The sequence below is a fragment of the Bradyrhizobium sp. JYMT SZCCT0428 genome (assembly GCF_018131075.1).
Classification (GTDB): Bacteria; Pseudomonadota; Alphaproteobacteria; order Rhizobiales; family Xanthobacteraceae; genus Bradyrhizobium.
In genome coordinates, this window is sequence record NZ_JAFCLS010000011.1 from 1 (window position 1) to 57,671 (window position 57,671).

The window sequence follows — 57,671 nt, forward strand, 5'->3', positions numbered from 1 at the left end:
AGATCGCGGGGATCAAGATGGTCGAAGCCTATCGCAGCCAGTATGGCTCCGACTTCATCAACGTGATGCCGACCAATCTGTACGGCCGCGGCGACAATTATCATCCCGAATACAGCCACGTCGTCGCCGCCCTGATCCGGCGCTTCCACGAGGCGAAGGTTTCGGGCGCCAGGAACATCGTGGTCTGGGGCACCGGCACACCGCGGCGGGAATTCCTCTACGTCGATGACCTCGCCGACGCCTGCATCCATTTGATGAAGACCTATTGCAGCGGCGAACTCGTCAACATCGGCCTCGGCGACGACATCACCATCGCCGAATTCGCCCGGCTCGTTGCCGCGACCGTCGGCTATACCGGCGAGATCAGCTATGATACCTCGCGGCCGGACGGCACGCCGCGCAAATTGCTCGACGTCAGCCGCCTCGCCAAGCTCGGCTGGCGCGCCAAGACCCGGCTCGAGGATGGCCTCAAGCTCGCGTATCAGGCTTACCTCAGCGAATCCAAGCAAGCGGCGGAGTAGCCGCATCAACTGTGCTTGTCTCCACGACATGCGGCCCCATCAAGGGAGCCACATGTTCTGGGCAAACTGTACCTCAGCATCCATTACTGCCGATGGTCACGATCTGATTTACTCGATCCAATTGAACTGCGCCTCCGTCCCGTCGTTAGATGACGAACGCGAAATCGGATGACGAGAGCTGAGTCACTCCAACGATTCGAAACGTATCGGTTCCACCCGCATGATGAACGGTCCATTCGTCATCGACATGGGTCAAGTAGGCGCTGGCGTCGTACCCGCTCAGGACCAACTTGTCACGCTCGGCTGTTGAGTTCGTGAAGACATGGAAATCTGCAATTGTGTCATGCCCGCCGCCGATGGAGTATTTGAACGTATCGTTTCCTGCACCGCCAAAAAGCCAGTCATTACCGCCAGCGCCATCGAGAACGTCATTGCCACTGGAACCTACCATTCGGTTCGCTAGCGCGTTGCCGGTTCCAGCGAGCCCCTGCATCAGACTCAGATTTTCGACATTGTCCGCAAGCGCATACGACACCCACGCCTGGACCGTATCAACACCATCTCCGGGCCTTTCAACAATGCTCGTGTTTGCGGACCCGACGACATACGTGTCATCGCCCGACCAGCCGACCAGCGTATCGCCAATGCCACCCGTTTTCAGATTGTCGTTCATGGCCGTTCCATAAACGAATTGCGAGGGCCCCGTCGCGTTCCACCAGGACGTCGGCGTCCCGCTGGTCGGCAGGGCGCCAGGCAATTGAAAATCGTCACTCACAAAATCCGCAACATTCGTGTCGCGAAAGACCAAGGTGTCGTTGGTTGTCAGCTTGAGGTATACGTCAGCTCCTTGCTGGGTCATTCCAAACTGGATGTCTGCAAACGACGCAAACGCGAACCCGCTCAAGCTGACGACGTCGTGCCCGGCTCCGGAACCGGCATCTAAGTCGGTAATGATGTCCGAACCGTCCCCCTTGCTGATTGCAAAGGTGTCGCTGCCGTTCCCGCCCGTCAGCACGTCGTTTCCCAGTCCGCCGGTGATCACGTTAGCAGCATCATTTCCGGTTATGATATTGGCCTGCCAGTTACCGGTCGCGTTGATCGCAGCAGAGTCGGTGAGCGTGAGGTTCTCAACGTAATCTGACAGCGCATAGGTCGCGGACGATTTGACCGTGTCGACGCCTCCACCGACACTCTCTGAAACCTTGGCGTTCAGATCCATGACAATATAGGTATCATCCCCCATTCCGCCGGTCATGGTATCAGCGCCCCCGGCTCCGTCGATCAGGTCATTGCCGGAGGTGCCAATCAGAGTATCTGCACCCGACGTTCCAACAAGGGTGTTGGTCGCAGCATCACTTACCCGAAGTGAATAGTTGGCAAGGGTATACTCCGACAACTGGTATGCCTTGATCGCGTCGATGGACATCGTCGCTGTCGATCCCGCGGCGGCTGTTCCGGCCCAACCGCCCATGGCCAGATTGGCGATCATGTACATTGACGTATTCATGTCGGACGGTGTCGGCGCCCGGCCTATTTCCGTGCCGTCCACGAAGAAGGTCAGCTCGTATGGCGTCCATTCAACGGCGAACGTATGCTGTCCCGCAGTGAGATTGCCGGTGTTCGCCCAGGATCCGGCGCCCGCAGCTGACCCGGTCGAGGAGTGGATCTGCCAGTGAGCCGAGTCAGGATTTTGTCCAAAACCTTCGAGAACATCCAGTTCGGTGCTGTAGTGACCGTTCAGGGGTAAAAGCCAGAATGCCGGCCACGCCCCGGTCGTATCGGGGAGAGTGGCCGTCATTTCAAAATAGCCATAAGTCTGGACAAAGCTGTTCTCGCTCGTGATCATTCCCGTCGAAAACTGAGCGCCACCGACATATGCGAAATCGTCGGAATCAATCGGTCGCGCGGTGATGACGAGTTGACCGTCCTTCAGCGAAAAGGGATCGATTCCAAGCGTAGTTGCCGCCTGCGTTCCAGGCAGGCCCAAAAAGCTGCTGTCAACATAAATGCCCTGTTCACCGGCCAGCAAGTAGCTCGCTGCGCCACTCCAGGCGTAGCTCGTGCGCCAGGTCAAGGTGGGATCTTGACCTGCTGAGATGTAGTTGAAATCATCGTTGAAGGTTTGAACCAAGCCCGACGCCGGCATTGAGATGTTGACATTACTGGCGGTGAACGCCTGCACGCTGGTATTTTCCAGCGTGACTGTCTCGTTGTTGCCGAGTTTAAGAATGACGTCAGTACCGATCTGCGTCATGGCAGCTTGAACGTCGGCAAATGTCTTGAAATTTGTGCCGCTGAGCTGAAGAATGTCGCCGCCTGCGCCGGTAGCGAAATCGATAATGGTATCGGTGCCGCTGCCGGCGGCGATAACGAACGTGTCTTTACCGGCTCCGCCAGTGAGAACGTCGTTGCCAAGTCCACCGTCGAGCCTGTTGTTGCCGGCGTTGCCAGTCAGGATATTGCTGAGATCGTTGCCGGTCGCTGGCCCGGAAGTACTGCCCGTCAAGGTCAAATTTTCAACGCTCGGCGCGTTGACGAGACTGTAACCATCATATCTGGCAGCAAAAATGGTATCGATGCCCTGCCCGGACTGTTCCACGACCTTGGTGTTGTGGTCGTAAACGACATATCTATCGTCTCCCCCACCTCCCGCGAGCGTTACCCCTGTGCCGGTTGCCTGCAAATAGTCGTTTGCCGAACCACTGACCAGCGCGCTGTCCGCCTGAACTGCTGTGAGCGTTGTGTTGGCTGCACCACTTGCTGGAAGCGGATTGTCGAGAACCACATTTGCTGTCACCAACGATGACAATGCGACGTTCTGAAGCGTAAGCTTTTCGGTGCTTGATAGATTAACGACAGTGTCGGATCCCACTTGCTTGGCCACAGCGAGGAAGGTCGCGAACGTCGAAAAACCGTAGTTCTGGACCCGCAGCACGTCGCCGCCAGCGCCAGCCTGAAAGTCGCTGACGGTGTCCGATCCATAACCTTTCGAGACCACGAAAAGGTCGCCGCCGCCGCCCCCGCTCAAGAGATCGTTTGCCGTGCCGCCAAACAGAATGTCGCTTCCGGAAAGCAGGTCGGCTGCTTGCGCGGCCGTTGCATTGCCGACTGCTGTCAGCGTCAAGCTGGCGGTCGAGCTTGCACTCAGCGAGCCGTCGGAAGCGGTGTAGCTGAAGCTGACCGGCCCGCTGTAGTTAGCCGTCGGCGTGTAGTTCCAGGTGCCATTGCCGTTGTCGACGATGCTGCCGCCGCCGCTGGCGACGCTCACCGCGGTGATCGACAGCGACGAGCTGTCGACGTCGGTGACCCCGGCCAGCATGGTTGCAGCATCGAGGGTGTAGGCGGCGCCTTCGGTGCCGTCCACCAGCATCACCGGCGTTGCCACCGGCGCATCGTTGACTGCGGCAAGGGTCAGGCTGGCGGTCGAGCTTGAGCTCAGCAGGCCGTCGGAAGCGGTGTAGTTGAAGCTGACCGGCCCGTTGTAGTTGGCGGCCGGCGTGTAGCTCCAGGTGCCATTGCCGTTGTCGACGATGCTGCCGCCGCCGCTAGCCACGCTCACCGCGGTAATTGACAGCGACGAGCTGTCGACGTCGGTGGCCCCGCCCAGCAGGGTGGCGGCGGTAATGATGTAGCCTGTGTCCTCGGTACCCGCCGTCAGCGTCAATGGGGCTGTCGTCGGTGCATCGTTGACTGCTCCCAGAGTCAGGATGGCGGTCGAGCTCGAGCTCAGCGAGCCGTCGGAAGCGGTGTAGTTGAAGCTGACCGGTCCGTTTTGGTTTGCCGCCGGCGTGTAGCTCCAGGTGCCGTTGCCGTTGTCGACGATACTGCCGCCGCCGCTGGCCACGCTCACCGCGGTGATCGACACCAACGAGCTGTCGACATCGGTGACGCCAGCCAGCAGGGTTGCGGCGGTAATGGTGTAACTGGTGTCCTCAGTGCCCGCCGTCAGCGTCACCGGCTTAGACTCCGGGGCGTCGTTGGCTGCGGCAAGGGTCAGGCTGGCGGTCGAGCTTGCCTTCAGCGCGCCGTCGGAAGCGGTGTAGTTGAAGCTGACCGGTCCGTTGTAGTTAGCAGCCGGTTTATAGGTCCAGGTGCCGTTGCCGTTGCTGACGATGCTGCCGCCGCCGCTGGCCACGCTCACCGCGGTGATCGACAGCCACGTATTGTCGACATCGGTGACGCCGCCCAGCAGGATTGCGGCGGTAATGGTGTAGCTGGTGTTCTCGGCGCCCGCCGTCAGCGTCACCGGCGTTGCCACCGGCCCATCGTTGACCGCCTTCAGGGTCAGGCTGGCGGTCGAGCTCGAGCTCAGCGAGCCGTCGGAAGCAGTGTAGTTGAACTTGACCGGCCCGTTGTAGTTGGCGGCCGGCGTGTAGCTCCAGGTGCCATTGCCGTTGTCGACGATGCTGCCACCGCCGCTGGCGACGCTCACCGCGGTGATCGACAGCGACGAGCTGTCGACGTCGGTGACGCCAGCCAGCAGGGTTGCGGCGGTAATGGTGTAGCTGGTGTCCTCGGTGCCCGCCGTCAGGGTCACCGGCTTCGACACTGGCGCGTCATTGACTGCGGCAAGGGTCAGGCTGGCGGTCGAGCTTGCCTTCAGCAAGCCATCGGAAGCGGTGTAGTTGAAGCTTACCGGTCCATTGTAGTTAGCAGCCGGTTTATAGGTCCAGGTGCCGTTGCCGTTGTTGACGATGCTGCCGCCGCCGCTGGCCACGCTCACCGCGGTAATCGACAGCCACGTATTGTCGACATCGGTGACGCCGCCCAGCAGGGTTGCGGCGGTAATGGTGTAGCTGGTGTCCTCGGTGCCCGCCGTCAGCGTCACCGGCGTTGCCACCGGCCCATCGTTGACCGCCTTCAGGGTCACGCTGGCGGTCGAGCTCGAGCTCAGCGAGCCGTCGGAAGCGGTGTAGCTGAACTTGACCGGTCCGTTGTAGTTTGCCGCCGGCGTGTAGCTCCAGGTGCCATTGCCGTTGTCGACGATGCTGCCGCCGCCGCTGGTCACACTCACCGCGGTGATCGACACCGACGAGCTGTCGACATCGGTAACCCCGGCCAGCAGGGTTGCGGCGGTAATGGTGTAGCTGGTGTCCTCGGTGCCCGCCGTCAGGGTCACCGGCTTTGCCACCGGCGCGTCGTTGACTGCGGCAAGGGTCAGGCTGGCGGTTGAGCTTGCCTTCAGCAAACCGTCCGAAGCGGTGTAATTGAAGCTGACCGGTCCATTGTAGTTAGCAGCCGGTTTATAGGTCCAGGTGCCATTGCCGTTGTTGACGATGCTGCCGCCGCCGCTGGCCACGCTCACCGCGGTGATCGACAGCGACAACGAATTGTCGACATCGGTGACCCCGCCCATCAGGGTTGCGGCGGTAATGGTGTAGCCCGTGTCCTCGATGCCCGCCGTCAGCGTCACCGGCTTTGCCACCGGCGCATCGTTGACCGCCTTCAAGGTCAAACTGGCGGTCGAGCTCGAGCTCAGCGAGCCGTCGGAAGCGGTGTAGTTGAACTTGACTGGTCCGTTGTAATTTGCCGCCGGCGTGTAGCTCCAGGTGCCATTGCCATTGTCAACGATGCTGCCACCGCCACTGGCCACACTCACCGCGGCGATCGACACCGACGAGCTATCGACGTCGGTGACACCGGCCAGCAGGGTTGCGGCGGTAATGGTGTAGCTGGTGTCCTCAGTGCCCCCGATCAGCGTCACCGGCTTCGTGACCGGCGCGTCATTGACTGCGGCAAGGGTCAGGCTGGCGGTTGAGCTTGCCTTCAGCGAGCCGTCGGAAGCGGTGTAGTTGAAACTGACTGGTCCGTTGTAGTTAGCAGCCGGTTTATAGGTCCAGGTGCCGTTACCGTTGCTGACGATGGTGCCGCCGCCGCTGGCCACGCTCACCGCGGTGATCGACAGCGACGAGCTGTCGACATCGGTGACGCCGGCCAGCAGGGTTGCGGCGGTAATGGTGTAACTGGTGTCCTCGGCGCCCGCCGTCAGCGTTACCGGCTTTGCCACCGGCGCAGCATAATTCGGTGTCGTAACGTTCGTCAGCATGATTGATGGCCCTCTCCCGGGACAACCAACCAAAAAGGGAGCAACGAGCACTTAGTGAATTGCCGACAATTGAAAGTATCGCCTGTGGGTTGTTCGGCTCGCTTAACAGCTGCCTAAAAACAGCTTTGCGCTCTTGATGGAGTCTCCGTAAGATTACGGACGCAAGCGTTGCGGATGTTCACCTGCACCCCGCAGAAGTCACTCACGACGCAGTCTGACTCATCTGTGCCATAGACCAGATGCGACCGGAACTTTCCATTGAGGGCACCAATGGACAGCGTCGCGATCACGAGTCCCCGGGTTTATACGGGCATCGCCGCTGCAACATTCGCAATTCATCGTTCGGTCGATCACCACTCGATTCAACGCGAGATGCTCGGCGCACTCGCACTGGCGATCTGCTTCACTCGAAATGCCGACACACGCCAGGCTAACGTCCGATCGCGCAAATCTTAATACGCCAACACTGCTTCTCGTCGGCGCACACGCGCCGACTCTCGCCTTGCCTCGACCCAATCAATATGAGCGATCGCGCTCCCAACGGAGCGCGCTGCCGATTATTGCATCGAGGTTGTCGAACTCCGGATTCCATCCCAACTCCGACCTTGCCAAGGCAGAGTCTGCGACGATTGCAGCGGGATCTCCGGGACGCCGGTTCGAAAATCGGATGTCAAGCTTCTCCCCGTTGACCCGCTCAACGGCGTTCAACATCTCAAGTACCGAGTAACCACGACTGTAGCCGCAATTCGCCGTCAGGTTGTCCCCGCCACTTCTGAGCCGGGCCAATGCAAGCCGGTGTGCGACGGCCAGATCCTGAACGTGAATATAGTCCCGGATGCAGGTACCATCAGCTGTAGGATAATCGGTGCCGAACACCTCGACGAACTTCCGCTTGCCCAGCGCGGCTTCGCTTGCAATCTTGATCAAATGGGTGGCGCCTTTAGTTGCCTGCCCGGCCCTTCCGCGCGGATCTGCACCGGCAACATTGAAATACCTCAACACGGTGTATTTGAGGCCATGTGCGTTCGCTATATCGTTCAGCATCCACTCTGACATCAACTTGGACCGGCCATAAGGCGACTGGGGTCGGAGGGGACTGCTCTCCTTGACCGGTTCAGTTCCGCCGGTTCCGTAAACCGCGGCCGTTGACGAAAAAATGAAATATGGAACTTGGCCCCTGACGGCCGATTCAACCAGGCTTCGCGTCTTGCAAGTGTTGTTGTGATAGTATTCGAGCGGATTAGCGACGGATTCCGGAACCACTATCGATCCAGAGAAATGCATGATCGCATCGATGCCATGCTCGGATATGATCCTACCGACCAGCGCAGAGTCACCAATATCGCCAACGATGAGCCTGGCATTGCGAGATACGGCGGCTTCGAAGCCGGTGGACAGGTTGTCCAAGACGATAACGGTCTCGCCGGTGTCTGTCAGTTCCAGGACCGCCTGGCTGCCAATATAGCCGGCACCACCAGTGACCAGAACGGGCATAATCTACTTTCCAGTTGCTTATCGGACGGGGCTCTCGAATCGAAAATAACGAGAGAACTGTCAGGTGAAAAGGCATTTTTGTGGTAGCCCGCCGGCCGCTCGGCGAGTTTGCCCGGGCCGCCTTTCAGGACGAACCGGCTAGGCCGCGCAGAGCCCAGCGTCCCAGTTCGACGGACACTCTTGGCACAATCGAAACAGCCCCTATCGCAAGCTGGATGGTCGGAAGCAGCCGATGCTCCGCTTGCCAACAGCGACGTACCTCGTTCGCGAATTCATTCGCGTAGTACCTGCACCACACGCGTCGCCCCAGCAGGCGCTCTGTCTCGAGCGCGCGGTCACCGACCGTGTGAACTTTCTGCCGATCGTTGATGCGCAGCACCCATTTCAGCATCGTCGCGTGATTTGCCGACATGTTGTGGCCGTGCCAGCGATACAGCGCGGTAACTTCGTGATGTGAAGCGATGGGATAGCGCAGGGCCATACGGAAATAGACGTCGTAATCCTCGCAACGAGGTAACGTCGCATCAAATCCGCCGATGTCGCAGAGGCTACGGCGATCGTAGACCACTGTCGCATGCATGCCGATGGCATTACCCGTTAGAAAGGTCCTGAATGCATTCGTCCCAACCGCGGAGTACACGTCATCGCCGAGCGTTTCTCCATTCGTGCCAATGCGCCGATGCGCACCGTAGACAAGTCCGGCGCCGGGATTCTCCGCGTGACAGGCCAGCCCGGCACTGACGGCCCTGGGCGTCAAAAGGTCATCCGCGTCGAGGAAGATGATGCAATCGGAAGATGCGGCGCTGAGGCCGGTATTGCGTGCCGCGGCCAGGCCTGCATTGGATTGACGAATGAGACGAACGCCTGGATAGTTGACCACCACAGCGGCAGGATCGTCGGTCGATCCATCGTCCACGACGATCACTTCGTCGAAGCCAACCGTCTGTTTCATTGCGCTTTCGATCGATGCCGGCAGGAAATGGGCCTGCTGATATGTATTGATGACGAGAGCGACCGATTGTGCCGACAACGATTTATCCATCTACTATACTTCCATCACTTGGCTTGCGGCCGCAGGAAGCCTCTCGTCGGCTTGCGATGCATTTCTCGCCTGAGCGGTTAACGCTAATACTGCGACGCAGGCATAATCGACAAAATTGCGGCATACTCAAAACCGTTCAGTTTGTTAGGTTAATTGGTAACATATAGATAAACCTCGTCGCCAGTTGACGAATTTTCAGGTCGTTGAAATCGGCGACATGAGGAGATTTAAGTTTGCGAGACACTCGAAACGATCTTGAGGCTGGCGGGAAGGTCGACTGATGACACCGCTCGTCAGCGTTCTCATTCCAGCGTTCAATGCCGAAGGAACGATCGCGGACACGCTTCGCTCGGCCATGGCGCAGACCTATCGTAACCTGGAAATTATCGTAGTGGACGACGGCTCGCGGGACGACACCGCTAGCATCGTGTCACGACTTGAAACTGATGATTCCCGGATCAGATTGGTTCAGCAAGCTAATTCGGGAGTTGCTGCGGCTCGGAATGCCGCCCTCTCTGCATCGGGCGGGTCGCTGATTGCTCCGCTCGATGCGGACGATCTGTGGCATCCGCAGAAGATCGAGATGCAGGTCAACAGTCTGGGCACGAGCGGTGACGGATCCGGCCTCGATTACTGCTGGTATGTCGACATAGACGAAAGATCTACGATCCTCAGCTGCAACGTCAACCGATTTGAGGGTGACGTCTACGAGGACCTGATATTGGCGAACTTCATCGGAAATTCGAGCGTTCCGCTGATTCGCCGATCCATACTGGAGGCCGTCGACGGATGGGATGCATCTCTTCGCGCAGCAAATGCGCAGGGCTGCGAGGACTGGCTGCTTTACCTCAAGATCGCAGAACGCTCGCGTGTTGCACTCACTCCCGCTTTCCTCGCTGGCTATCGTCAGCTTCCGCACGCTATGTCGCGAAACGTACTTCAGATGAGCCGGTCATACAGGTTGACGATGGCACAGGCTCGTTCGTCCCATCCGGGCATTGCAAAAACATTGCTGGATCGGTCCGCTATGGACTTCGATATGTATATCTCGAGAATGTGCTGGACGTCGGCTCGTCCAGTCGCCGCACTTTGGTTCATGCTACGTTCCATGATGCGCGCTCCCCTTAACTGGCGGCACGCTGCGCGCGTGCTGCGTGAGCTTGCGCAGCATCCCGTCGCAAGACGACGCAAAGCCTTCTCTTCCGACACCACTCCGACGCGCGGAACCATTCACGGCCTTGCGTTCAACTTGCTCCCGCCCGACGCCCAATGTGACCTTTGTCAGATACATCCGACGAATACCAGGAGTGGCGCGAGTTAGGGGCAGCCCCCTTTTATCCTCCTGCAAATTGAGTAAGATCGCCTTGAAAAGCTATAGATTTGAAGATTTTTGGTATCGACATGGCTTCATCAATTCTCGATCAATCCACGGCAGCGCCATCGAACAGGCCTGTATCTGTCATCATGATTTTCTTGAACGCGGAAGCTTTCATGCAGGAAGCGATCGAGAGCGTCGTGGCCCAGACCTACCCCAATTGGGAACTCCTTCTGGTCGATGACGGATCCACGGACAAGAGCTCTTCAATAGCAAAGGGCTTTGCGCAGAGAGACCCAGAGCGCATCCGGTATCTCGATCACCCGGGTCATATAAACCGGGGGATGAGCGCCACGCGAAACGTCGGCATCACAGCCGCACGCGGAGAGTTCGTCTCATTTATCGATGCGGACGATGTTTGGGAGCCAATGAAGCTTGCCGATCAGATCGAGATCATGCGGAGCCATGCTGAGCTGGGAATGGTCTGCGGCACGGTGCTTTATTGGGGAAGCTGGTCGGGGGGGCAGGACTTTCTTGTCAAGACGGGACACCTGCTTGACCGACCAATCCCGCCACCCGAGGCGTTACTTGCGCTGTACCCCTTGGGTAAAGCAGACGCGCCATGTCCGTCGGACGTCATGATCCGGGCAGAGGTTCTGAGGCGGATCGGCGGCTTCGAGGAACACTTCACTGCTGAAAGGCAGGCCTATGAGGATCAGGGATTTTTCACCAAGCTCTACTTGGAAGCTCCGGTATTTTTCTCAAGCAAGCGCTGGCTGAAGTATCGTCAGCATCCCGATTCCTGCCTGACCTCGGTTCGCGATGCCGGACAATATGCCAGCGTTCGCCTTTATTTTCTGTTGTGGTTGAAACGATATCTCGCTGCGCAGGGGGTAGTCGGGCCTCACATCACCGCGGCCGTCGAACGTTCGATGTGGCGCTTCCGCCATCCGGCACTGCATTCCATGCTGACCCTGCCCTTCCGCATTTTGGAGAGAGTTCTCCGAAGAATCGGAAAGAGCCATATCCTGTACGGAAGACAACTGTTCAATCCAACCGATCCTGCGGCTCGCCCGTGAGGCGATGCGGATTTTTTGAAGTCCATTATTCGTCAAGAATCACCAACGCGACGGGTATCAGGTGGCGCAAAGTGCTCCCGAGCTCACCGTCCCATACCCGTTCGCGCTAGCCGAGAACGCGCAATTCGGCGGAATGCGACAGCCGTACAATTCCATGCTCTCGAAGGTACGGCCAATACGCGTCATTCACGGTCGCAGCGACGACGTCGAAGCTGAGACAAGAGTCCGCCGACAGGGTCGGCTCTTCCTCACCCCACGCGTAGAGCGCAAGCCCGGCAGTGTATGTTCCAGGCAATAATCCCAGCGAGCGCACCTTGAAGACGACCTCAATCATCTGACTGAAATCGAATTGGTCCACGCCCTCAGCAAGACTTTCAAAGGCCGAGATCAATCCGCCCTCCTGCTCAAAGATGTGAACCCTCGCCACGCCCCGTCTAAATGGCTGCTTTGCGCCGAGCCGCAGCACAAAGTCATAATCCCCGCCAAACTTCACATAGTCGCACACGGCTTCCGATCCGGCCGCCACGATTCTAAGTTCACCCCAAAGGTCTTCCGTCCCAACGCGGGCACGCGTAGTCTGTCGGGGAGCCGCCACCGCCAGGTAGGAATCTATGACGGAAGACGCGTCGCCGACTTCTTTAAGGGTGCCGCTTTCGAGATATACAGCCATGTCGCATAGCTGACGAACCATTGCCATGTTGTGGCTAACGAAGAGCACTGTCCGCCCCTCCCCTGCCGCGTCCTTCATTTTGGCCAATGATTTGCGCTGGAACTCGGCATCACCGACAGCCAAAACCTCATCGACAATCAGGATATCCGGCTCGAGATGGGCAGCAATCGCAAACGCGAGACGAACATACATGCCGGACGAATAGCGCTTGACCGGTGTTTCCAGGACAGCCCCGATATCGGCGAATTCGATGATCTGATCCAGCTTCGAAGTGATCTCGGCCTTGCTCATGCCCAGTATTGTGCCGTTCAAGTAGATGTTTTCGATGCCGTTAAGTTCGGGATGAAAACCGGCCCCGACCTCGAGCAGACTGCCGATGCGCCCCTTGAGGATGGCCTCACCGGCTTCCGGCTCAGTGATCGAGGTCAGCACCTTCAGCAGGGTCGTCTTGCCCGAACCATTTCGACCTATAATCCCACAAACCTTTCCCGCAGGAACTGAGAACGTAATATCCCTGAGCGCGTAGAATTCATCGCGTGAGATCTGCGCACCAGTATCACTTCCGCGGCCGAACAACCGACGTATCTCCTCACGCAGCGAGCGCATACCGATCGCGCCGCGACGGTACCGCTTCGAAAGCCCCCGAACCTGGATTGCTGGCGTTGCTGGCAATTTAGATTGTATCCATAACGGTGCGCTCGACACGCTGATAGACAATAACGCCGGCTGCCAGCACGGCAAGGGTGGATAACACAGAGGCAATGACCTGATTGGCTTCGAGATGCGAGTGACCGAGAAAGCACCAGCGGCTTTCCTCGACCAAAACAGCGAGTGGGTTAACGAAGCTGGTTAAGGTTCGATATCTCTCGGGAATGAATGAAAATGGATAAAGGACAGGTGTCACGAACATTGAAACCTGGACCAGGAAAGGCGTCATGAAACCCATGTCCCGGTATTTGGCCGTCGATGCCCCAAGCACAAGGCCGACCGCCAAGGAAAAGGCTGCAAGCTGCACCACCACAATCGGGAACAAGAGAATGCGCCATGAAAGCCCGTCAATCTTCCCCATCCATCCATAAGCGACGGCGAATATCAGAATGACGACGAACTGAATGAGGAGAGCCACGCCGTTAGAGAGCAGCGCCGACACTGGAAGGATAATACGCGGGAAATAGACCTTACTGAACAGATGCTCGTTAGCGATGAAGACCTGGCTCGTGGTAAAAATGATCTGCGAAAAATATGACCAGACGATCAGTCCGCAGAGATAGAACAGCGGCGCCGGCTGATTTCCTGTCGAAACTCCGGCCACTCCACTAATCGTGGCGGTGAATACCGCCGTCCACACAAGAGGCTGCAGGACAAGCCAACCCGGACCAAGCAAAGTCTGCTTGTGGCGGACCTTGATGTCACGCATGGCGAAAAGCAGCAGAAGATCTCGATGGTTCCAAACGCGGCTCAGCTTAAGATCAAACCATCCTCGTCGACGCCTGATAATCGTGATCAGCTCTGTCATGAAAGTGGATCCTTGATCCTCTTCAGAAGCCCGTCACCACTCCAGTCGCCCACGTAAAGTCTTGGCAACTTCATTGGATCCGCATGCGGTCTCACGACCCCGGCCTCGACCGTGCACGCCATGGAAAAGCCAGCGTCTCGAACCGCAGACACTGTGGCATCAGTGTAATCGCCAAATGGATAAGCGAAAGCGCTTACCGGACCGTCAATAAGCTCTTCGCAAGCTTGCCGGCTTTCGGCAATTTCGCGAAACTGGGCTTCAATGGAATGAGCGGGCAGCGTCGGATGGTTAACCGTGTGAGCTCCGACGGTAATAAGGCCGTCCGAAATGCTCCTGACCTCCTCCCGTGTCATGACGCGATGCGCCTCCCGTGCCGTCAGGTCGCAACCAGCCCATCTTCCGAGCTGCTCCAGGTTCTTCAATTGCGACTCATATTCTAGCACGCGTAGCCGGGCCCAGACCTCCTGGAAGATCTTTTTTCGTCCTTCTTGTTGCGCAACTGGCGGGACCGCCCAATGAATGGTTGTGCCTGCAATCTCCATCGCAAGATTAGCCGGAAGCATTTCCGTCTCAAGGAAGATTCGACTGGTCGCGTCCCACCAAAATTCACGGTCAGTGCCGATCGTTCCTGTCGTGACAAACAGAGTCATTGGACAGTCATGGCGCTGGAGTACCTTCCGAGCGTTTGAATAGACATCATGATAGCCATCATCGAACGTCACTGCCGCCAATGGCTTATCCCTCGATGACCGGCTGCGCTCTGCTTCGACAAGATCATGAAGATGAACGACGCGTCGCACTTGTGTCAGGGCGTTGATCTGCTCCTCGAAACGGGCCGGGGCCACCGCAAGTCCCCAGGGATCGATCGGGATGTCTGCCACGCGATGATACATGAGAATGACCGGCGCCGCGTTATGAAGCCGACGATCAATGAACCGCCTTACTCCGCGCAGCGCCGCTGATATCATCAAAGCGCCCTCTTGACGGCTTTGCCGGTGACGATAACGGGGAATGATGCATCGAGGATGTCGAGCTTCGACGCCGGAACCTCCGAGGTCGCCAGTCCCTGTAGAAAGCAACCTGCAGCAAACACATTTCCGAAGGTTTCAGTAACAACATCCTTCTCGTCGAAGTATTCAGCAAGCAGCTTCCCCAGAGCCAACTGCGTCAATGACCAGTACCATGTATATCCCCACTCCCCCGCATCAACGGGAGAAATGCCCGGCACCGTAACAAGAAGAGTTCCACCCGGCTTGAGAGATCGCGCGAGCTCTGCCAGGGCTTTGCGCATGTCGAAGATGAGATGCAACGTTTGTGTGAGAACGATGCAATCAAAGGCGGCAGGCGGCAAAACTCCGGACTGCGAAAGATCGCCCACGATGGTCGCAGCCGGATTGCCAGCATCGACGTGCAGGACATCGCTCTGGTCTACTCTTGGACCGCCAAATCTGACGGTATAGCTGTTGTCTCCGATCTCCAGCACCCGGCCTCGGATGTCGCCGGCATTCCTGCTGAGAAAATTTTCGATATAGTAGCGATCAATGGGGTTGCCCCGATCAAAGCCGAACGAGGTGCTGATCGGACTTGTCCGGACAAAATCTCCGAGCTTGACCGCCCCCAAAGGGGGCGCCCAGAGACGCTCCGGCATTTGCCTGCCAATAGACGATGGCGCATTCCTGATGGCCCAGCGCAATCCCTTCTTTCCAAGTCTTGCGAGACTACCAAGCGAGGGAACTACCATTTGCGTCAATCCATCAGTGAGTTCTGCAAGCCGGAACCGGACCGGCAACAACGTCGGGCTGGATCATCATATGAAGCAGCATGATTTCTACGAACCTTTGCACTTGCTCGCACAATAAGGCGTAGTCCGCGCGCCCATCCTGACGCATTCAGTTGCGTGCGCGGCTGCCTCGCTGTTTGATCAAGCGCTGCGGCTTCCCCGGTCGACCGGCCATTTGCGATAATCCGCCGACTCGACCAAAAACCCATTGCCTACCAATTCGTCTACCGTCAACAGCATCCTCGCAGATTCGAGCTTTAACCGAAGCTGGGGCAGTTTCCGAAGCCCGCCCAGGTACGAGGTGTACTCATCCGTCGTCAAAAATCCATATCGCCCGCTCTCAACCGCTTCAACGACCTTCGCGTAAAACGAGTCCACGAACGGAAAGTGCAACAGCACGCAGGAAATATCCGCCAATCGTGCGTTCAGTGCATGATGCCAGGCTATGAACGGCTTGATGTTTCCATCCATTCGAAAAAGCGACACCTTCGTGAGGCCATTGTTGGTTCCAAAAATGGTTTTCCTGATACCACCGTGATGCGTCATGATCGCGGGATTGGATACCTCCCCGAACAGGTATGGAGACTTGTCGATGCTTGAAAGATCATAAAAGGGATATTGCGTTCGGAGGTCGGCATCGCTGTCAATCTTGGCATCCGAGATCGGCCTGTCGCTGAACATGTCCAACATCTGCGTTATGACGGCGTTGAAGCCCTTGTCGTCGAGATAGCCAATCAGGCTGCGCAGCGACACCTCGGCAGATCGGGGAAAGTCGAACAACTCGTCTACGTCCACACAAAGACACCACCGATCACGGCAATACCGCTTTGCGAGGTACCTTTTCATCGTGTTTTCGTAGGCATGATAAGGCGCGTAAGTTTGTAGCAGAGTTACATCGGGCTGCTTCGATAGAAACTCTACGGAGCGATCCGTCGATCCATTATCGAGAATCACGAAATTTCTGATGCCCATGGAGCGATGGTGAGCAAGGAATGACTTAAGCCAGGCTTCGCCATTCCGCATGACACTGATGACAACGACCTCATCGGGACCGCCATCGCTCGGGGGGGCGCCGTGGAGGTGCTTCACTCTGAAGGGCAGGAGCAGCCCCCGAAGTCCGAACTGGACGACGTTCAGCTTGTTTAAGCGACCAACGAAGGACCGAAAGCTTTTTTTTAACATGAGCCCACTAATCCTTGCACCCGCGGCCCGAGCGAGACCACGGCCGACGCCCGTGCCATCCTCGATCGCCAAAAAACACTCGCGTGAAGGGGCGCTGAAATCCATCAGTGACGGTAATCGCGGACATCCAATCTCTGCCATGCCTTTACAACGTCATGAAGGAGGATGGAGATTCTGCCACTTGAGGGCCGTCTCGACGATGAAGTCGATTTGGGAGTGCTGAGGCCTCCAACCGAGCTCTCGTTCGGCTTTCGCAAACGATGCAACGAGTTTGGGCGGATCCCCCTCGCGGCGCGGGCCATGACGAACTATCGGGTCGCTCTTGGCCACACGCTTCACAGCCTGGATCAGTTCAAGCACACTGGTGCCGACTCCCGTACCCAGATTGAAAACATGCGTTCCGCCTTGCGCGACCAGCATTTCGCCGGCGAGCAAATGCGCCTGCGCCAAATCGTTGACGTGGATGTAGTCCCGGATCGCGCTGCCATCCGGCGTGGGAAAATCCGTTCCCAAGATCGTAAACGGCCGATCGGGACGGCGGGCGGCTTCGATCACCAGCGGGATAGCGTGCGTTTCCGGCTCATGGCGCTCCCCGATCTCCCCCTCCGGATCGCAGCCGGCGGCGTTGAAGTAACGCAGGGAAACAGAAGCCAAGCCATAGGCCCTGCCAAAATCCTCCAGCATGCGTTCGATGATCATCTTCGACCAGCCATAGGGGTTGATCGGCGCTTGCGCGTGCGTCTCATCAATGGGCACGTATTGAGGGATTCCGTAACTGGCGCAAGTGCTGGAGAACAGGAGGCGGGAGCTTCCCACCGCGCGCATCGAGTCCAGCAAGGCAAGTGTGCCCGCGGTATTGTTACCGTAGTAAATCGCCGGGTCACTCACGGATTCACCGACGTAGGCGAGTGCTGCAAAATGCGCGACCACATCCGGCCTGTAGCGCTCTAACCCAGCACACACTTGCGCTGAATCACGAATGTCGCACTCTATTAGCGGACCCCAGCGCACGGCATCGCGCCAGCCCCGGGAAAGATTGTCCAGCACCACGACATTCCATCCAGCCTTCGCAAATGCCTTGCAACAATGCGACCCCACATAACCGGCACCGCCGGTGACGAGTACCGTTCTCGTCATGCCTTTGCCCCGACACAGCCGACACTGAGCAGGTTGTCAAAATATGCGACCGTCTTCGCCATGCCATCCCGCAGCGGCACCGCCGGAACCCATCCCAGGATATCCTGGGCCTGCTTGATATTGGGCTGACGTTGTTTCGGATCGTCGATCGGGAGCGGTTTAAATTCAATGGCAGAGCGGGATCCGGTAAGCTCGATAACGACCTGTGCCAGTTCCAACATCGTGAACTCGACCGGGTTTCCGAGATTGATCGGCCCGGCGACTTCGTCGCCGGTATCCATGAGCCTGATGAGACCATCGATCAGATCGTCGACATAGCAGAACGAGCGCGTCTGCGTGCCGTCACCATACATCGTGATCGGCTGATTGGTAAGCGCCTGCACGACGAAGTTTGAAACGACACGCCCGTCATTCGGGCTCATCCGCGGACCATAGGTATTGAAGATGCGCGCGACCTTGATCCGCAGGTTGTGCTGCCGACGGTAGTCGAAAAATAGCGTCTCCGCGCAGCGCTTTCCTTCATCATAGCAGGAGCGCGGTCCAATGGGATTCACCCTCCCCCAATAACTCTCGTCCTGGGGATGTACTTCCGGATCACCATAGACTTCGGAGGTAGAAGCCTGCAGGATTTTTGCCCGTATTCTCTTGGCCAGCCCAAGCATGTTTATCGAACCGTGGACGCTGGTCTTGGTCGTTTGAACGGGATCATACTGGTAGTGCACGGGACTGGCCGGACAAGCCAGATTGAAGATTTCATCGACTTCCAGATAAAGCGGAAAAGTTATGTCGTGCCTGATGATCTCGAACTGGGGACAGCTGAACAGTCCGGTAAGGTTGTCCTTGCTGCCAGTGTAGAAGTTATCCACGCACAGCACTTCATGCCCGGCGCCGATCAATTTCTCACACAGGTGGGAGCCGAGGAAACCTGCACCACCTGTCACCAAAATGCGCTTTCTTCGACCTGACAACAGCCCAATCCTCATCTAAAAAAATCGGCAATACTGGCCATATTACGCTTCAGCTGCCGCAATTCCGGCTGCCGCTTGAAGTTTATCTGGGTGTTCCGGAAAGTCTAATGCATTTCCGGTTAAGCATTAAGATGATTGCAAAACGGTCTGCGAGCAAGCAAACCTCATTAATGCTTGTTTAATGCTGCCTTCAGACGGGTGGGATCTACGCGGCTCAGAACGACTGGTTGATCGGGGCGCCAATTGAAGCTTGCGAAATAGAACCGCCCCTCGGGATCCCACGCGGCATAACCCGTGTGAACGTGGCGATCGCGTAAAGAAGGATCAATCTCAGCTAGAGCACACAGCCGTACTGTCTTTCCGTTTCCTAGATCGAACTCGTACAACGCCGCCGCGCTTGACTGCGGCCCCGTGCTCGTGGCGGTGTAAACTTTGCCTTCAGCCGTGACGTGGAATAGCCAGATATATGAACCTCGTTGGCCGGTCTCGATCTGCCCAAGATACGACCACGACGGGCCGTCATCATCGAAACGGTAAACATGGCCTTTGTCGTCCGAGAAGACGCATTGCTTTCCCTTGGCCAAACATTGGCCGACCTCAAGTGCTTGTCCGTCTTGCAGAGGCCAGTCCTTACGCTCGCCAAATCCGGTTTCTGGATCATAGTAGTGGACGTGTCCGTGTACTGACGGATTTTTTGAATTGCTCGCGGTGAAGTAAAGGCGCCCTCGAGAGTCCACCCACATGACCCGTCCAGTGTAGACATAAGGTTGGTCATATGAGCCTGGCCTACCCAGGTTGTCCGTTCGGCCACGGGCGATGTCGTAGCGGTAGATCTCACCCGTCGGCACGCCCGCGCCGTAGATGACGTTTCGCACGGGGTCTGAAGCCAGCGTCACCACGTTACCGTGGGCCACTGCGCTGCCACCGGGTTCCGAGGCGCTCAAATCCGTAAAGCTGTTCGAGGCGACATCGTATGCATACCAGTGGAAGCCGCGTCGGCTTAGGTATCCCTCATCCAAAACCGAGCGATCCATAGTTGCGACGAAGATTTTGCCCCCATGCCAGAGCGGGCGCGTATGGAATTTCTGCGCTGTCTCGCCCGGCATCCAGTTCTTGGCGGCTTCGGAGGCCGATCGAGCATCACCCACGAACTGAAGTTTGCCCGCTCGCCAATCGAGCCGGTACAGGGCCGCATTGGTGCTGTGATCCATCCCGGCAATGTAAATATCACCATCGGGTGAGGACCCCGTGGCGTGCCAACTCTGCGTAGGACGAAGCCCGTTAGGCGTATCCGGCAAGGTCCACTGCCAAACCCCGTCCAACTTGCCCGGCCGACCGAGCTCGGCTTCTCTTATCGAAGAGGAAGGGATCTGGCCGAAACCGTCGGAGCTGAAAATAGCAAGGCCAACGCAGCTAAGGCAGATAAGAGCACGCTGGCGCATGACAAGTTCCCTGGGATTTGGCATTCGAACGATGTGGGAGTGCCTCTCAAAGGCAGCTATATCCTCACATAAAAACGAGGACATTTCGAGGCGAAGCTACGAGCGCCTGTTCACGAATGGAGCTTGAGAGATCCAGACGCCTTCTCTATCAACCTGTCCCCTATTCGATCGCGCCGGCGTTCTGCAGCGATCTGACCGAATCTTAGCAACACGGCAACGACAGCTCGTCAAAGGCGCGTCTTCCGCTTCATGGGATGGGTCCGGCTGTGCTCCGCGCCCCACCAGCAAGAAGCGCAGAAATTCTTCAAGCAATCAGCCGGGCTGCTATGCGAGAGATCAGCACTCCAAACAGCCCCCCGGCGCTTTTTTGCAGAGCATCAAACGCTCCAGGATCGCGATCGGGTTTCAAGATCTGCAGTAATTCGAGCGAACATGCGCTTGCCACGACGAGTACGCAGGCCAAAACGATGCGACCTCGCGTGGCAAAGTAGAACAGGAAGCCTAAGAGCGCATATGCAGTAACGCGTTCAAAAAATACGATCGGTAACGGCTCGTGTCGCCCCGCGCCCGGAATAAGGCCTGGCCGGGAGCCGACCGTTGAGAGCGTGGCGTAAACGAGAAAGATCAACCAGCCAACCGCTATCAGCGTAACCAGCAATCTAACGAATTTTTTATCGGGGCCGATCATTGGCTGAGTGTTCCCTGTGCGGCGACGACGGTCAAGCAACGATACGACGCCAGCGTTTGCGCAGCGATTTCAGCCGCAACCAGCAACCATTTACCCCAGCGATGATGCTGTTGACCGCACAGTCAACGCCGGTCGCGGTCGAGGATCCCGCGACCAAGCCTATGCCGATCTAGTGTCGCATCGGATGCTGCCCAGCAGGCGGCGATCACGGCGGCCGCACCTCACTGGGCAAGACCCGGTCCGCATAGCAGCCTTAGATTGTGAAATATCATGCTAGCAACCTAAGCAGAGTGTCGCGACCGTCCCGCCGTCACTGCGGCGTTTGAGGGAGGGAGTAAGCCATTGTAGTTAGCGACGGCTACAAAACTTCAGATTACTCTTTGGCAACTGACGTTCTCAAACGCGCGGAGACCGTCCATGCTAGAAGCCCTCACCACCGCATTTATCCTTGCCGTAACGATCGCGTTTGTGTGCGTCGTGATCCTACCGTCGATCACATACTGGCAAGGCGAGGATTGAGGTAAGGTTAATCGGTCCGGCAACCTCGGCGGCGCCGTTCAAGCGTCGATCAGGCGGGTCTGGCGCGATTGTGCTGGCGGGCAGCGACAGGATGGCTCCGCCAAGCGCACGTATCGTCACGGAGATCAAGGCGGTATAGGATGGCGTCGAATGCGCCGCAGCCCGGCCCTGCAGCGCGGCCTTGCCCCCAGGCACGCGCAGGTCGTTGTCCGTGAACGACTTCAACCACAGCGGGCGCGAGCATGTTCATATTCGCGAACGCCAGCGCCGATGCTGCACGCGCGCTTCGGGGTCGCGCTGCAAACTCGCGGTCCATGTTGACCACGCTCCGACGTAGGCGAACTTCGAATACTTCCCGATCCGGAAGGATTTGGGATTCGAATTGCACAGCTTCGCCGCTGTCTTAATCCGGCGACGCGACGAGTACCAACTTGAAAATAAGCAATCCGGCAGCGCCTAAGATAACAGCGCCTGCAATTGCGAATAGCCAATATTTGACTAAGCTTTTCATAGCCAAAAAGTATAACTCTAGCACTGTGTCTACGCCCTTCCCTCAGCGGGCTGGTGGAGAGTCGAGTTCGACCATAGCTGGATCTGTCACACCGCGGACCGGGATACCCAGCAGCGTTTCGCCGCGAATGACCGGAATGCTGTCGTTACCCTCCACCGTCACCGGTGTTCCGGCCGGCAAAAAAGCGCATCCGACCGAGCTTAAATTCGGGGTCACGGCCGCCTTGCCGGTCATTTGCTGGGTAAGAAAGGCTACCATCGCCAAATTTCGACATACGAATGCACCATCGATGGCTGGGTTCGTGCTGCGCGTTTTGCCGGTTCGCACGGTATCCAGGCCAAGCGGCCGGCCAGTCGAAAGCGTCCCCTGATCGGTTGGATGGTCGTCGGCACAAGCGGGCGCTGCAATTGTCGCGAAGGCGATCGCGACGAGTATGTATCGGTTTCGCTCCCCCATGGACCGTCCTTGTCGGATGAAGCCAACCGCGTTGGATGAAGCCAACCGCGGTTGCATAATTATCATAGCCATGCGGTATGGAGTCCAGAGCCTGAATTCTTCCGAGGGGGGACTGCTCGCATAGGTTGAGATTTTCGTATCTCCCTGCCTCAACGAAAGGACGATCGCTGCAAGTTTTTCGGTCGCTCCAGCGCATACAAGCTTGCCGCCGGGAACAAAAGTATCCAGACGCAACCAGGCGAGCCACGCTTTGAACGGCTATCATCAGAGACAATGCGGCAGCCGCACGCCGATTGAGCAAGGCGTTCGTCGAACATGCCGAGCCGACATGGCCTCAGACCAGACGGATACCCTCAGCACCTGATCCTTCGCCGCGCAACTACAGCCTGAAATTTACGCTTGCGCGAAACCACGACACGCGTAGCTTCTGAGTAAAAATAGAATCAACTCTCGATAGAACACCCGCCTGCTGGAATTCATGCAATGACATTCACATCGATCCTCAACGTGATTGCGGTTACGATGGGAAGCTTAGCGTTGCGATTTGCTTTCAGCTCCGGACCCACGCTTAAAATCGAACCCGGAGCGTTGATCGTCCGCACCGGCACGACGCATCACGAGTTCTGGGAAAGCTCTCCGGAAATAGAAACCGCTCGCAACCAAAGGACCGAAGGCGCTGATCATCGTCACATCGGAGATGTTGTGGCGAAGCTATGACGGCGGCGCAATCTCGGGGAAAGCGGTGATCTGATGACTCGCTCCGACCACTCGTGGTCATGCCCTTTGGACCGGTCCGGAGTGATCGCCGTTGCGATGACGGAGTCTTACGGGCGTCGTTAAGGTTGAACGCCTAGTCGAGACACGAATCGCATTGAGCCAGATGCACATTGCTAACGCACTGGAAAATCGACTGGCAGAACCAGTCGACGGGCACAATTCCCCGGCGCACATTTCGTAGGCATTATTTTATTGCCTTGGCACGAAAGATGCTTCAGGATACCCATGTTAGGCCTATTCATCATTGCAACTATTTTCGGCGTCGGCTTTGGTGCCGGTTATGGCGTCAGGGAACAGATTTCCCGCCGCCGCCGTCGAAGAGCGTGATTGCAGGTTCGTTGACGAAAGCGCGGTGCGCAAGATGGCGTTTCCCTTGGTCGTCCGGCGTTCCCGCTGTCGCACTAAACGAAGTCGGCGCTCCCGCGAAGGGAGTGGCGAGGTTAACGCGCATATTTGAAGTATTTTCGAATGGCTTGCTGGAGCTTGGGGCGCTTGCGCATGATTGCTCGCTTCGCCGTAGCCCTCTTATTGTGGGGCATTTCACCCTCGGCGTTCGCTCACGAAATTTCCATAGAGTTTTCATGGGACGGCGCGACGCCCTGCAAAACCTTGTCCGCGAATCCCCGCATGGTCATCCGCGGCTTCCCCAAGGAAGCAAAGAGGGTCATGCTCATACTGACCCAGGGCAAAAACCCGCGTGGCGGACAGGAGATCGACCTTCCAAGTTCGGGCATCATTCCGCCCAAGGAGGTCTGGACGATGGGCGTCTGCAATCCCGACGTGTATCGCTGGACAGCCATTTTCAAGGCGGCCAACGGAACCATTCTAGCTCAGACTCATACTGAAAAGCCCTTCCCTTGAATTGTCATCGCCTAAAGCGACATTCTTGTCGTTGGACCCGCCCGCCACGAGTCCTGAAAGCACGCAGCCCGTGCGTGCCCTGCCAGGCGTGGCCCTCATTGCGTGGCCCCATGCCCCTCTGGATCGCTCCAGACGTTCGTCGAGCTTGCCAGAGCCGCCGCAGGCATCGGATGGAATATCTCATTGCGGTCGATCAGATGCGCCCTGGGGGATAACGCCGGGCGCTCCGGATATAGCCGCGAGCCCTGCCTGGCGAGCGACACGGCGGCCGCTTACCATCCTGCTCAAAAGCTGGATGGGCCGGCAGCGAGCGCTGCTCGCCATCAAGAGTTCTTCGTCAAGGCGGGCAATTGCCGCCTCGCCGACTGCCTTCCCTAAGTCGGAAAGCCACTCGACAATCCAGGGGCGGCCACCACCGCAGTGCAAACTGCACCATGTAGTCTGCGCTTATGAACAGATCGGGTGCGATCTCAGGCCGGACGCCCATGGTTGGCAAATTCGTTACACCGTAGAAGCCCGGAGAAACTTGCGCCAGCGGTTCCCAAAGCCTTCTTTAATCAGCCTAACCAGGCCTAACCCATTGTTCCGCAAGGCATCAATTTACCCTATAAGGGTTTAATTACTGCGAGATGTACAGCTTCCGCGTAGAATTTTGCCAAGCCTTGATAGACGTACAGTCGATTTCAATTAAACATTAAGACCGCATGGTGCGATCATTGCATCCCCTCTGTGACGAACTTGTCTCGATAGTAGTTCCAGCATTCAACGCTGCAGCCACTATCCGTGAAACCATTGTCAGCGCCCTGAACCAAACCCATCACAACATCGAAATTATTGTGGTGGACGATGGCTCTACGGATCGGACAAAGGACGTCGTTGCCTCGATCGTCAGGAGCGACGAGAGAGTTCGCTATCATTACAAGCCGAATGGCGGCGTCGCGTCAGCGCGCAATCTTGGAATCGCGGAAGCCAAGGGAGCTTTCATCGCGACCCTTGATGCTGACGATCTTTGGTATCCGACCAAGGTCGCTCGACAGCTGGAGCGGTTTCAGGCAAGTGGTCCGGAAACGGCCCTCGTATATGCATGGTGCTGCTGGATCGACGACCATGGCGGCGTGATTGGCTATGCGCCGCCGACCAGGCTCGAAGGCAACATACTTCCGCAGATGTGTCTCGGAAACGTAGTCATCAGCGGTAGCAATGCCCTCATCAAGCGAGAGGCACTTCTTGCCGCAGGGGGTTTCGACGAGACACTTCGGACCAGAGGCGGTCAGGGCTGCGAAGACTGGAAACTCTACGTTCAGATCGCAGCATGGCACCAGATAGCCATGGTACCGGAATATCTGGTTGGTTACCGCGTGTCCCCCGTTTCCATGTCCGACGATTTTCAACAAATGATGCGATCGCGCCGGCTTGTCGAAGCTGAATTCATTTCAGTGTATCCCAACCTGGCTCCGCATCTCGCCCGCGGCAAGGTGATACTTGCGCGCTCGCTGGCACTGCGGGCGTTTGAACGCCGCCAGTTTCGCAGCGCGATCGACCTGCTTACGGACCAGCCGGAAGGAAGACTGGCGAGCGGTATGGCATCCGTTTTCTGGCTGCTGGGCGGCTTGCTCCGCCGCCTTGTAAGGCACGTGCGAGTAGGCCCTCGCACAATGCCGACAGAGTTCCTGCAAAAGGAAAAGGGGCTGGGCAGCCAAGCACCGAGGTAGCGTATCAAAGAGTCCATGGTGTCAGATTTCGCTCCCCGACGCGCACTCCACCCGATCGTGCAAACCTGCCCCAAAAACCTCTTAATTCGGAATCAGTGCGAGAGCCCGGCAAGTAGGCAATTGAATGATTCACTAGCAGCAGTCGCTCGCAAAAAGCGCCTCAGGGATAGCGGCTATCTATTGTTTGGTGTCTCTCTGTTATGATAGATCACACGCCATGAGTATCGTAGATCGAGTCTTTGGAGCGTCCATTCCACGCAATTCGTCGCGAGCGCGGCTGAATATCGAGATGGAGCGCTTTGCAGCGGCCGTCGCTGGCAACGCGCTGGTGCTGGACGCCGGTGCGGGGTCACATCCGTACAAAACCTTCTTCAAGCACGCCAAATACGAGTCCGCTGATTTCGAAGAGTTTGACGGCGTCAACGGCAAAACCACTTATGTCTGCGACCTAACCTCCATTCCCGTGGAAGGAGATCGCTTCGACTACGTCATCTTCATACAGGTGATGGAGCATGTGCCGCAGCCGGCACTTGTTCTCAAGGAGCTGTTCCGTGTGTTGAAGCCGGGCGGAAAGCTCTTGTATACGGGACCGCTCTACTATGAAGAACATCTGCAGCCCTACGATTTCTATCGCTACACGCAATTCGGCCTGAAATTTCTGTTCTCAGGCGCTGGTTTCTCGGTGGATCGACTGGACTGGCTGGAAGGCTACTTCGGAACCGCAGCCTATCAACTCAACTCTATTTGGCGCCATCTACCGTCCAAACCATCGGACATCGGCGGAGGTTTCTTCGGATTTTTCCTGTCTCCTTTCCTCATGGTGCTCCGCCTGGAATCTGCGGCCTTGAGCATCTTTTTTCATTGGTTGGAAATGAAGAGAAAGGTAACCCAAAAGGGCTATCCGAAGAACTACGTTGCGATTTTGAGTAAGCCATAAAACGCTGGGACGCCTGCGCGAAGCGGTAGAGGCGTCAGACGGACAGCACCCCGGAGCGCTTCTCGGACGAAGAGAATGTCAACCTGATGTTCTCGCTTCGCATAGCGAAGGCGCAACGGCACAGGCTGACGCAAGTTCAGGCACCAAGCCGGCAAGTACAAATTTTCAATCCTATAGGCAGAAAACTCACATTCAAATGCGTGCAGATTGAAAACCACGACAAGTGAGCTGCCGGCGCCTTAAGATTTGCGCCGGAACGTGCAGTCCAATTCGGTCCAACTTACCAAGTCACCGCGGATGAAGCTCGTCGGCCGGATCTGCGCCGGCACAAAACCAAGGCTGTCAATCTTCGCCATCGCCTGCGCCAATGTCCATGTGCCTTCGTACAGATGCTCGATCGGCAATTCCAACTGAAGGCCGCACAAGCGGACAAGCGAATTTTCCGCACCCCGGAGCACCGCTTCCTCGTATCCCTGGGTATCGATCTTGCAGAAGATATTGGAATGCCCGCGAATTCCAGCCAAGATATTGTCGAGCGTATCTATCTCGATCTCCTCAGTCCGGACTATTCTCGCGTTTTTTGTCAAACTCTGTCGCAAAATCGAGCTGCGACACGATCGAGCTGAAGACCGAATTTTCGCTGACATTGATAGTGGCCGTTCCCTTGGCTTCTCCCAAGCCAATGTTCCTGCCGCTCCATCGCGAGTCGTGCATCATGCGGCCCATCAATAAGTTATAGGCCGACTTTATCGGCTCAAAAGAAATGATCTCTCCCACATACCCCTCGGTCCGCAGATAGCTCGCGAACTGGCCGGTATTAGCACCCACGTCGAGCACAAGCGTCACGGCCCTCGATTGCAGGAATGCTCCGAAAGTCGGGTTTGCCGAAATCGTGTAGCCGGTCTGGCGAATTAATCTTTTGAGAACCGATCTCATCCCCCAATTCAAACACACGAACAAGGCGAAATCCAGCCCCTATAGTCGCGCCCGCAATCGCCGGGAGCGACGCACTCTCGGTACGATGAATCCGGCAGCGGCATCCAGCGATCGCCTGTACAATGACCACATTCGATCGCCTTCTGCATCCGCGCGCAACACCCAATGTCATCCCTGCCGTACCAGCCGTGTCCCCGCCACTTTGCGAGCCATCGTGAACTGACGCCTAACTATGGTTACTATCCGCGCCAAGCAATATCGCATGATACATCTGCATGATCGCTTCCTTGTTCATGTAAGAACTGACGTAGGCTCGGCCATTCCTACCCTTTTCCCTGAGGCCATCTATATCGCCTGCAAGAGAAACGATCTCCTCGAAGAGGCGCCCCTCTTCATTGGGAGGAATACAAAGCCCGGCGCCGGATTTCTGCGTCAGTAGATCAAGTGGGCTTCCCGGTTCGGCAATGCAGACAAATGGTCGCCCCGCAGACATGATGGAAAACAGCTTCGACGGCAGCGCATAATTGGCCACATTCAGCGCTTGCGGGACCAAGTGTATGGATGCCGACTGAAGGCTACCAACGAGTTCGCCGAAGGGCACCAACGGTCCAAATTCAGTATTTGAAATGCCGGCGTCTTGAAACAATCCCTCAAGCCGTCCCTTCTCCGAACCGTCACCTTGCATCACAACTCGAATCGAGCATCTTTCGTCCGATAATCTCTTGATCAATGGAACGAGCTGGTCCAGATTTTGTTTCTTTCCAAAATTTCCCGAATACATCAACTTGACAGGCGAAGCGGCATGGATGGCGACTTCGGGTGCCGGCGTTGCCCAGATCGATATGACCGAAATTGGCCGGCGGCATCCGATTTTCTGAAGTTCTGACTTCATACCCTCTGTGAGAACCACAACATGATCGGCGCGGTTGAGAGCCAGTCTTTCAACGAAGCGCATCACGGACAACACAAGCCTGTTGGACGCCAGTCCGAGAGAACTCGCAAGTCCACTCTCGATGTCGTGCACGATCGCGACCATGCGCGACCGCGTCAGCCATTTGACAGGCAGCGCTGCAAACAGCGTTAAAATAGTGGGAACGTAGGCAACAGTGACGTCGATGTCGCGAAACTTGCCGCGCATTGCACGCCACCATACCCCAAACAGGAACCGAACGTCATTTTTCAGACGGTCCTTGAAGCCGCCGGCACCGCGCGCGGTCACCGGGACTCGCGAAATCATGACCTTTCCGAGCACCTCCTGGTCGCGCGTGCCCCCGCTCCAGGCTCCGAAGTCTTCAATCCGCGGATAGTGAGGACGAAAGGCGACCACCTGCAACGCATGCCCCTGCTCCTGCAGCCAGACCGCCAGTTCGGTCGAATAAGGCGCCGACCCAATTTCCTCCGGCCAGAAGTAGGGTGAGAGATAAAGAATCTTCATAGACACGAGGTGTCACCTCTTTGACGTTGCATGCGCGATCTCTGCGACGATTTCTGAGCGCCTAAGTAGCCTGGATCAGACGCTTCAAAAGGCGCGGGCGCGACAGCGGAGCAAAGCGCCACGACACGAGCGCCCTCGCTATCGGCTGCGGAACGATTGCCACACCAAAGAGCCACGTGGCCATCGCGACATGCCGCAAAGCGTTGAATCCCTGCTCTCTTGTAACAGCGATCGCCAAATCCTTCATGCACCCGAAAACAGTGTCACCAGCGATCGGATGTCCGGACGGAGCAAGGCGAAGCGACGCCAGCCGCATCGACATATTGTAAAATCCGAAACGCCAACGTTCCGGCGACGCATTGACGCCGTATTGCTCCGCAATTCGGGCGCTGTAGCGGCACCGGCGCAGATGCCTGGTCAGGTCGCGCTCGATCTTTCCGATGTCCAGGACCGACTGGGCCCCATCGTTGCTTCCGTGCATCCTGTAAGACACGATGGCTTTGCGGACAGTGAGTACATCACCGAGCAGGGGCGCGGTCGAAAGAAAATAGCTGTCGACAAACCGGTCCATGCCTTCTTCAAGCGGAAATATCTTGTCGAGAAACTGACGCGCCAAAAGATTGCCGGAATTGGGTGGCGTCGGATAATTATCGACTTCAACCACCCACCTTCGTATTGACGAGGGGGTTGAGTCGTTTCTGTACATCGGAAAAATGCTGTCTAGCGGCTTTCCATTCTCGTCGATGACCTTCATCTGAAACTGGATCATCGACCAGCCTGGCTTCATCGCCGCGACCGCATCGTGTACGATCGAGGGACCCACCACATCGTCAGCATCAAGGAACAGGATCCACTCGCCGCGGCTATGACGATAGCCGTCGGCCGCTGCCGCAGCCTGCCCCCTATTCTGCCGAAACAGCGGGATAACCCCTCGGGGTACAAACGTTTCGATTACCTTGGTCGACCCATCGATCGAGCCGTCATCGACAACAATGACTTCAACGTCAGGCCAATCGATTGCAAGCGCACTGGATATCGCTGCACCAACATACCTTTCATAATTGTAGTTGCAGATTATGACCGAGAGCAGCCCGGATTTCATCTCATGCATGTGCCAATTTTCCATCATAATCTGAAACCTGAAACCTGAGACCGACCTGACTCTGCGCGTGGCGTCCTGGCAAATTTCTCTACTCAACGTTCGTGCTCACGTAATCCTATGCGTGCTATCTGTCGCGTTCAGATCAGCTCAACGACTCCTATTTATGCTGCTCTCGGCGCTACCCATATTCCTTCAACGCTACGCGAGGGTGTCTTGAGGTGCCTTCGGTGAGGTACCAAGGTCAATATCCAGACCAGCAAGACAAACTCAGGTTTAAGCACGTTGGCCGCGCTGATCCAGGCAAAGAAAATCGCGATGCAAACTTCGGGCCGCAAGGTGCTGGAATACAAGCGAGTCAAAAAGGTTAGGACAAGTACCAGGAAGCCAATCACGCCATACTCATAGAGCAGTTTGGCCCAGGTCGGATCGCTGATCTCATACTTCCGTTGAAGCAAAAAGATCGTCCGGAGGTAACTCCCGCCACCATTTCCAAACCATATCGCACTGGCTCCCTGATCAAAACCGCGTTGAACCATTTCGAATGGCGCCACGTAGCGAGCGTATCCACTACTGCCTTCGATTTGAAACTCGGAAAGTCGGCCAACCCACAGATTGAGCCCCGGGATTTCCGACGCCGAGAAAATCAATGCTGCAACGAGGAGCGAAAGGGCAAGAAAGTGCGGCACTCTCTTGAGTGAGGTCGGAAATGCCAGTCCGACCAGAATGACAAATATCCCCGAACCAGAAATAGATGACAACAATCCGGCCGTCAGAATGGCCAGTATGCGTTTTCTCGCGTTGGAGAAATATTCTACCAGTATGGCAAATGCAGTAACGATCGACAGCGTGGATGCTTCCCTGAGAAAGAAGGCATTGGCCTTTACGATCCCGCCGCTCCCTTCGCGATCGCCGCGATAGATGCCCGCAGCTCTAATGCTGTCAGGCAGCACGTACGATATGTTCGTCAGAAATGACAACTTAAGCACGTTGACAGCAAATAATTGCACGACGGCAGTCACAGAGATCGCAACCGCGATCGCAACAAAAGCCTGTTGAACGTAATCTTGAACAGGTCGCAGGTTCAGCATCCGCTTCAAACGAAAATGAAACGGAACGTACAGTACGAACAGGAGAAACAAAGACGTGTAAGACGCCAACTCGGATGAAAACGAAACATTCACAGCCGCCAATCCCGCAGCAGCGAAAAACCCCATCAGAGCCACAACTCTGACGTGAGCCACGCCTGTTGCCAGAAGATAAATTACAAAGAAACCGTAAGCGAACAGGTCCGTCGACGCCGGAAACTCGCGGATATTGATTGCGATTTGCGAGAAAAACATCGTCGACAAGATGGAAAACCAGATTGCAAACTTTCCCGTCTTGGTAAGCTCCAAGCTCGACGCGGCATCTCCTTCAAACTCGGCGGGCGCGGCAGGGATTTTGGATCGCGAAGCCATCGATCACCTAGACCAGGGCGCCAGCGCCAGATTCGGCTTTGCGCTGCTTTGGGAAAACGGCCTCCAAACGACCGATTCCCGACTTCATGCCGAAGCGATCCGAGACCAGATCGAAGAGCCTGTTCTGGGATTGATTGAGCTTCGGCAAATTATCAATATTCTGCACGATTGCCGTACCGAGCGACTCCATATCATCGGCCAAAATCATTGCACGTCTTTCCTCGGCCGTCGTTCCCCCCATCGCCCTGTTCAGGCCAAAAATAGGCACCCTGTTGAAGGCGTAGTCCAGAACCTTCAGCTTGAATCCGCCGCCGAGATCTTCCGCGACCAGGCCGCCCCTTGAGCCCGCCAGCGCCTCTGCAATATCGGAAACAAGTCCGTGAAACTTCAGGTTCGGCCTGTCGGTCGCCAGACGTTGCCTGACACTGTCCGGTACCGATCCGACCACATTAAGCGTAATGCCGCTTCGCGCCAGTATCGGAACAATGACCCTGACGATACTTTCCAGATTCTCCTGTTTGGCAACCCAATCAAAGGACCCAACGAGCAGCACAGCCCTTGGACAATCTTCCGAAATATCCCGCGCCGCCGTTGTGGTCCCGAGATAGACCGGCGGGATGACGTGCACATTCCGATGATACTGTGAAAAATATGATGCGTCGGTATCCGCGATGCACAGGACAACGTCCGCGGCATCGACCACCCTGAGTTCGAGACGCCGGTAATTTTCCGCATCCAGCCGCATGATTGACCGTCGAAAGAAATTGCCAATCTTCATTGCGATTTCGGGCCGGGCCTTTCCTTCCGCATTGTGTGCGACGTAGCAGATTGAAGCGCTCTTGCGATTGGACTCAACCGCTTGCAGCAAGCCCGCCGAATTCGCGTGGTCGATGACAATCCAGTCCCACTCCTGCTCCAATAATCCGACCAGCGCATCCTTGAGTTCAGGTGTCGCCAGGTTGGTCGCGTCCTTGCAAATCCCCGAGAGCAGCGCGCGCGCCAGCCCCGCGACTGACGATCGCGCTTGCGGTACGTCCACGCAAGCAATGCCCCTTCCCAGCGAGACGTTGCCGCTAGGAGGCCGATCGTCCCTCCGGGTTCCGACGACGCAAATCTCTACCTTCCCCGTTTGTGCGAGTGCATTGATAATTCCGGCTGAATACAACGCGTCACCGGCGAATAGCGGTGTTGGCAGGCGCCCCGATAACCATAGCACACGACTCATCCTGCAACCCTTGCTTCAATCCCCTGCGCCCAACTCGAGCACCATGCATCAGCCATGCCAATGCGTCGCTAGTACCTCGACCTTCGGATCCAGCTCTGAAAGTTCGATCGCAAGTGATTTCGATTGTAACGCACTTCCATCATCACACGAGCCAGCGGTGATGGCGCAAGCGCAAGGGAAACCAGCCATACGAGATGCTTCACCCGCGTCGAAAAACGATACGGACCGCGGATGATCAGTGAAACTCCCGTCAGACAGAGGTTCATGAGCGACCGCCTCGCATCGTCACCGTCTTCGCGACCCGATTTGCGTGCCATCAAGCGATAGTTCACAAATACCAGCTCGCGATCGAGAAAATCAACATCCGGCAAGCTATAGCCCAGGCGCCGTGCGTGATCCGCGAGCATGTCGAATTCGAGCTTTCTGATATGAATTCGCGACGCGAAATCAGGGATGATATTGATGCGCCCCGAGTCATCTATGCGGCTTATGTTGTTCAGATGTAGGCGATACAGACCTAGTGGTTCGGCAATTGTCACGATCTTGCCGTAGAGAGGTGCGATCGTGTTGAGGACACCATCATGCGAGACGGGTGGGGTCAGCGGCATGACTTTTTGCAGGAACTCGCGAGCATAGACGTTACCTGACGTCACCGGCCACGCATATGTTCCATTCGCCGCGAATTCACGAGCCGTGGTTTCAGCATTGGTGTTCTTTGGAAAGTTACAATATTTGCGGCCCAGCGACTTGAGCTGGCTATCCACCACATCAAGATCAAACTGTATTTTTGCGGTACCTGGCTCGTATGCTCGCTCGATGAGCTCGAGTGCGGCTGGGTAGAGCGCATCGTCCGCATCCAGGTAAATGACAAGTGCACCGTTGGATCGCGCGAAGCCAGTATTCGAAACGGCCTTTATGCCCTCGTTTGCCTGAAAAACTGGGGTGATCAGATTTCCGTATGACGCGATGCGGTCTCGGGAACCATCTGTCGAGCCATCGTCGATAACGATGATTTCGTCGGCCGGGCGCGTTTGACGGAGCACGCTGTCGATAGCGTTGCTTACGAATTTCTCGTAGTTGTAATTAGTGATGATCACGCTGATGGTGACGCGCGAGGACCGCAAGCTTACCCCTGGTAGTTGTATACCCGAATCGACTCGCCTCAACGAAACTGAGGGCTCGCCGCTGGTTGAGATTTTGCCGCTTCTATATAACGCTGACAGACCATCGAAGCATCCCCTCAGGCAGTCATTTTTGAGAAATTTGGCACCTTTCCATGGGCTTTTGGTGTCATACTTCGGCAATACAACGCGTCCTGCGGCGTTCAAGTGTCTCAGAATCGGCAGCCGAACGTGCCGTGTCATAGTTGCACGTATTAACGTTAATCGTGGCCGTCATCGTGCCCCGCGAAATCTGACCGCTCTGCCGGGTAGGAGATGGTGTTTTCCAGCCAGCTCAACGGGTCGCCGTCCGACTGCACCAAAAGGGGCCACCCGCTACATTCGCGAAGCCGCCTCCTTCGGAGGAAGTTAAGCGCCGAGCACACAGCCGGGCTTCTGGAACGCGCGGATATACTCGATCCTGAAGATCTTGGTGGCGAGATCCACCTTGTTCGCAAGCCCCTTCGTCACGGTGCTTCCGCCAATCGCCAGATTCAGGATCGTCCCCATGCCGACAGGCGTTGAACCGTTGTTATAGAGCCACGGGAATTTGTACATCGCAACCGGCACGCCATCGATCGCATAGGTGATGGTATCATCGGGCAGCCACAGGCGCTGATACCGATGCGGCCCGTCTGCAAAATAGGTTTTAGGAGCGCCCGGCACGGTCAAACGAGGTTTTCTAGCGAAGCAAGGATCGGCCCAGACCAACTGGCGCGGTTGCGTCCCGTGCATGGAGATGTTGTAGCCCTCCATCTGCCACTGGTTTGGCCCGAAGTCGTACCACTCGGCAAAATCCCATTCAAGATTCGGCGCACCACCTGGTCCCTTCACGGGAATACCCCACCACGCCGCCCAGACGCCGAGCCCCGTCGGGAGCTTCGCCATGATCTCCTCATAGACATACTTATGCGGCGTGAGGCTGCGGATCATGCCGCTATGGAATAGCGGACACACGGTATCGTCGGTGTAGCGCCGCGGCTTCAGCGTCCGGTCCGGGTTCTTTCCGGCATCAACAAACAGCCCCGGCTGATTGACTGCGGTGAGCTCGAGGCCTCCGGCTCTGAGGATCACGTTCTCATCGCGATAGCGCTGGAATTCGTCGTTGAAGTGATCCCAGCCAGCCTGGTAGCGCAACGCCCATTTGCTGCGGTCGATAGAGGCACCGTCGAACTCATCGGACAGTTGTTCGACACGCAACCAGGCTGCCTCGTCGTCAGGCATCCAGGATCCGTCCGCGAGCTGCTTGAATTTCGGCACGAAAGTCGGGGGCACCGCGGCCGAGGTGAATGGCATGTCGACTCGCGGGCCGCTCGCTGCCGGCGCCGCGGGAACGGTCAAACTCATGACCGCACCGAACGCGAAGGTGCGCCGGCTAAGCAATCCGCCCGACTTCAATTCGCCAGCGAAATTGGTGACTTCGATCTTGCGCATGATGGCCCTTACGAACGGCCTGTCTTCCGAGGGAGTCAATGGTTACGCCAAACATATACCTTGAAGAACGGTGCCCATTTTGGGAGCTATATTCATGGAGACAGCCGGTACTTGGGATGCAGAAAGGTCATATGTGCATTGCTCAAACCGTTTAGGACGAAACGGAGAACCCGAGTATCCCATCTCGCTACGTGAAATCCTGAACGCGCGGATTTAGCACGAAACAAACTCCACATACAGCTGCCCTCCTGTTCCTAAGCGAGGAACCAACCGTGATGAAGTTCCAGCAAAAGCATAGCCGCTCGATCAAATAACCGCCGGAAGATGACTATCCGACACCTGTACAATTTGCATTCCCAGCATTCAAAATGAAAACACAGTCGTTCACCAATTTGACAATATCTCCACATCTATCAGCGGTATTTTGGCTTTAAAAGTTGCTGTCCCCGCATGCTCTGATTCGCAACACGATCTTCACATACGATTTTGAGCTTCGAATGGGGATGTCGTTTGAGAACGATCCGGACTCAGGCAGCGGCATCGAACCAGGCCAGCCAGCGCCAACATTGCAGCGGCAAAACTGCTACTGGCACCGGCGTCACAGCCAGTACGACGATCACAGGACGGCACACTTTGGACCGTGAACAACTCACGACGGTCGGTCCGGTTACGAAGTATTCCACCCGTACGGGACTACACCTGAAACGCGATCTGGCCGGATCGCCGATCGTCAGATAACGTTTCCATGAAATCAGGATGGGGCAGATAAAATATGACCGAATCAGTTCCGGGGCGATTGGGCTATTTGGATGGTCTTCGCGGTCTCGCTGCCTTTTGGGTTATCTCCGGCCATGCCTGCATTCTGACGGGATTTTACATTCCGCTGGTGAGTTCTCCGAATTTCGCAGTTGATCTTTTCATGCTGATTTCGGGGTTCCTCATGTACTATCAGGCAACCTTGAGATCAGACCGAGAGCCGTTCGAGGCACCGTCAACGTGGGCATATTTTTGGATCAGGAGATTTTTTCGACTATCGCCTGTCTATTATCTAGCACTTTTCTTTGCGATCGCATTTGGACTTCAGTTGAATGAATGGCGAGATGCCATTGCTTCGGCCCTTCCTCAAACCGCCACCCCGACTGCTCGGTACACCGACCAATCCTGGCAGAACATTGTTGCACATCTGACATACTTTTTCGGATTTTCGCCGACCTACAGCTATCGCACTGCTCTGCCGGATTGGAGCATTGGACTGGAAATGCAATTCTACCTGTTTTTTCCGGCGCTTTTTGCCCTCGGTAACCGCGTTGGTCCAATCGTGGCCGCGCTCGCTGCATTGGGCGTCTCGATCGGAATCCTGCTTCTTTTCCCTGCCTTCACCTCATCGTTTGAGATGCCCACGCTATTGCCGCTCAAGATCAATTTGTTTCTTGCCGGCATGATGATGGCGGCTTGTCTATATAGCCCCCGACCTTGGCTTTATTTCGCGTTCGGAGTCGCCTTGGCATTGCTCTCTCTCGATGGACATCATTCGTATAAGGGAGCGCTTATTCGAATGTTTTGCGCGATTGGGGTCGGAAGCCTTGCCTTTTATCACAAGGTATCATTGCCGCGTTTCGTCTTCCGCGGCCTGGATCTGACTTCTAGGATACTTTCCCATCGCTTCTTTTTTTGGCTCGGGGAACTTTCATACAGCGCCTACCTGATCCATCTCTTGATAATGCTTCCGGTAGCCGCAGTTCTCAATCATGCCGGGTTCACTCAATCGTGGCTTAGATTTTCTCTCTGCCTCGTAATCGTCAGCTCGATCACATATGCGGTGTCCTGGATCATACTCAGGATCGTAGAAGAACCTGGCCGCGCGCTGGGACGAGAGTTGATACGCCACATCAAGCGGTTGACGGAACGGACGCCCTCGGTAGCCACATGATGGATTGAGGTCAGAGCATATGTTACGGACGGCGGCCAAAGATACTCTTGTCACTTAACCCCTCCGCGACTTCCCTCTGTAAGCGTGACTTCGCTTTGAAAGGAAGTCGCCTCCGTCGCTAGGTAAGCTTGTCGAGCAGCAAGCCAGAGGCTGTCCTGACGTTCTTTCGAATCTTTGCCGGTCGTCCCTCATCCCAAAACGAATGTCTCGGGGCGGCATAGGGAATCGACTGGCGCTGCTCAGGACGAAACTGCGCTTTCCAGGCACTGATCGCCTGTTCCGGCAGATTGATCTCCGTCGCGGTGCCTGCCTCTATCCATTGCTCGATTCCCTTGGTGTCGTCGCGGGAAACGACGGGCAATCCGGTATCCTTTGCAATTTCCGTGGCGCGATTATCGATGGAAAGGATCAGCGCGCGACGCTTCCGCTGCAGGGCGCGAATACCCCCGTGCAATCGCGTTCCTATGAAATCGACATCGTTGTCATCGAGAAACTGGTTGTAACCCTTGATGGTGGGCGGCACCAATTTTATGTCCGTCCAGCCGAACGACGAAAAATACTGATAATCCTCCTGGGATTGGCAAAAGAAATACAGTTTCTTGTAATGCCTTTTCAGGACGTCCACGTAAGCCCGATCCGATGCGGCCGCCTCCCTCCAGGCAGAGAGCGTGATAACCGCGTCCCTGGCCCGGGTCCGAGGAATCTTGGCGCAATGATCGGGCGTCAGCGCCCACATCGTCGGACAGGACGTCATCAGCGCGCGGATTCCCGAATCCGCGAGGTTGTTCTTGGTGTATGTATCCCGGACGGAATGAAGCAGCTCGGGACGAAACGCGGCCTTGAGAAACTGCTTGGTGCGCTCACTCGGGGGTTTCGTGTAGTCGATCCACCCGGCCCCCAATAGAGTGGTCCGGATTTGGCCGTAAATCTCGGCATCACTTTTGGAAAGCCGCCAAAGCCCATAGCGATGCATGTTCGAGGACAGAATATTGGTTCCACCCACGAAGCACCATGTCGATCGCTTTAGAAACGCCCTGGTGCGGTCTGACAGCGATTCATGGCTTGGAACCCTATAAATATAGGCGTCCGGAAACAACCCGGTAACAATCCCGTTGACCGCATCCATGATGATTTCATCGCCTAGATTGTCACCGCAAATAGACGTATCGACGATTGCTATTGTTTCCATATCCGTCCTCGTAGGATGCCCGAACTATCCAGGCAATCCCGTTGTACAATGCTCCCGAGACGGGGCAAGAGATGGCTCCAGCGATGGAAGACCCTCAGATGCCGAATGCTCGTTTTTATGGCATTTCGCGCTGTTTATTCAGGCTGCGCCTTCCAGCTGCAGAGACGCGGCGCGGCGACGTTGTAGCCTTACATCCCGGTCTTGACAACGAGCAGCGCTGCGGAGCCAAGGGTCCTATTCTTCACAGATTAACCAGCTTCTTTCACCACCCGTCCCCGCTTCGAAGCAACCGCATTCCCGGCAAGACCGTTAATGCTGAGCAGCCTCGAACAATCGGATCCGCAAGGTCGCCACCCTCGCGTGCGTCCGCGAATTTTCTTCCGATTTATCCGGCCTGGACCGCTTCAAAAATCCCGGCCGCGGCAAGATCGCGTTCGATCGCAAGTCCGGCAAGCATGACGTTCGTCGACACTATACTTGAACGAATGTCAGGTGATACATTTGAGTAGCAAGCATTGTTTACCGGGAAAGCCCGCCGCTCGGCGGGCTAAGCCGTTTAGCCTGAATGTCAGGCTGCGCGATGCCGGTGACGAACTAACATGATCGGAGAATAGAGAATGGATCTACTCTGATGCAAGCGGCCTGAACACTAAGCCGCTCTCCGGGACTTCCTATACCGCCTTGAGACCGTCACGAAGTTGGCTGAACTGGGCAGCTGCTCGACCTTTCATGGAACCAAGGACGAGATCCCTTTGGCTCAGTACTCGATCATAAGGACACCAGGTTTTGTCACTTAGACGAAAAGCGATCAGCTCGATGTTATGGAGTGTGCTCGAGCATGGGAGCACAACGCTGATATCGTTTCTTTCCTTGATCGTCTTTGCCAAATTTCTGGAGCCTCGAGATTTCGGTGCCTACGCGATTGCATTTTCGGTCATCGAGATAATCGGAATTCTTCCAAGTAACTTCTTCTACGAGGCGCTTGTTCGACTAGACAAGGCCCGCGACGAGCACTTCAATGCTGCGTTTACGATATCGATGCTGCTGGGAATCCTTGCCTTCGGATTCCTGTGGCTGATACTTCCATTTCTGGCGTCGCTGGTGAACGAACCGCGCATCTCCGAGCTCGGAAAGGTGCTTGGTGTCGCGCTGCTGATAACCGGACCCATTAGCATTTTTACGGCTCGTCAGAGCCGCGAGTTTGGTTTTCGCGTGCTTGCGCAGCGTACCCTCATTGGGCGCCTTGCGGGCGCCGCACTGGGAATCCTGGCGGCTTTTTACCACTTGGGAGTTTGGGCTCTCGTCATCCAGTATTTGTCGATGGTTGTGCTGGGTTCGACGGCGCTCGTCCTGTTCAGTTCGTGGTGGCCACGACTGACGACCAAATGGCGTGCTGCAGCCGATCTGTTGCACTACGGCTTTGGATCCGTTGTCGCTCTGTCCGCGACCTTCATAACGAAGCGGGCGTTTGGGTTCTACGTCGGGGTGTTCCTCGGTATCGAGCAGGCGGGGTTTTTGAACCTCGCCTTTAGAATCTTCGATACTGTTTGGGCCATCTCTGCGGCTGCGATTTCGGAGGTAATGCTCCCCTTCATGGCTCGGCTGCAAGGCGACCGTGAGAAACTACTCAGGGCGTATTGTCTGACGCTGGTTGCGGGATGCCTGCTTTTATACCCCGCTTTCGCAGGCTTGGGCATCGTTGCGCCGGAAGTCATTCAGCTGATGTTTGGAGACAAGTGGATACACGCGGCACAACCCAGCCTTTGGCTCGGGTTGCTGATCTTCGTGCAGGCCCCCCGGATTTTTCAATCATCCCTGCTCAAGATATCCGGAAACATCGACACTGTCCGCTCGGTCAATCTTACGGCACTGACCGTCATGATTGTCGGAATCGCGGCGACCAAGCTGCCAAGCGTGACGCTGGCGCTGGTGCTGTGGGCTGTAACCGAGACCGTCAATTTCGTGCTTCTCAGCTTTTTCGTGCAAAGGAAACTGCACTATCCCATACTGAAACAGCTTCGGCTAATACTGGTGCCGTTGTTGGCATCCTGCGCCATGGTTGGGGCTGTTGCACTTGGGCGGGCGTACCTGCCGCCGAGCCATGCCTTGCTTCAACTGTTCTATTTGTGCGGGATCGGCGCCGTCACCTATATCGGCTTGATTTTGCTTTTCGGCCGGCGTTCGCTGGTCAACGTTGTTCACGGATTGCGAACGCCCAAGGCACCCTAGAAAGGCACCCTAGATTCGATTGCTCAATCGAAATCCTTCTCGGACGATACTCGCTTCCAATCTCTCAACGAGCTATTGATGTCGTGCTTGAAGACGAAGCCGTTCTCCAGAAGCCGCTTCGGTATGATGTTGGTGGAATGCCAGAGCTTCTTGATCCGCGCACGATTGATGCCGGTGTTTATGCCGAATTTTTGCATTACTTCGAATGGCAAGGCGGCCAAATTCATCAGCCAGGTCGGGCAGGTTATTCGCGGAATCTTATATCCCGCGGCCGCGCAGAATGCGCTGCATATTTCGCTGATCGTATAGCGCTCATTGTAGCAAAAATTGTAGGTCAGCACGCCTGTATTGCGAGCACGCATGAAGATCAGCGATTCCACCAGGTCTTTTACGTAGCCGCACGACTTAACCGTGTCTCGTCGCCCGGGATAGATAAAGGCGCCGCGCGCCAGCAAACGGGACAATCTCGTAAAGTTGCCTCGCTCCATCAGGCCGTACATGACGGCAGGGCGAACAATCGTTAGCCGTCGCGCCTCGGGTTGTTCCGACTGCCAGAGTTTGTGAATTTCCTCCGCTGCCAATTTCGACCGACCATACGCACTGGTCGGGGCGAGTTCGGAGTCCTCGTCCAGGGGACGCTCACTTGGTCCATAGGTCGATATAGAACTGGTGAAAACGATGGAATTACTGCCGGTGACGCTTGCAAACCGGCAGACCTGCACGGCACCCCGGATGTTGGTATCGAAGTATTCCCAATCTGGATGACCAGGTGTAACGTGAACGGCCGCCAGGTTGAACAGGTCTGAAGGAGTCGAATTTGCGAGACTCGCCGGAATCTCGCGTCGGACATCTGCCGTGACATAGTCGACGCCATCGACCTTGAATCGGGGCGGGCCGATGTCGGCACATATCACTTTCGTATACTGCCCAGACTCCACCAACGATTTTATGAGATGCGAACCGATAAAGCCGGCGCCGCCAAACACGATAGCTTGTTTTGTAGCCATTCATCGATCGTCTGTTAGAGAAAATACCAACATCGTCAATCGAGCCTTTCAGACGCTCGATTGCTCTTGCCATACGACTTGACCTTGCAAAAAAACAGCCAACCGCCGCATGATCCGCGGGAGGGGAACCAGACCGCAGAATCGATGCAGTTAAGCGAATTAAACAAGATTAATAGTCGTGGCCGACAAGTAAGGGTAAAATATGAAACTTAGAAAGGCGGTCCCATGACGAAAGCCACTATTTTGAACAGTATCTCTGCTGGGTCGGGGCCTATATCCGTAGTCACCTTGGCCGTATTTATCTTGTCACTGTTGAGCCCGCAAGTACGCGCACAGACATCGGCATTCGGAAGGACCTCCCCACCGATCTACGGCGGAACGGCAGGACTGCCGCTTCCGCCTGCTAATCCCTTCTCGACCAGCAAAGGCGGCTCCGGAGGCAGCCACACGACATCCAGCGGGCAAGCATGCATAAAACTTCATCCGACCGTGGCGCCGCAGCGCGGCAACCCGAAAATCGTCAACCACGACGTATTGGTCGTGAACGCCTGTGGCCAGACGATCAAGGTTGTAGTTTGCTATTATCAAACCTCGAATTGCATTAATGTTAGCGTTGGCGGGTATCAGAAGCTGGAAAGAACGCTCGGGATCGCCCCAGCCAGCATGGCGAATTTCCGCTACGAGTATCGCGAGATACTTTGATCCGCCATTGCTTGAGCAACTCATGCCGGAGGCTGGGACCTTGCAAAACATGCCGGCTGGTTCCGCGCGACGCGGGCTCGGGCGCAACGGGGATTGGGTACGCCGCCGGGTACGCTTCGCCGTGGCATCCGCGCTGTATTTCGCAATATTCGTCAGCTGTTCAGCGCAGAGCTATTCCGCCTCGAAATCGACGGCACCGGCCGCCGTCAGCTTTTTTCTGGATGGCCCGGTTACTCCAGCGGAAATTGGCGCGTTGACATCGCTTAACCGGGGATACTTCAGCGAAGCAAACCTGAAGGTCCATATCGTCGAAGGAACGATGCATGGCCAGGCAACAGCGCGCGTTGCCAGCACCCCCAGGGCCATTGGCGTCGCCAACGTATTCGATTTCCTCAAGGCCAGGGCTGCCGGGCAACGTCTCATAGCTTTCGCTTCGGCCTCCGCTCGCAGCCCGATCGTTTTTTACGCGCGACGCGATTCCCACGTCAAATCGATTGCGGACTTCGCCGAAAAAGTCGTCGCCTATGATGCCGGACATCCGACTTCAATCGTGTTCGATGCGCTTTTGGCCAGGAACGGTTTTTCCAAATCGAAGATCAGGGAGGTCGCAGGGCAGCGGACCGTTTCCGCGCTGATTGAGCGAAAGATCGACATACTTCCCGGAAGAATCGGCGAGGAATCTCGTCTGCTCGATCAAATGGGACAGCCTTTTGACCAGATCAATCCGGATGCCTTTGGGCTGCACCTTTCCGGCAGCGTCTATTTCACACACGAAGACACCCTGAAGCATGAGCCTGACATTGTCCGTCACTTCCTATGGGCCGTTATCCGGGGCTGGGACACGGCATATCAGAAAAACACCGAAGACTTGCAAGCGATTTCCGCGGCGCTACAGATAGCCGACTTCGATGCGATCCGGTTACTGTTGGACCGGTTGCGACCACTGCTCCGTCCTTCCGGAACCAGGTTTGCCGAACTTGATTCAAACAAACTGAATACGGCCTTGTCGATCCTCGTTCAGCAGCGGCTGATCAACAATGTGCCGCGGTTGGCTGAGGCCATAAATTTTGATGTTACGAAGGAGGTCTATCGATCCGATCCACGAAGGCCCTTGGCCAATTGATCTAGTTCCATGGTCGACGCTCGATTGGCGCGAGTCCGGGAATATCGAGATATCGTCCTTCGGCGCGCAAATACTTCGAGAACTCATATTTCCGGGTTTCCGAAACGGGCGCCAGGGCAGGAACGAGTATTTCACGCCTTGACCAGCCGGGACCTGAGAGATTTGCAGCCGCCTGTGCGTGAAAGCCCGATGAAACCAGCGAAGCGAATTCCGTAACCACCCGGGCAGCGACGTCCGACGGCAGCTGATCATAGATGGCTAAAGAGAAGCCGTTGCGTTTTACCGAGATCCAGCCCTCGTTCGGACCCAGAAGATATGACATGCGAAGATATTGAAGAGCTTTCTCGTTCAGTCCGTTTTCCGTTGCTTCCAGCCAGTACAGAATGAACCAGAGGAAAGGCTGCGTTGGACCGCAGCCAAGCGCACGCCGGATCGCTTCGCGAAGCGATCGCGTCCGTTCCGAAATAAGCTGACGGTCGACGCTCGCCGTTGCCAGCTCGAACAGTCTCAAATGAACAATTGCTTCTGCGCTGGCCAGCGAAGCTTGGCAGCTATCCAACGTCGGAGCCGGTGGAAGGATGCCTTCTAGCAACTTAACGTCAAAGGATTGGCCGGACAGCACCCGCGGCGCCATGCGGGTGACATTGTAGCTCTTGACGAGAAGCGGCATGACCGACCAGCTCCATGCTAGGCCCGCCACCGCAGGGACAGCAACCAGAGCGCTAATTGCTACTCGGATGAATATAATATCCCGCGCCAAGTCCGAACGACCGTCAATGATACCCATACTGCTTGTAATAACGGTTGTAATGGTAATCGCCCTCTGCCCTGCCGTAGCGGGTCATTCTCTTGAGATCGACCTTATTCAGCACCGCACCAAGAAGTTTGTGCTGAAAAACAGGCATCTCGCTGATCGCTCGCTGGACAACATCCGTTTTGGTGCGACCCCACTCAATGACGAGTATGTAACTATCGACGAGCTTACCCGTCCCACGCACGTCTACAATCGGGGCGATCGGCGATAGATCGAGCACAATCCTGTCGTACGTTCCGCGCAGCTTCTGAAACAGTTGCTCCATAGCTTCCGACAGAAGGATGTCGCTGGTATGCGCCAGTCGCGCTTCGATCGCCGTCGGCAGGAAATGCAGCCCGGTTGACGGATCGCTCCAAACAACCTCTTCAAGGGTTGCGGTGCCCAGCAGGACTTCCAGCAGGCCTCTGTTGGCAGACGGAGCAAGCTGCCGCGTTAACGATGGATTTCTAAGATCCCCGTCCACCAGGAGCGTCCGCACGCCGCTCTTTGCCATCACCGCTGCAAACGCTGAGCTCGTGGTCGTCTTCCCCTCATTGGGCAGCGTTGAAGTTATCCCGATCACCTTGCTCGACGTATCCAGCGAGCCGAGTTCCAACGCCATCCGGATCGATCGCATGGCTTCGGCCGCCCTGGAAAACGGCGAAGCGATTACAAAATCCATGACCCCGGGTTCGGAAGAAAAGACTCGCGAGGGAAGACCTGTCCGGGTCTGGCTCGCAGGGCTTGCAGCGATCCGACGTGTCCGGTCGTTGCTGCCGAGATTTCCCGACAGCTTCTTGAGGAACGTGGAAACCGTCGTGAGGTGCCCACTACCGGATACATCGCCGGATCCCCGCAGTTGCCCCGCCAGTTCCGCGGAATCCACCTTGGGCACGATCGCGATACAGGGGACTTCCAGTTCGGATTCGATCTGTTCGCTGGTCCGGAAAACGCGATCTGAAAGGTCCCGAATCGTAGCCAAGCCGAAAGCCACAATGGTTCCGCCAAACAAACAAATCAAAGCCACCATGCTCGTCTTCGGCGCGCTTTTGCCCAGGGCTGGCGACGCCTGAGTGATGACGCGCGCCTCGGTCATCGGGAAAGACTGCTGCTGAACCGATACCATGTAAAGCTGCAGAAAATTGTCGGCGAGGGCCCGCGAGCTTTGCGCGTTGCTCTCCAGGTCGCGCAATATGATCTGGGCCTGGTTTGTCTGATTGGTCTGACTGATCGTCGTGCCGAGGCTTGCCTCGACAGATTGCTGCCTTGATTTCGCGATTTCCAGGTCGCTCTTGTAGGATTCGGCGATCCGGCGCAGCTCATCGGAGATTGACCTGCGAATTTCCTTCATCTGATTTTGCAGATTTATCACCGCGAGATGCTGCGCGCCGTATTTCTGAGACCAGTTTGATTCGCGCGCAGCGAGATCGAGGTATTGGGTACGCAGCCTGTTAATGACATCGTTTCGAAGGGTGTCGGTAACAGTCGCGATATCGTTGACCAGCGCATCTTCCTTGCTGTTGCGAAGAATGTCGTTGATGCGGTCAAAACGCGCCTGAGCCTCGGCCGTGGTTGCGCGGGCGATCGTCAACGAGCTGTTGACCTCGGACAATTGCTGCTCGTTGAGAAGGCGGCCGCCGGCATCGACAATATTGTTCTTGGCCTTGAAGTCGACCACCGCGCGGTCCGCAGCGGACGCCTGAGCGCGAAGTTCACTCAGCCGATCCTGCAGCCACGTTGCCGCCCTGCGTGAGGCCTGATACTTCGATTCCAAAGAATCAACGATATAAGCTTCTGCGACCGCGTTTGCGATCTGGGCCGCCAGTGCCGGGTCTTCCGATTGATACGTAATCTCGATGACGTAGCTGAGCAGCCGGCGCTTGATCGTGAGCATGCTCTGAAATCGATACAGGGCAGCCCTGGTAAGCATAAAATCAGACGGCGCATCACCGTCGTCAAACGAGAATATGTCCAGGATCGCCGACATCAATCCGCCGCCACCGACAAATTCCTTTTTCTCCTTGAGACGCAAATCCTTGACGACCGCGAGTGCGATGCTCTCGGACCTCATGATTTCAACCTGGCTGTCGACCATCGCAGAATCAACCGGGGCCTCTACCCCCATTGGATTTTGCTGCTGAAGCATTTGGGTCTTGCGGCTATCAATGACCATCTCGGCCATGCTTGAATAGCGCTTGGGCGTCGTCAAAATATAGACGCCGCCCAATGCGCAGGACAGCAACACAACAATAACAATCAGGTAGAACTGGCGCTGGAAAACCTTCGTTACCCAAGAAAGGGTTTCTTGGATAGAATCGGATTCCCGCCCTTCCGTAGCTTGACTCTGGAATGGCTTCGATCTTTGCAGCATGGTGTTCCGCTGGTTCTCTATAGTGCCAGGTAGGCCCGTTGAAGAAAGCTCTTTACGGGCTCACGCTCGTCGTCGCCGTCCCGATGCTTGAGGCTGATGACGTGCCTCCCCCCGTAAAGAAATTCGTCGAAATATTCGACGTGCCGCTGGAAGTGAATGGCGTGAATCCCGTGCCCGTACCGGTTGATCCCACGACAAAGCCGGTTGAACCTCCGGACGACCCGCCTGACACGCCGCCGCCGCCAGCCACACTGCGGATCGGTTGGTTACCCGTAACGGCAGCGTAGGCGTTCTTGGCGTTATCCGAAGTAGAACTAGCTAACTGTGTCTGAATATCGGCGGCGAATGCCGGATCCGGCCGAAGGCACAAGGCCGCGGCCTGCCCTAGGCCGGTACCGATCGCGGTCTGCTGAGCCGGGTTGGCGTTTGCAATCAGCGCGATGATCTGGGGCAACGTTGCCGGATTGGATGCAACCAGATCCCGTACATAAGAGATCATCTCGGCGCCGCCTTGGGCATTCTTCGGCTCCTGGAGAAGCTGATTTGAACTACCCAGGAAATCAGTGACAGCCTGGGCCGGCAATTGCTGATCAGGCGCGTAACACGCCGCAGAAGCCGAAAGGCCGCTCCCGCACAAAAGCACCAATCCCAAAGTTAAAGTAGATGCGCATCGCAAAATCATCAACGTCTCCTGGACAAAAAAATGTTGCTCATTCTTCGAATTTTACTGATAAATCAATTAAATAGAAACCTTTTTCTGCAGAAGGGTTAATTCGTGTGAACTCTCTTTTTCGTGATTTTCTTCGTGATTTTCCGACAAAAGCGGTCTGAGTAGCCTGACCTCACTCATGGCAAAGCATTGGGCTAGTCCGATGCCGACAAGAGAAAAAACCACAATTGCGAATCCAGGAATTTGCCACGAGAAATCGATCATTGAGTGAGCCGTGGCAAGTAGTGCGGCAAGGAGGCCCGCTGCCGGGTAGATTTTGCCGAGATGCCGAGTTCGGACGCCGACAATCAGCGCGCAAATGATCGTGACGAAGGCACAACATACGAGCATCGCGAAAGGAAGCCCTTGTTCGGCGGCGATTTCCAATGGCGTACTGTGCGCTCTGTCCCAAACCCCGAAGGCGGAAATGTCGCCTGGCCGGTAACCGGGAAAGATCCAGGCAAAGGTTCCGAGTCCAGTCCCAAGCCAGGGATGGTCAGCGATCATTCGCAAGACCGCACGATAGACCGAGAGCCTGGCTGCGTCGGTTAACCCTTCGAAACCGATCCGAGCGTTGACGCCGCTACCCACGGTCTCCAGCACGATTACACCCCCCAAGCCCAGCGCCGCAATCAACGTCAGCAAGGTCTTGCCGCCGCTGTTCTTTTTCCGCAACGCGAAAACACAGACCCCGGCCGCAGCCAGGATGAACAAGAGCGATCCGGCCCGCGACCCCGTCATGAAGACCGCCGACATCAGCACAACGAACAATACAAGGCTAAGCACCGCGCGACGCGGCATGTCGTGGAGCAGCAGTGAGGAAAGATGGGTGTGGGCCGAGGCCCGCAGCGAGGGTCCGAAAATGTCCTTGAAGAACAGCAGCAGCCAAACGATGCCGCAGATCCCAAAATATAGCGCCGCCGTGTTGCGGTTAATGAAAGTTCCGGTCAGGACCGTCCGGTAAGCAAGTTTCTCCCGCCAAAGCAGCACGGTTGGATCCCAGATGAAGCTGGAGATCGCGTAGATCGCGTAGATCGCCCCAGACCAGGCAAACACGCGCAGAACGGCCTTCGCATAGGCGCGGTTGTCTCCTAGGAGAAACCCGCTGAGCAAGGACAGGAAAGCCGCCATCTGGGCACCGGCGGCAAAGAGCGGCTGATTGCGAACAACGGTAACGTACTGCGGCAGCGGAACGCCCAGAAGTTCCGACGCCTGGGGCCAGATCGGATCGGAGAGCCCCTTGGCAAACCACGGATAGACGCTGGTTTGTTCGTGAAGAACCAGTCCCCACGCAAGCGCCACGATCGTTGCAAGAAGAAGGAATATCCATTGCGGGCGGGTAAACTTGGATGGAATCGCAAGTACCGCGGCCACGCCAAGCAGCCCTACCCAGAAGGCAATCGTTAGCTCATCAACAGAGCCAAATGGCAATGGAGCCAAAGCCACAACAACACACAAGAGGCACGAGGCAATTCGAACCCGAATCGCGTTCATCTAAGCCGCTAGTTTGCAATTCGCGAGTTTATTCTCAATATCTGGACATTGTTCGCCGCGACTGTCGTATCGTTTGCGGTGGCAATGATCACGCGCACATATTGCATGAACTTCGCGCTATCGACGGTTGCGGCATTCGCAGCAAAAAGCACGTCCTTGTCCCGCATCTGAAACTGGTTGGCGAGGAAATAGCCGGCAGGATCGCGGAAATCTGCGTTGTAGATGACAGGTACGGTCGGCCCCACAAACTTGGAGCAGTCGACGCCAAGCCGCTCGGCCAGTTCTCGCGGTTCGCGGCGGTAAACGTAGACGCCAGAAGGCTCGGCCTGGGAATCCAAAAGCCCCCCGGCCTTGGCCATCGCCTGCGCCATCGTGATCTTCCACATATCAAACGTGAATTGTCCCTGCTGTCCGGACGCACCAAACGCCAGGAAGACCTGCGGCTCGCGGTAAACGTAGATCGTGTCGCCGGGGTGAACCCAGACGTTGTTGGCCGGCTGATAGACCAGGGCACCGAACGGTACCGTAGCGCGCTTGCCGCCGCGCTCCAGCGTTACCCATGTCTCGTATCCCTGCCCTTTAGGACCGCCTGCCCGAGTAATTGAGTCCAAAACATGCTCGCCTGCGGAGAGCGCTTGCAGCCGGGTCGGAGTATTAACCTCACCCAGCACCGTGATGAGCGAGGTGTTCTGGGTTGCAAGCGATACGACCACCTGCGGTTCGATCGCGCGGTTTCCGATCGCCTTGACGATTTCCTGCTGGACCTCGGCCGGGGTACGGCCCGCGGCCTGGATCGCGCCGGCATAGGGAACGGTAATCTTGCCGTCCGTATCCACGTTTTGATTTGGAAGCGCGACAAAATTACCAGGGCGAACGCCGGCTTCTGCCGGAATAAACAAACCGCCGGCAGCCGCCTCGAAGATCGTGACGGCGATCACGTCGCCGATGCCAAACTTGATCTTCGGCGGCACCCTGTTGTCCGGAAACGACGCAGCGAGCGCTCCGGGGCCATATTCGGCCAGGATATTGGTTATGGTAGGATTGAGCTTCACCAAACCAAATTCCGGACCCGACCTTGTTATCTCGCTCTTGATAACGTGATCTTCCGGCCCGGACATCGGCATGATCGCACATCCCGCCGAACTAAGCAGGATTGTCGATAACAAAACCGGCAGTAAAAAGCCCCTACACACACAAGTACCCCAACGATTGCGGGCTGACGATGGCGTCAAAAACCCAATCGAGTCAACGCGATTCAAAAACCAAGAGGACAATAACGGGTGCCTGTTGCTTTGTGGTCACAGCCCATGAGTGACGGCTTATACGGGGCAACAAACATGCTCATTTGAGCCATTTGATAGTCAATATGCGTTACGCTGCCGCGTAAGTTCCAGGCAAGTCAGCGCCAAAATCTTCAGATCGAGCGCCGGGTTCCAGTTGTTGATATACCAAAGGTCACAATCGATCCTTCCCTTCATCTGTTCCACCCGCGCAGTCTCCCCTCTGAAACCTTTGACTTGGGCCCAGCCGGTGATCCCGGGTTTAACATGATGCCGGAAGGCATATTCCGACAGTAAATCCCCGTAGTGATCATCATGGACAAGCGCGTGTGGCCGGGGGCCAACCAGCGACATATCGCCGAACAGAACGTTCAATAGTTGCGGCACTTCGTCGATGCTCGAACGACGCAGCACCCCCCCGACTTTCGTCACCCGCGGGTCAAGGCGCTTGGCCTGTACAACCGCTGCACCGTCCTCCATCACACTCATGGTTCTGAACTTGAATATCGAAAACTGCTTGGCGTTAAATCCATTGCGCCGTTGACGGAAAAACACCGGACCAGGCGAATCGATCTTGATGGCGATCGCGGTCAACAGCATCAGCGGCGCGAGGACGATCAGGCCCACCGAAGCGCCGACAATATCGAAGGCTCGTTTCGCCGCTTGCTCCGCCCGCGACAACGGTCCACGCTGAATTTCAATCGAGAGCGATTTGCGAAGTCGAAATGACGGATTCTCCGCCAATGAACGAATCCGCCGGTCCGGAAGAAGCTGGACGGAAAGCGGCGAAACTCGCAGGTGATCACGGACCAGCTCGAGCTTGCGCGTATCGCTCCATGGGAACGCCAGCACGATCTCGTCGACGCCTCGATCACGGCCCGCGTTTAGGGCTCGCTCCAGCGAGGAAGACTCGTCCGCATTCATGGCGAACCCGCTGTTCTTGTCGTTGGAAAAGACGATTCGCTCGACTTCGGTCAAGCCAAACCGCTCAAGCAGATCTTCCCGGCCAAGCGCGGCGAGTTCATCACGCGTGCCCAAGACAATCGCGCGCCTGCCCTGCACCTGACCGTCCGCCACCACATTCGCGACCAGTCGTTTCGAAAATCGGCGGCCGACCAACAACAGCAGGAGAGCCAGCGAGGCGAAACACACGATCGAACCGCGCGAGAACACAGCGCCGCTCTTCATCAAGAATGCCAGAAGCGTCAGCAACAGGCTGACAAAAGTCCACTGCGCAACGATGCGACCAACATCCCGCTTTCGCTTCGCAATTGTGGCATCAAGTTCGTAGAACCCGCTTGATTGACCGACCAGGACGTAAAGCACGGCTGCTATAAATCCAGCACCCAACAATTGCTCGGCGTTCCGGAACTCCCCATTTGCGATGACTTGGTAAAGACCGCCACCCAACACGCTTGCAGCGATTATCAAAACCGCGTCGAAGCAAGCCATCGAGTACAGGAGCGCGGAATAGGGAATCTTGACCTTTGGTCCAGAACCGGGAAACCGCTGGGACCGGTCCGCTGCTTCCACCTGAACTGACGTTTGAGTTCCGGTACCGGCGTGATCCAAAACAGGCCGGCCGAGCGCGGCCTGCTCTGGTGAACCGGGCGAGACTGAGTGTGAACTCCGAGGGATCAAGATCGCCTCCAAAATACGTACGAGTAACTGGAAACTTAATTAATATCTGCCGCATTGCAACAAAATTGCGCGATGCAGCACATAAACTTTTAATGACAAGTTTTAATGAAACGTTGCTTGCCAAAATATCAGGCAGCAAGTCAACCGAGAGGATCGACCTTGCGAGTTAAATATTGGTTAGTCTTAAGTTCCGCGATGATCGTGCAACTGAGCGTCGTTCCTTTGGTGTTGGCGCAGACGCCGCATGACTCACTCCCGCCGCACTCTGCCGGGCACGCAATACAAGGCTGCATTCCCGGTACGACCGCTGAGGAGCGTCAACGATGTGACGAGGCCGTATCGAATCAATTGAAGTCTTCAAGCAAGGTTGCTGTTCTCGACGGCGAATGGAGGTTGGTGAAGACCACGGATCCCGGCAGCACCAGCGAGACTGTTTCGGCGATGCGGACCGTCGATACCGCAAGATCGGATGTCAACCTCGCGGGATTGAGCCTGAGATGCGCTCCGGGCGGCATGCAGGTCGTTCTGATCCTACTTTCCTCCTTCCCCCGCGCCAGTCAGCCTCGAGTGACCCTCACCGCCGGAGCAAGCCGACACGAATTCGACGCGGCTGTCGCTCCAGGTGGAGGGGCCCTGTTGCTCCCCCAAGCCGCCGCTAGCCTGGCGACCGGAGCCTGGCAAAACGCATCTGAACTCTCGATAGAAATCGCGACGAATTCCAATCCGATCCGAGGAATAGTTCCGATCGCCGGGCTGTCCTCCGCGCTGCGGTCCCTCACTGCAAATTGCGCGGCTAAATAGTCGCTAACAGGCGAGCGGCTTCACGGTTTTTTAGGAATCCCGGTGAAATGGTGGCTTTTCGGAGATTAACATGGTTCCGGTTGCCATCCTCTTGTTCCTTACCGGCGCGGTCCTGTCGTGGGGTTTTCGCGTCTGGATTCTGGTGCCAGCAACGCTCTTGGTGATCGTCACGACGGCGATTTTTGAGCTTTGGCTGGGTTCAGGCTTTTTGAGGGCGCTCGGATTTGGCTTCCTCATCGGGATGGCGCCGCAATCGGGCTACGCTTTCGGCCTGCTCGTGCGAAACATACTTGCTTCATCGCGGTCTCCATTGGCGCATCGATCCTCCCGCGATGCGTCAGTTGCGATGCTCTACAAGCAGAACTCCTCCGATCAATCTCGCTAACTCATGGAATGGTCCGCCCGATTACGTTTCGGTCGACCCGGTCGGTTTGCCAGAGATGGTTTGGCGTTGCGCTGGCCATGTGCGATAGTACGCAGCGGCTGAACCGAAATTTTTGGTCAGGTCGCTGCCTCTCATTGCCCAAAGTTTTCAGACTTGTCGTTTGCCCCCCGCCTCCTCATCCTGCTGCTCGCTGCGACACCCGTCTTGGCGATTGCCAATGACGTAGTCGCGGGGCATGCTGTTTCTCTCGCGGCGGCCGTCATATTGGCCGTGGCGGCAATGGCGCCGCAGAGCGAGATCAAGCCGGCAATGCGATTGCTGGCACAATTTTCATTGGCGATTCTATTCCCGATATTTTGGATGATCCTGCAAATCATCCCGCTTCCATTCTCGTCACTGGCAAATCCAATCTGGTCGACAGCCTCCAGCGCGCTGAACGAGCCGTCGATGCCGGTTCGCATCAGCCTCGACCCAGGAGCAACGTTTCGCAGTCTTTTCCTTTACTTGACGATTTTGTCGCTGACCGTTGCGATGGTCATCGTTGGAAGGGATCGGCGAAACGCGGAAACGATCTTTTTAGTTTTGGCCACGGTGACGACATTTATGTCGCTCGAAATGTTGCTTAGTCGGCTAGAATCGTTCGCCGGCATGATGCCGGCTTCCTCTGTAAATTTTATCGCAATTGCTGCACTTGGCACGCTTATAAACTTCGCTGTCGTCATCATGGCAATTGAGCGGCACCTGACTCGGCGCAATTCAGAAGCTTCGTATCGTGCGTCGCTGCTATTCGGGCTTGCCCTCGGCTTGATCGGGCTTGCGGTCTGTCTGTCGGCGATGAAGGTCTTCGCGCCGGGCAACGTCTTCGCAGCAACGGCGGTCGGATTTTCTGCGATAATCTTCGTTGCCGTAGCTCGCCGCATCGAACTCGGAGCGTGGATTTCGGTGCTTCTGTTTGCAGCTTTTTCAGGCGTCGCGGCTACTCTTATCGTACCGCGTTTTGAGTACGGACCCTCCGCGGGGATCGCGAGATTTGCAACGTCAGCTACTGCGGAGTCCCTCGCAATGGCGAAGCGCGCTGGTTCCGATTTGCCGTGGCTGGGCAACGGCGTAGGAACATTCAAGTCGCTGACGCAAATCTATCGGGACTTCGGTAGCGCTCTGGTTCCTGAACCACCGTCTACCGCCGTTGCGGTTGCCACCGAATGGGGACAGCCAGCGCTGGTCGTGCTGGCAGGACTAACTATCCTGCTTATTGTTGCGCTTCTTCTGGGCGCCGTAAGGCGAGGCCGGGATTCCTTCTTTCCTTCGGCTGCAGCCGCAGGCGTGCTTGTGATCCTCGGTGAAGCCTTTTGCGATTCAAGCCTTCTGAATCCGACGGTTCAGATTATCGTCGCGATCCTGATCGGACTGGGGGTTTCGCAAAGTGTGGGCCGAACGCCATGGTCGGATGACCAGATTACACACTCCGGCCACCGATCGTAGCCCAGAGCTTCGTGCTGTTCGGCGACTGAATTCGAACCCAGCGGTAGGGAGCACGGGACCAAGGTTTAATCTGGGGGGTCAAATTATCCAGGACTAAATCTCCGGTCTTGGTGCGCACAACGAGCACGAGATGGTGCTCTCCCGAGTTGGTTACCACCTCACTCAACAGGAGTGCGCGTGCCGGCCAGCCCCGCTCCATCAGCTCATGACGTTTTGTAACGGCGTAATCGTTGCAATCTCCGCGATCCGGGCCGATCAGCCAGGTTTCGCCGGCAAGGCCTCGTTCGTTGCGCTCCGGAATGATATCTTGGTTAACGTTTCGATTGACCTCTTTGAGGGCAGCCCATCGCTCTGCCGTCAACCGAACCGGCCCGCCACGAAACATCGGCCGTGAACGGCATTCATCCTGGTAACGCACGCAAAACTGGCTGTATGCCATTGGCGGGAGCGTTGGCGTTTCGAATCTGATGTACTGGAGAGCCGATTTGAGGCCCATCGGCATTCCCACCATTGCCGCACTGGCGGACTCAAACCCCACGAATATCCCCGCGACTGCCACCGCAGCGAAAGTTAGATTCTTGAACATGTCTTGACTCCCCACATCTCTGTGGGGAGGAAGCTAGACGCAACGATTTGAAATTCTGCGCCGTTTGGTCCCCCAAATAGAATCAAAGACTTCTAATATCCTGATGAAATCATTTACTATGCTGTTGTCGGAAAAGAGTTGCGCACCGTGCGACCCGTACCGCGAATGCTAAAGACAGGCAGATGCTGAGATTGTCGCGATCGACAGGCGAAATTCGCAAGCCGAGGCTCCCGGACGGGATACGCATCTACGCCATCAGCGATATTCATGGCTGCGCCGATTTGCTGCAGCAAATGTTCACCGTCATAGATAGAGACCTCATGACGATTGGCTCCAGGCGAGCCATTCATGTTTTCCTCGGCGACTATATTGATCGAGGCCCAGACTCCTGCCGAACGGTGGATCTGCTCGTCGAACGGAGCCAAAAGTACGAATCGGTTTTCCTGAAGGGAAACCATGAGTCGTTTCTGTTCGACGTCTTAAGAAATCCGACCCAGCTTCGGGATTGGAAACAATATGGCGGCCTCCAGACTTTGACTTCCTACGGATTGCGCCCGTCGCTCAATCCCGATCCAGCCGAGCAAACAGAACTCATAAAGCAGCTCGCCATGGCCATCCCCGCAGACCAGCGAAAATTCTTTAACAGTCTGCGGCTGTGGTTCGTGTGTGGAGACTTTTTCTTCGTTCACGCCGGCGTCAAACCGGGGGTAGCATTGAAAAACCAGCAGGAGCAGGATCTGCTTTGGATCCGGGAAGAGTTTCTGTCCAGCGAAGAGCAATTTGGAAAGTATATCGTTCACGGGCATACTCCCGTCCGCGAACCGGACATTCGCCTAAATCGCATCAATATCGATACCGGTGCTTATGCCACTGGCAATCTCACACTGTTGACTATCCAAGGGGATAGCTTACTCGCCCTGTGACGTTACCGCGGACGCCTGAGGCTTCGATGCACTCCTTGACCACCTTCCGAATCATTTTAGTGACGTTGGCACTGACGGTCGGACTCCACGCTCTGACCTCCACATTGGCAGAATGGGAAGCCTTGGATCGACCAGTGTTCCCGTCTGATCCTGCCAAAATTATTGCTCCTACGGCGAGCGAGGTGCCTAGATGGTTGCAAGTCGTGTCGCCTTTCCGATCCGACATCGAGAGCAATCATGCCTTGATCGCCGCATTTCAAGCTATTCAAGCAGGTAAGGTAGGACCCGCGAACGAGCGACTGAACGATCTCACGCGGGAAAGGGTGAGAAAAGTGCTGTCGATAGCGCCCTACAGTTCGGAATTGTGGCTGGCTCTGGCACTTCTACAGGCGCAGCGCGATCCTCGGGATTCGACGTTCTCCGAAGCTTTGAAGATGTCCTACTTTCTTGCGCCTAACGAAGCCCAATTAATGCCGGTCCGGCTCGACACGGCGACGCTCTTCCACGCCCTCGCCGATCCGGACATCAAGGAGCTCGCGCGCGGCGATGTTCGCCTCATGCTAACCCGTCAGGCGGAGTTGAGGACCGCAGTAACCTCGGCCTACCGGCGCGCGTCAAGCCGCGGCAAGGCATTCTTGGAAGAAGCCGTTCGCTCGATCGACCCATCGTTTGTCGCTATGCTGCGCGGCTAAATTCGATTTGACACACGACCGCGGGTCGGTTCTTGACCGTCATGAACGGCGCGCAGGGGGTCCTTCCGACACTGTTGCCCGCGCTGCCTCGAACGTCTAATATAATTGGAAATCAGGGGACCTACAGCCATGTTGCGACCGTTTCTCGGCCTTATTGCTATTGCCTCGGGCGTGATGATTTCGGCAATGCCTGCGCTTGCCGCGGACTACGCAGTCTCTCCTCGACGGGTGAGCCATGCGAGCCCTGTCCTGCATATCGATCGTGGACCAAACCCCTATTGTGGCCCGCGATGCGGTTGCCCGGAAGTGGTACGTGTCCGGCATCGCTCGCTTGTCCAGTACTACCCTTCCGGCTTTGATCCCCGGACGAGAGACGAGCCCCATTATGCCTATGGCGCCAACCGCACCTACGTCCGTTACGTAAATCCGCGGGATCCGGAGCGCGTTTTTCAGTATTGAACGGCTCCTACGTGCACCTTGGTGCTGAGGTGAACTATCCCCAAGGCGAGATATGCGAATAACGATGGTGGGGACAGGTTACGTCGGCCTAGTCTCCGGAGCCTGCTTTGCGGATTTTGGACACCAAGTCACCTGCGTTGACAAGAGTACGGAGAAAATCGCCGCCCTTCAGCGCGGGGAGATCCCGATCTTCGAGCCGGATCTCGATCGCTTGGTGGAAACCAACGCCCGAGCGGGAAGATTGACGTTCTCCACTGAACTCGCCGAACCCGTATCCAATTCGGACGCCATTTTCATTGCTGTCGGAACCCCCTCGAGGCGCGGTGACGGTCATGCCGACTTGAATTACGTGTACGCTGCCGCACGCGAAATCGCCGGCTCTCTCAAGGGCTTCACCGTCGTCATCACGAAATCGACGGTCCCGGTTGGCACCGGCGACGAGGTGGAAAGGCTTATTCGGGAAACGGATGCTT

Annotated in this window: 47 protein-coding genes (1 of these 47 running past the window's edge); 17 read left to right on the forward strand and 30 right to left on the reverse strand. The window is 56.4% G+C overall.

What is annotated here, in order from left to right:
• Positions 1-521 (forward strand): NAD-dependent epimerase/dehydratase family protein (locus JQ575_RS13055; protein ID WP_212033600.1); only part of this gene is annotated, 521 nt, incomplete at its 5' end.
• Positions 522-666: 145 nt separating this feature from the next.
• Here the strand turns inward: JQ575_RS13055 and JQ575_RS13060 are convergent.
• Complete coding sequence (locus JQ575_RS13060) at positions 667-6,567, reverse strand: cadherin-like domain-containing protein (RefSeq protein ID WP_212033601.1); 5,901 nt, start codon at positions 6,565-6,567, stop codon at positions 667-669.
• Between the two features lie 270 nt (positions 6,568-6,837).
• Between JQ575_RS13060 and JQ575_RS13065 the strand changes: the two genes are divergently transcribed.
• Positions 6,838-7,023 (forward strand): hypothetical protein, encoded by a 186-nt coding sequence (locus tag JQ575_RS13065; RefSeq protein WP_212033602.1) that lies wholly within the window; start codon positions 6,838-6,840, stop codon positions 7,021-7,023.
• Positions 7,024-7,083: 60 nt separating this feature from the next.
• Here the strand turns inward: JQ575_RS13065 and galE (JQ575_RS13070) are convergent, their stop codons facing one another.
• Positions 7,084-8,061: a UDP-glucose 4-epimerase GalE gene (gene galE, locus JQ575_RS13070; protein ID WP_212033603.1), complete on the reverse strand. Its 978-nt coding sequence runs from the start codon at positions 8,059-8,061 to the stop codon at positions 7,084-7,086.
• Positions 8,062-8,185: 124 nt separating this feature from the next.
• Positions 8,186-9,103: a glycosyltransferase family A protein gene (locus JQ575_RS13075; protein WP_212033604.1), complete on the reverse strand. Its 918-nt coding sequence runs from the start codon at positions 9,101-9,103 to the stop codon at positions 8,186-8,188.
• Between the two features lie 280 nt (positions 9,104-9,383).
• Here JQ575_RS13075 and JQ575_RS13080 point away from each other — a divergent pair, with 280 nt between their 5' ends.
• Positions 9,384-10,424: a glycosyltransferase family A protein gene (locus tag JQ575_RS13080; protein ID WP_212033605.1), complete on the forward strand. Its 1,041-nt coding sequence runs from the start codon at positions 9,384-9,386 to the stop codon at positions 10,422-10,424.
• 59 nt (positions 10,425-10,483) lie between these two features.
• Complete coding sequence (locus JQ575_RS13085) at positions 10,484-11,497, forward strand: glycosyltransferase family 2 protein (protein ID WP_212033606.1); 1,014 nt, start codon at positions 10,484-10,486, stop codon at positions 11,495-11,497.
• Between the two features lie 106 nt (positions 11,498-11,603).
• Here the strand turns inward: JQ575_RS13085 and JQ575_RS13090 are convergent, their stop codons facing one another.
• From JQ575_RS13090 to JQ575_RS13135, 10 genes are all read right to left on the reverse strand, one after another.
• Complete coding sequence (locus JQ575_RS13090) at positions 11,604-12,773, reverse strand: ABC transporter ATP-binding protein (RefSeq protein ID WP_212033607.1); 1,170 nt, start codon at positions 12,771-12,773, stop codon at positions 11,604-11,606.
• 67 nt (positions 12,774-12,840) lie between these two features.
• The gene (locus JQ575_RS13095; protein WP_212033608.1) at positions 12,841-13,683 is read right to left on the reverse strand and encodes an ABC transporter permease; all 843 of its coding nucleotides are present in this window, start codon (positions 13,681-13,683) and stop codon (positions 12,841-12,843) included.
• Positions 13,680-14,651 carry a polysaccharide deacetylase family protein gene (locus JQ575_RS13100; RefSeq protein ID WP_212033609.1) on the reverse strand — a complete coding sequence of 324 codons (972 nt, stop codon included), beginning with the start codon at positions 14,649-14,651 and terminating at the stop codon, positions 13,680-13,682. The genes JQ575_RS13095 and JQ575_RS13100 overlap by 4 nt, the downstream gene beginning before the upstream one ends.
• Positions 14,651-15,376 (reverse strand): methyltransferase domain-containing protein, encoded by a 726-nt coding sequence (locus JQ575_RS13105; protein WP_212033610.1) that lies wholly within the window; start codon positions 15,374-15,376, stop codon positions 14,651-14,653. The genes JQ575_RS13100 and JQ575_RS13105 overlap by 1 nt, the downstream gene beginning before the upstream one ends.
• A gap of 228 nt (positions 15,377-15,604) precedes the next feature.
• Positions 15,605-16,750 (reverse strand): glycosyltransferase family 2 protein, encoded by a 1,146-nt coding sequence (locus tag JQ575_RS13110; protein ID WP_212033611.1) that lies wholly within the window; start codon positions 16,748-16,750, stop codon positions 15,605-15,607.
• Between the two features lie 48 nt (positions 16,751-16,798).
• Positions 16,799-17,782: a UDP-glucose 4-epimerase GalE gene (gene galE / locus JQ575_RS13115; protein WP_212033612.1), complete on the reverse strand. Its 984-nt coding sequence runs from the start codon at positions 17,780-17,782 to the stop codon at positions 16,799-16,801.
• Entirely contained in the window at positions 17,779-18,750 is a 972-nt protein-coding gene (locus tag JQ575_RS13120) for a UDP-glucuronic acid decarboxylase family protein (RefSeq protein ID WP_409364784.1), read from the reverse strand. The genes galE (JQ575_RS13115) and JQ575_RS13120 overlap by 4 nt, the downstream gene beginning before the upstream one ends.
• Before the next feature lie 167 nt (positions 18,751-18,917).
• Complete coding sequence (locus JQ575_RS13125; RefSeq protein ID WP_212033614.1) at positions 18,918-20,192, reverse strand: hypothetical protein; 1,275 nt, start codon at positions 20,190-20,192, stop codon at positions 18,918-18,920.
• A gap of 304 nt (positions 20,193-20,496) precedes the next feature.
• Positions 20,497-20,880 carry a VanZ family protein gene (locus tag JQ575_RS13130; RefSeq protein ID WP_249166636.1) on the reverse strand — a complete coding sequence of 128 codons (384 nt, stop codon included), beginning with the start codon at positions 20,878-20,880 and terminating at the stop codon, positions 20,497-20,499.
• A 1,072-nt stretch (positions 20,881-21,952) separates the two neighbouring features.
• Positions 21,953-22,366 (reverse strand): hypothetical protein, encoded by a 414-nt coding sequence (locus tag JQ575_RS13135; protein WP_212033615.1) that lies wholly within the window; start codon positions 22,364-22,366, stop codon positions 21,953-21,955.
• A gap of 483 nt (positions 22,367-22,849) precedes the next feature.
• Here JQ575_RS13135 and JQ575_RS13140 point away from each other — a divergent pair, with 483 nt between their 5' ends.
• The 4 genes from JQ575_RS13140 to JQ575_RS13155 all read left to right on the forward strand — a co-directional run bounded on the left by JQ575_RS13140 (position 22,850) and on the right by JQ575_RS13155 (position 26,653).
• Positions 22,850-23,083, forward strand: coding sequence for a hypothetical protein (locus JQ575_RS13140; RefSeq protein ID WP_212033616.1), 234 nt, complete (start codon positions 22,850-22,852; stop codon positions 23,081-23,083).
• Positions 23,084-23,641: 558 nt separating this feature from the next.
• Entirely contained in the window at positions 23,642-24,004 is a 363-nt protein-coding gene (locus JQ575_RS13145; RefSeq protein WP_212033617.1) for a hypothetical protein, read from the forward strand.
• A gap of 704 nt (positions 24,005-24,708) precedes the next feature.
• A complete protein-coding gene (locus JQ575_RS13150; protein WP_212033618.1) occupies positions 24,709-25,716 on the forward strand; it encodes a glycosyltransferase family 2 protein in 1,008 nt (335 codons plus the stop codon).
• 217 nt (positions 25,717-25,933) lie between these two features.
• Positions 25,934-26,653 carry a class I SAM-dependent methyltransferase gene (locus JQ575_RS13155; protein ID WP_212033619.1) on the forward strand — a complete coding sequence of 240 codons (720 nt, stop codon included), beginning with the start codon at positions 25,934-25,936 and terminating at the stop codon, positions 26,651-26,653.
• 239 nt (positions 26,654-26,892) lie between these two features.
• On the opposite strand, the gene JQ575_RS45680 is transcribed toward JQ575_RS13155, so the two are convergent.
• From JQ575_RS45680 to JQ575_RS13195, 8 genes are all read right to left on the reverse strand, one after another.
• On the reverse strand, positions 26,893-27,240 hold the full coding sequence (locus JQ575_RS45680) for an FkbM family methyltransferase (RefSeq protein WP_212033620.1): 348 nt from the start codon (positions 27,238-27,240) through the stop codon (positions 26,893-26,895).
• Positions 27,209-27,589 carry an FkbM family methyltransferase gene (locus JQ575_RS45685; RefSeq protein ID WP_212033621.1) on the reverse strand — a complete coding sequence of 127 codons (381 nt, stop codon included), beginning with the start codon at positions 27,587-27,589 and terminating at the stop codon, positions 27,209-27,211. The genes JQ575_RS45680 and JQ575_RS45685 overlap by 32 nt, the downstream gene beginning before the upstream one ends.
• Before the next feature lie 226 nt (positions 27,590-27,815).
• Positions 27,816-29,024 carry a glycosyltransferase family 4 protein gene (locus tag JQ575_RS13170; protein WP_249166643.1) on the reverse strand — a complete coding sequence of 403 codons (1,209 nt, stop codon included), beginning with the start codon at positions 29,022-29,024 and terminating at the stop codon, positions 27,816-27,818.
• A 61-nt stretch (positions 29,025-29,085) separates the two neighbouring features.
• Positions 29,086-30,135 (reverse strand): glycosyltransferase family 2 protein, encoded by a 1,050-nt coding sequence (locus tag JQ575_RS13175; protein ID WP_212033623.1) that lies wholly within the window; start codon positions 30,133-30,135, stop codon positions 29,086-29,088.
• Positions 30,136-30,287: 152 nt separating this feature from the next.
• A complete protein-coding gene (locus JQ575_RS13180) occupies positions 30,288-31,583 on the reverse strand; it encodes a hypothetical protein (protein ID WP_212033624.1) in 1,296 nt (431 codons plus the stop codon).
• A gap of 7 nt (positions 31,584-31,590) precedes the next feature.
• Positions 31,591-32,622, reverse strand: coding sequence for a glycosyltransferase (locus JQ575_RS13185; RefSeq protein ID WP_409364785.1), 1,032 nt, complete (start codon positions 32,620-32,622; stop codon positions 31,591-31,593).
• Between the two features lie 254 nt (positions 32,623-32,876).
• A complete protein-coding gene (locus JQ575_RS13190; protein ID WP_212033626.1) occupies positions 32,877-33,932 on the reverse strand; it encodes a glycosyltransferase in 1,056 nt (351 codons plus the stop codon).
• A gap of 405 nt (positions 33,933-34,337) precedes the next feature.
• On the reverse strand, positions 34,338-35,402 hold the full coding sequence (locus JQ575_RS13195) for a family 16 glycosylhydrolase (protein WP_212033627.1): 1,065 nt from the start codon (positions 35,400-35,402) through the stop codon (positions 34,338-34,340).
• A gap of 772 nt (positions 35,403-36,174) precedes the next feature.
• On the opposite strand from JQ575_RS13195, the gene JQ575_RS13200 reads away from it, so the two are divergent.
• On the forward strand, positions 36,175-37,332 hold the full coding sequence (locus tag JQ575_RS13200; RefSeq protein ID WP_212033628.1) for an acyltransferase: 1,158 nt from the start codon (positions 36,175-36,177) through the stop codon (positions 37,330-37,332).
• 118 nt (positions 37,333-37,450) lie between these two features.
• Here the strand turns inward: JQ575_RS13200 and JQ575_RS13205 are convergent, their stop codons facing one another.
• The gene (locus JQ575_RS13205) at positions 37,451-38,521 is read right to left on the reverse strand and encodes a polysaccharide pyruvyl transferase family protein (RefSeq protein ID WP_212033629.1); all 1,071 of its coding nucleotides are present in this window, start codon (positions 38,519-38,521) and stop codon (positions 37,451-37,453) included.
• A gap of 816 nt (positions 38,522-39,337) precedes the next feature.
• Here JQ575_RS13205 and JQ575_RS13210 point away from each other — a divergent pair.
• Positions 39,338-40,750: an oligosaccharide flippase family protein gene (locus JQ575_RS13210; protein ID WP_283842612.1), complete on the forward strand. Its 1,413-nt coding sequence runs from the start codon at positions 39,338-39,340 to the stop codon at positions 40,748-40,750.
• Between the two features lie 23 nt (positions 40,751-40,773).
• On the opposite strand, the gene JQ575_RS13215 is transcribed toward JQ575_RS13210, so the two are convergent.
• The gene (locus JQ575_RS13215) at positions 40,774-41,757 is read right to left on the reverse strand and encodes an NAD-dependent epimerase/dehydratase family protein (RefSeq protein WP_212033631.1); all 984 of its coding nucleotides are present in this window, start codon (positions 41,755-41,757) and stop codon (positions 40,774-40,776) included.
• A 225-nt stretch (positions 41,758-41,982) separates the two neighbouring features.
• On the opposite strand from JQ575_RS13215, the gene JQ575_RS13220 reads away from it, so the two are divergent.
• Together JQ575_RS13220 and JQ575_RS13225 are read left to right on the forward strand one after the other, a co-directional pair.
• The gene (locus JQ575_RS13220) at positions 41,983-42,459 is read left to right on the forward strand and encodes a hypothetical protein (protein WP_212033632.1); all 477 of its coding nucleotides are present in this window, start codon (positions 41,983-41,985) and stop codon (positions 42,457-42,459) included.
• Positions 42,460-42,466: 7 nt separating this feature from the next.
• On the forward strand, positions 42,467-43,582 hold the full coding sequence (locus tag JQ575_RS13225; protein WP_212033633.1) for an ABC transporter substrate-binding protein: 1,116 nt from the start codon (positions 42,467-42,469) through the stop codon (positions 43,580-43,582).
• A 1-nt stretch (position 43,583) separates the two neighbouring features.
• On the opposite strand, the gene JQ575_RS13230 is transcribed toward JQ575_RS13225, so the two are convergent.
• The 6 genes from JQ575_RS13230 to JQ575_RS13255 form a co-directional block, all read right to left on the reverse strand.
• Positions 43,584-44,252, reverse strand: coding sequence for a hypothetical protein (locus tag JQ575_RS13230; protein WP_212033634.1), 669 nt, complete (start codon positions 44,250-44,252; stop codon positions 43,584-43,586).
• A gap of 103 nt (positions 44,253-44,355) precedes the next feature.
• A complete protein-coding gene (locus tag JQ575_RS13235) occupies positions 44,356-46,746 on the reverse strand; it encodes a polysaccharide biosynthesis tyrosine autokinase (protein WP_212033635.1) in 2,391 nt (796 codons plus the stop codon).
• A gap of 52 nt (positions 46,747-46,798) precedes the next feature.
• Positions 46,799-47,428, reverse strand: coding sequence for a hypothetical protein (locus JQ575_RS13240; RefSeq protein ID WP_212033636.1), 630 nt, complete (start codon positions 47,426-47,428; stop codon positions 46,799-46,801).
• Positions 47,429-47,485: 57 nt separating this feature from the next.
• The gene (locus tag JQ575_RS13245; protein ID WP_212033637.1) at positions 47,486-48,949 is read right to left on the reverse strand and encodes an O-antigen ligase; all 1,464 of its coding nucleotides are present in this window, start codon (positions 48,947-48,949) and stop codon (positions 47,486-47,488) included.
• Between the two features lie 8 nt (positions 48,950-48,957).
• Entirely contained in the window at positions 48,958-50,073 is a 1,116-nt protein-coding gene (locus JQ575_RS13250; RefSeq protein WP_249166637.1) for a polysaccharide biosynthesis/export family protein, read from the reverse strand.
• 237 nt (positions 50,074-50,310) lie between these two features.
• Entirely contained in the window at positions 50,311-51,870 is a 1,560-nt protein-coding gene (locus JQ575_RS13255; protein ID WP_212033638.1) for an undecaprenyl-phosphate glucose phosphotransferase, read from the reverse strand.
• An 871-nt stretch (positions 51,871-52,741) separates the two neighbouring features.
• On the opposite strand from JQ575_RS13255, the gene JQ575_RS13260 reads away from it, so the two are divergent.
• Positions 52,742-53,056, forward strand: coding sequence for a hypothetical protein (locus JQ575_RS13260; RefSeq protein ID WP_212033639.1), 315 nt, complete (start codon positions 52,742-52,744; stop codon positions 53,054-53,056).
• A 204-nt stretch (positions 53,057-53,260) separates the two neighbouring features.
• Positions 53,261-54,538 (forward strand): O-antigen ligase, encoded by a 1,278-nt coding sequence (locus tag JQ575_RS13265; RefSeq protein ID WP_212033640.1) that lies wholly within the window; start codon positions 53,261-53,263, stop codon positions 54,536-54,538.
• Here the strand turns inward: JQ575_RS13265 and JQ575_RS13270 are convergent.
• Positions 54,513-55,124 (reverse strand): transglutaminase-like cysteine peptidase, encoded by a 612-nt coding sequence (locus JQ575_RS13270; protein ID WP_212033641.1) that lies wholly within the window; start codon positions 55,122-55,124, stop codon positions 54,513-54,515. The two genes, JQ575_RS13265 and JQ575_RS13270, sit on opposite strands and share 26 nt — an antisense overlap.
• A gap of 182 nt (positions 55,125-55,306) precedes the next feature.
• Here JQ575_RS13270 and JQ575_RS13275 point away from each other — a divergent pair, with 182 nt between their 5' ends.
• The 3 genes from JQ575_RS13275 to JQ575_RS13285 all read left to right on the forward strand — a co-directional run.
• Positions 55,307-56,047 (forward strand): metallophosphoesterase family protein, encoded by a 741-nt coding sequence (locus tag JQ575_RS13275; protein WP_212033642.1) that lies wholly within the window; start codon positions 55,307-55,309, stop codon positions 56,045-56,047.
• Between the two features lie 35 nt (positions 56,048-56,082).
• Positions 56,083-56,739, forward strand: a complete 657-nt coding sequence (locus JQ575_RS13280; RefSeq protein ID WP_212033643.1) for a hypothetical protein — start codon at positions 56,083-56,085, stop codon at positions 56,737-56,739.
• A 511-nt stretch (positions 56,740-57,250) separates the two neighbouring features.
• Positions 57,251-57,671, forward strand: partial view of a UDP-glucose/GDP-mannose dehydrogenase family protein gene (locus JQ575_RS13285; protein WP_212033644.1) — the start only. 905 nt of this gene lie beyond the right edge of the window; only the first 421 of its 1,326 coding nucleotides appear in the window; it begins with the start codon at positions 57,251-57,253; its stop codon lies off the right edge, out of view.

Bases quoted from the DNA above. Each gene is read 5' to 3' on its own strand.
- JQ575_RS13060 (WP_212033601.1), bottom strand. From the start codon at position 6,567: ATGCTGACGAACGTTACGACACCGAATTATGCTGCGCCGGTGGCAAAG.
- JQ575_RS13065 (WP_212033602.1), top strand. From the start codon at position 6,838: ATGGACAGCGTCGCGATCACGAGTCCCCGGGTTTATACGGGCATCGCC.
- galE (WP_212033603.1), bottom strand. From the start codon at position 8,061: ATGCCCGTTCTGGTCACTGGTGGTGCCGGCTATATTGGCAGCCAGGCG.
- JQ575_RS13075 (WP_212033604.1), bottom strand. From the start codon at position 9,103: ATGGATAAATCGTTGTCGGCACAATCGGTCGCTCTCGTCATCAATACA.
- JQ575_RS13080 (WP_212033605.1), top strand. From the start codon at position 9,384: ATGACACCGCTCGTCAGCGTTCTCATTCCAGCGTTCAATGCCGAAGGA.
- JQ575_RS13090 (WP_212033607.1), bottom strand. From the start codon at position 12,773: ATGCGCTCGCTGCGTGAGGAGATACGTCGGTTGTTCGGCCGCGGAAGT.
- JQ575_RS13095 (WP_212033608.1), bottom strand. From the start codon at position 13,683: ATGACAGAGCTGATCACGATTATCAGGCGTCGACGAGGATGGTTTGAT.
- JQ575_RS13100 (WP_212033609.1), bottom strand. From the start codon at position 14,651: ATGATATCAGCGGCGCTGCGCGGAGTAAGGCGGTTCATTGATCGTCGG.
- JQ575_RS13110 (WP_212033611.1), bottom strand. From the start codon at position 16,750: ATGGATTTCAGCGCCCCTTCACGCGAGTGTTTTTTGGCGATCGAGGAT.
- galE (WP_212033612.1), bottom strand. From the start codon at position 17,782: ATGACGAGAACGGTACTCGTCACCGGCGGTGCCGGTTATGTGGGGTCG.
- JQ575_RS13125 (WP_212033614.1), bottom strand. From the start codon at position 20,192: ATGCGCCAGCGTGCTCTTATCTGCCTTAGCTGCGTTGGCCTTGCTATT.
- JQ575_RS13130 (WP_249166636.1), bottom strand. From the start codon at position 20,880: ATGATCGGCCCCGATAAAAAATTCGTTAGATTGCTGGTTACGCTGATA.
- JQ575_RS13135 (WP_212033615.1), bottom strand. From the start codon at position 22,366: ATGGGGGAGCGAAACCGATACATACTCGTCGCGATCGCCTTCGCGACA.
- JQ575_RS13140 (WP_212033616.1), top strand. From the start codon at position 22,850: ATGACATTCACATCGATCCTCAACGTGATTGCGGTTACGATGGGAAGC.
- JQ575_RS13145 (WP_212033617.1), top strand. From the start codon at position 23,642: ATGATTGCTCGCTTCGCCGTAGCCCTCTTATTGTGGGGCATTTCACCC.
- JQ575_RS13150 (WP_212033618.1), top strand. From the start codon at position 24,709: ATGGTGCGATCATTGCATCCCCTCTGTGACGAACTTGTCTCGATAGTA.
- JQ575_RS13155 (WP_212033619.1), top strand. From the start codon at position 25,934: ATGAGTATCGTAGATCGAGTCTTTGGAGCGTCCATTCCACGCAATTCG.
- JQ575_RS45685 (WP_212033621.1), bottom strand. From the start codon at position 27,589: ATGAGATCGGTTCTCAAAAGATTAATTCGCCAGACCGGCTACACGATT.
- JQ575_RS13170 (WP_249166643.1), bottom strand. From the start codon at position 29,024: ATGAAGATTCTTTATCTCTCACCCTACTTCTGGCCGGAGGAAATTGGG.
- JQ575_RS13175 (WP_212033623.1), bottom strand. From the start codon at position 30,135: ATGCATGAGATGAAATCCGGGCTGCTCTCGGTCATAATCTGCAACTAC.
- JQ575_RS13180 (WP_212033624.1), bottom strand. From the start codon at position 31,583: ATGGCTTCGCGATCCAAAATCCCTGCCGCGCCCGCCGAGTTTGAAGGA.
- JQ575_RS13195 (WP_212033627.1), bottom strand. From the start codon at position 35,402: ATGCGCAAGATCGAAGTCACCAATTTCGCTGGCGAATTGAAGTCGGGC.
- JQ575_RS13200 (WP_212033628.1), top strand. From the start codon at position 36,175: ATGACCGAATCAGTTCCGGGGCGATTGGGCTATTTGGATGGTCTTCGC.
- JQ575_RS13205 (WP_212033629.1), bottom strand. From the start codon at position 38,521: ATGGAAACAATAGCAATCGTCGATACGTCTATTTGCGGTGACAATCTA.
- JQ575_RS13210 (WP_283842612.1), top strand. From the start codon at position 39,338: ATGTTATGGAGTGTGCTCGAGCATGGGAGCACAACGCTGATATCGTTT.
- JQ575_RS13215 (WP_212033631.1), bottom strand. From the start codon at position 41,757: ATGGCTACAAAACAAGCTATCGTGTTTGGCGGCGCCGGCTTTATCGGT.
- JQ575_RS13220 (WP_212033632.1), top strand. From the start codon at position 41,983: ATGACGAAAGCCACTATTTTGAACAGTATCTCTGCTGGGTCGGGGCCT.
- JQ575_RS13230 (WP_212033634.1), bottom strand. From the start codon at position 44,252: ATGCCGCTTCTCGTCAAGAGCTACAATGTCACCCGCATGGCGCCGCGG.
- JQ575_RS13235 (WP_212033635.1), bottom strand. From the start codon at position 46,746: ATGCTGCAAAGATCGAAGCCATTCCAGAGTCAAGCTACGGAAGGGCGG.
- JQ575_RS13240 (WP_212033636.1), bottom strand. From the start codon at position 47,428: ATGATTTTGCGATGCGCATCTACTTTAACTTTGGGATTGGTGCTTTTG.
- JQ575_RS13245 (WP_212033637.1), bottom strand. From the start codon at position 48,949: ATGAACGCGATTCGGGTTCGAATTGCCTCGTGCCTCTTGTGTGTTGTT.
- JQ575_RS13250 (WP_249166637.1), bottom strand. From the start codon at position 50,073: ATGCCGATGTCCGGGCCGGAAGATCACGTTATCAAGAGCGAGATAACA.
- JQ575_RS13260 (WP_212033639.1), top strand. From the start codon at position 52,742: ATGGTTCCGGTTGCCATCCTCTTGTTCCTTACCGGCGCGGTCCTGTCG.
- JQ575_RS13270 (WP_212033641.1), bottom strand. From the start codon at position 55,124: ATGTTCAAGAATCTAACTTTCGCTGCGGTGGCAGTCGCGGGGATATTC.
- JQ575_RS13275 (WP_212033642.1), top strand. From the start codon at position 55,307: ATGCTGAGATTGTCGCGATCGACAGGCGAAATTCGCAAGCCGAGGCTC.